Below are 57,671 nucleotides of genomic sequence, written 5' to 3'. Positions count from 1 at the left end.
CGACTGACCGATCCGCCATAATCCCAATGAATTGCTCTGTTCCTCCTGTAAGAGAAAACAGCGTACGAGCCAGTTGATTGGAACGCTCATTCAGCTCCGTGTACGTCATATGACGATGCTCATCCCGGACAGCAATTCGATCAGGCGTACGTCGAACTTGCTGTTGGAACAGCTCATGAATGGTCATATTTCGCGGGTAATCCGCATCAGAGTTATTGAAAGAATTCAGGAGAACCTCACGCTCTTGACCGCCCACAAGCTGAATGTCAGCAAGCTGATGATGATCAGCTGAAGTAACTTGTTCTGCCACACTCCTAAAATGTTGATCCATACGCTCGATGATGGATGAATCATATTTATTACCATCATACGTAATCACAAGGGTCAGACTGTCACCAGGTGTTGCTGAAATCAGGAATCCATAGTTGCTCTGTTCCTCCGCATGCAGTCCGGTAATTTCAAAACCAACCCCCGTGCTGGATTGTTGAACAGCTCCATGATCCAGGGCATAGTTCTCAAATACGAAGACGTGATCCATTAATTCCTTGTTGAGGTCGCTCAATGCCTGAACCTCAGCCAAATTCAAATAATTGAATTGCTGACTTTCAACAGCTTGTTTCTGAACGGCCTGGAGTACGTCGCCAAAATGCTTTTGATGCGGGTAACCAATCCGAACAGGAATCGTATTGATGAACAATCCGATCATCTCTTCTATGCCTTCAACTGGCGCTTCTCTGCCAGAGACTACGGTTCCAAATATGACGTCTTCCGTATCATTGTATCTGGCGAGCACCAGACCCCAGATACATTGAATGACGGTATTCAACGTCACACCATAACGAGCACCTATTTCATTTAATTGGCGGGTTAACTCCTGTCCCAAAGATATCGTCTGTTCTTTTCGCAAATACGGAACATCATGCTCTGTAAGAAGCGAACCTGGAACACTCGACTGTGTGTCATAATTCTCCAGATAACGTCTCCAATACGCTTGGGCCTCATCCTTGTCCTGACGAGTGAGCCATTCAATGTAATGATGATATCGTTTCGGCTCCTTCAGATTGTGCGCTTTATTCTCAAGTTTGGCCTTATAGATCTGGAACAGCTCGGATAATATAATTCCCAGACACCATCCATCCAGCAAAATATGATGATGGCTCCATACAAGAGTGTAGGATTGATCAGTGGTGCGAAACAGAGCTGCACGCATGAGTGGCTGTGTATCCAGACGGAAACCGCGAGCCTTATCCTGACGTAAAAAAGTATTCAATTGCGCTGCTGACTGATCTTTCTCCAAACCTCGCCAGTCTTGCTGTTCAAATTCAATGGTGAGGTTTTGCATAATGACCTGTCTCGGTTCTTCCAAATCTTGATGTATGAATGAAGCTCTCAATGCTTCATGTCTGTTCATGAGCTCGTTAAAGCTGGATTGCAAGTAATCCGGGTTCACTTCCCCGCGGATCTCCATGACCGTTTGCTGGAAATACGCAGTTGATGACACATCCTCCATCGCGTGAAAGAGCATGCCTTGCTGCATATTGGTTAACGGATAAATCCGCTCAATGATCACGCCCGAACAGGCTGACTTAATAAGATCTAACTCCTCCAGTCCTAGGTTTGGATCACCATAGTCGGAAGGCGTATATGTCGTTTCATGCTGAGACAAGCAATGGTCCACAATTTCCGTTAATCGTTCGAAAAACGTCTCTGCAAACCTGCTTACAAGCGGCATGTCCACCGCAGTTTGGTTTGCAGTTACGTTGAGATGTAACTTCCCACCCGATACGAAGGTATTCAGTTCAATCGGGTTATTTCGGGCGATATTGCCACCAATCGTTTGCCCCGTAGAGAAACGGGACTCCCTGAACATGGCTTCCCCAATCATGCCTCCGTCCATCTCGCCGAGATAGTTAAACGAAATGGATGCTGGACGCTCCGTCTGCAATTCCGGCATCCGGGCCACATATTTCAGTGCTCCATAGCTGAAGCCTTTATGTGGTACCTTCCGCAATCCCTCTTTCACCCGTTTGATCGTGGTCGAAAGTTCGTCCTCTGCCTCTCCTTCCAGCAGCACTGGGTACAGCGTTGTAAACCAGCCCACGGTGCGACTGACATCGATCCCCTCCAGCACATCTTCCCGGCCATGGCCTTCCAGGTTCACTTTCAGCTTCAGCTCGCCTGTCAGCTTCCGCACCGCAAGGTACAGCGCACTGAGCAGCAGATCATTAATCTCCGTCTGGTATGCCCGGTTGCTCTCCCGCAGCAACTGCCGGGTGACCTCCGCACTCAGGGTGCTTTGCAGGGTTTGGCTGTCCGTGAATCGATCCGGGCCTGCCGCTTCCTCCCGTTCTCCCAGGTTCAGTCCAGCTCCCTCCGCGGCAAGCCTGCTCCAGTAGGCTCGCTCCTTCGCAGCCTGTGGGCTGTTCGCGTACTCCTGCACAGCTTCCGCAAAGCGCTGGTAAGAGTCCGTCTTCTCCCCCGCATCCAGCTCTTCTCCCCGCTCCGCCTGCTGATACAGCACTTCCATATCCTCCAGCAGGATTCGCCAGGATACCCCGTCCACGACCAGGTGATGAATCGCCAGCAGCAGATGGTCACCATCTTCGGCTTCAAACCATCCGACCTGCACCAGCTTGCCCTCTTCCAGATTGCATGCCTGCTGCACCCGGGTAGCCGCTTCATAGACCTGACGCTCCGGTTCATCCCAGCCCCGTGTATCAAACCGGTGCAGGGTATACATCCGCTCCCCGGTAGGCACGGGACGGTTGAATTGTCGGATGCTGCCGTCTGCTTGCACCTCATACCTCATGCGCAGCGCATCATGATGCTCCAGCAGCCGGTCCAGCACCTGTTCCAGCACGTCCGGCTTGAACCCGGCCGCCCGGTGCAGCATAAAGGACTGGGTGAAGTGGTTTCGTTCCGCTGTATTGTTCGCAAAAAACCACTGCTGAATCGGAGTCAGCTGCACTTCCCCTTCCACCGGCTCCTGGTCAATGCGCTCCCGCTGATCCCATTTCACATACGGGGAAAGATCCCGAATCTTCGGATAGGCAAACAAATCCCGGACCTCCATCCGCAGTCCTGCCCGAGCCAGACGTGATCCGATCTGGAGTGCCTTGATGGAGTCTCCCCCGGAGACAAAGAACTGGTGATTGATACCCAGCTCCTCCATGTTTAGCACGTCACGCCACACGTCCACCAGTATGCGCTCCACCTCGCTGCGCGGTGCTTCCGTCTCCGGTCCGGCAGGCAGATGGTGATCCGGCTCCGGCAGCGCCTTGCGGTCCAGCTTGCCATGGGACGTCAGCGGCAGCTGCTCCAGCTGCACGACATATGCCGGGATCATATATTCCGGCAGCTCCGCTTCCAGCCAGTCCCGAACAGTAGCGGCTGTCCACACTGCCTCGCCTTCGGATACAACATAGGCGCATAACGCCCCATTTCCATGCGAGTCCTGATGAGCCAGAACTGCTGCTTCCCGGATGGCCGGATGTTTCAGCAGTTGCTGCTCGATCTCGCCAAGCTCAATCCGATAGCCACGGATTTTCACCTGTTGATCGGTACGCCCCATAAATTGCAGGTTGCCACCAGGCAGCCAGCGCACCAGATCACCTGTCCGGTACATTTTGCCGCCAGGTTCATGCGGGTTGTCCACAAATTTCTCAGCTGTCAGTTCTGGATTATTCAAATAACCTCTTGCCAAACTTTGACCCGCAATGTACATCTCTCCTGTCACGCCTGTTGGACAGAATTGAAGATGATCATTCAAAATAAAAATTCTTGTATTCGTAAAAGGTTTGCCTATGGGAATGACAGCCTCTAAGGAATGGACTTCATGCAGAGTGGTAACCACCGTATTTTCCGTCGGCCCGTAAGCGTTGATCAGCCTGTAATTCGGAAGGGCATGAAGTTTGAGCTGTTCTCCCCCCGAGACAAGCAAACGCAACGACGAGTTCGGCAGTTCAATAAAGGATTCACATACCTTGGAAGATAGCGTTGCAACCGTTATTCCATGCTCCTTTACGTACTCATCCAGCCTCGAAAGATCCAGTCTCCGATCGGCCGGAATGATATGAAGCGTCGCCCCTGACATCAATGCCGGGAAAATTTCACTTATAGAAGCGTCAAAGGTCATTTGAAGATAGTTTGCAACCCGGTCTTTCTCTGTTAACTGTAAAGCATCTATATATCCACAACAGAAGTTGGTCAAGGCGCTTTGCTCAACCTGTACCCCCTTTGGCTGACCCGTGGAGCCTGATGTGTAGATAATATATGCCAAATCGTCAGGACTTGCTGTCATCGCTGCCGAATCAGCCACAGACGGAATTTGAAGCGATGCTGCAGCATTCCAATCCTTCAATGCTGCCTCATCCAGAATGAATGGCACACATTCGGAATCAGCAGCCCGGAGCTGCTCCGTCCAATGGCTCTGGGTCACAACCAGTCCTGCTCCGCTATCCCGAAGCATGTACCGGATTCGCTCAACCGGAGTTGATGGGTCCAGTGGTAAATATGCCCCTCCCGATTTCATAATTCCGAGAATGCCCGCAATCATTTCTACAGACCGATCCATCATAATACCAACGACCGTTTCTCTGGTTACACCACGCTGACGCAGGCGGTCTGCAAGCAAAATCGCCGCTTCATTCAGTTCATGATAGGTCATGCTTCTGCCGTCATGGACAACCGCAACCTGATCAGGTGTCCGTACAGCATATTGCGCAATCCAATCGTATACCCGCTGGTGCAGCGGATAAGAGCGGGCGTTATCATTATAAACATGCTGTAGTATCTGCTTCTCTTCCTCAGATACAACTTCATACTCACCCAGCTTGCCGTGGGGATTGCTTAATATCCCTTTTAATAATTGAATAAAGTGTTGGCTCATGTTTTCAACCGTTTGAAGGGAGAACAGGTCACTGCAATATTCCAGTTCAAACTCAAGGCGGCCATTCTGTTCGACCGCAGCAAGGGTCAGATCAAATTTGGCAATAGGCAGCTCCGTCTCATAAGGCTCAACGTGTAAATCACCCCATTGTTGTCCGGATGTACGCTCAAGCTCCAGATTTTGCAGCACAAACATCGTATCCACCAATGCGTTTCTGCTTCTGTCTCTTGAGACATGAAGCTTGTTGATGAGCTCATCAAGCGGATAATCCTGATTTTCATAAGCCTGTAATGCATTTTCCTTCACTTCTCCAAGGAACTCACTAAAGGACCGTTTTGCTACAGGATAATTGCGCATAGCAAGTGTATTAACAAACATACCGATCACCTGCTGGAGATCTGCGTGTTTACGCCCCGCAATCGGAGATCCCACAACAATGTCATCTTGTCCTGAATATCTGGAGAGTAAAGTTGTATAAGCAGCCAGCAGTACCATATATAATGTCGCTTCATGATCTCTGGCCAATTGATGCAGTTCGCGTGTAAGCTGTTCGTCACATGAAAATTGCACCCGATTTCCTTTAAAAGAATATACTTGCGGCCTTGGCCAGTCTGTCGGCAATTGAAGGACCGGAATTTCTCCCTCGAATCGATTTAGCCAGTAGGTTTCCTGTGTCTTGAGTCCTTCACTGTTAAACCAATCCTTCTGCCACTCCGAATAATCCTTGTACTGTAACTTCAGCTCAGGCAGAGTTTTCCCCTCATACAATTCACGGAACTCCTGAACAAGCACCCCCGTTGACACACCATCTGCGATAATGTGATGCATGTCCATCACCACTACATGTTCCTGTTCACTGATTTTCATGAGTTCGATCCGCATTAACGGGGCCTTGTCCAGCTCGAATGGGCGAATTCGATCGGAAAGCGTTTCTTCCAGAGATCGGTTTCCACGTTCAATATGTTCAACAGCAAACGGAACATCTGAATGAATTCGTTGGACGGGTTCGCCATCTACAATGACAAAGGACGTCCTGAATGACTCATGTCTCTGCACCAATTGCCGGAATGCCTCTTCAAATCGCATTACGTCTAGTCTGCCAGATACCTTCATCACTGCAGGCATATTATATGAAGTTCCGGTATCCGAAATCTGATGAAGCATATGAAGTCTGCGCTGAGCAGAAGAGAGTGCATAATAGGACTTTGATTCGGCCGGCTGGATGGAAAGATAATCCTCTTTGGCAGCAGATTTAATGTAATTGGCAATTCCTCGGATGGTTGGAGCAAGGAAAAGCTGTCGAATCGGCACCATCACCTGAATCTCTTTGTGAATTCGTGATGCCAGTGCTGTCGCTTTAAGTGAATGACCGCCGGACTCAAAGAAGTGATCATGAACCCCCGCAATGGGCACTCCCAAAATTTCTTTCCATATCGTGCAAATGCGATTTTCCAGCACCGTACTTGGTGCTTCATATTGGTCATGCTTCAAGTGATCCATGCAATCTGCCGGCTCAGGCAGCGCCCTGCGGTCAATCTTCCCATTTCCAGTTAAGGGAAGCTCATCGAGCAGGATAAAATAAGAAGGAACCATGTAGTCCGGCAGGCGCTCCGATACATACGTACGAATCCCGGCTAAAGTCAGCTCTGGATCAGCCTTTAGATAGGCAATCAATATATCCTGATTTGCTTTATCTTTTCTCGTCACTACGATCCCTTCGCGAATGCCTTCATGCTCCAGCAGAACATGCTCAATTTCGCCAAGCTCGATGCGGTAACCACGCAATTTCACCTGATGGTCCAGGCGTTCAAGAAATTCAATATCTCCGTTTCGGAGACGACGTACCCGGTCCCCTGTTCGATACATCCGTTTTCCCTCAAGCAAGGGATGGGGAACGAATCGGGATTCCGTTAGCTCCTTGTTATTCAAATATCCCAAACTTAAACCATCACCGGAAATACATAATTCCCCTGGAATACCGGCTGGAACGGGATTATGGTACCGGTCCATCACCCAGACCGAGGTATTGGCAATCGGTTTTCCGATGGGAAGGTTGGTGACCCCTGTATCGATGGAACGGATGGGATAAGCTGTAGCAAATACCGTACTTTCTGTTGGTCCGTATACGTGAATCAGTCGGTCCGGGCCGAGAATGTCCAGTCCTTTCCTGGCCTGGGCTACGGATGCCCGCTCGCCCCCAAACAAAACTTTGCGGAAGCCGCGAAGACACTCCGGCTCACGATCAACAAGCAGGTTAAACAGTGCGGTCGTCATGAAAGAAACCGTGACCTTCTCATGCACGATAACCTCAGCGAGCGCCTGGGTGTCCAGAACCGTATCCTGTTTGAGCAGAACCAGACTGGCTCCGTTCAAAAGTGCGCCAAAAATATCAAAAACCGATCCGTCAAACGCATAATTGGAAAGCTGCAATATCCGATCTTCCGGGCAAATATCGATGTAGTCCGTCTCACATACAACCCGAATGACATTTGCATGAGAGATCATTACGCCTTTGGGTAATCCGGTGGAGCCAGACGTATAGATCATGTATGCCAGATCATCCATGCGGCTCTCCTTGTCATGCTTCACTTCCATTACCTGTGTGGCAGCCGCCATTTCCATGACCGCAGGCATCTGATCCATAGCGTTGACATTCAGCGGTAACCATGGAAAATCAGGCGGTGCCTGGCTGATCCATTCTGGCGATGTCAGGAGCATCGCAGCCCTGCTGTCCTGAAGCATATGACTTATTCTTTCTTCCGGCCAGCTCGGGTCCATGGGAAGATAAGCTGCCCCTGCTTTCAGAATCCCAAGTATGCCCGCGATCATATCTACCGATCGGTCTGCCAGCATTCCTACCACCGCATGTTCAGGTAGCCCAAATTGATATAACCGGGATGCCATTTGCTCCGCTTTTTCCTGCAATTCACGGTAGGTGATATGGGCTTCATCCATGATAAGGGCGGTGGCATGTGGTGTCTTCTGGACTTGTTCATCAAAAAGCTGGGATATGGTTTTCCATTTGGGATAATCCGTCACAGCCCCATTTGAAAACCTTTCAAGCATCGTAATTTCATCGTCCCCAACCAGCGTAATGTCCTGGATCTGGATACTCTCATCTGATGTAATTTGATGGACAATCGCTTTCATATGCTTCTCAATCTGATCCATCAGAGCCGACTCATAAACATGTTCATCATAAATGAGCAGCAGCGTCAATTTCTCCCCAAGTCCAGCAGCCATCGTAAACGGATAGTTGGTTCGTTCCTCTCCAGTGATCTCGTTGATCTCAAAACCCAGATTGGATCTCTCCGCCATCTTCCTCGTATCCAGAGCATAATTCTCAAACACAACGACATGATCAAGCAGATCATGTTTCAGTTCAGTGCGGGCCTGCACTTCGGCCAGACTTAAATATTGATACGCCTGACTGCTCAGTGCGTCCGATTGAATCTTTTTCATAAGCTCCACAAATGGTTGCTCTCCCGAAAAAGTGACCCGTGTAGGAATGGTATTGATAAACAAACCAACCATATTCTCGATGCCATCAACAGCTGCATCCCTCCCGGATACAACGGTCCCAAAGACAGCATCTTCGTTATCATTATATTTGGCGAGCAGAAACCCCCACATCGCTTGAATGACGGTGTGGAGTGTCACGGCATGTTTCTGCGCCATCTCTTTCATTTTTGTAGTGAGGGCTTGAGAAAATTCGATTTTCTTCTCGTTTCTGGAAAACGGCATGTCACTTGTAGGTCGGTTTGTTGCAGGCAGCCCAGTCTTCTCACTGTATCCGGACAGATAATGATCCCAGTAACCAAGCCCCTTTTCCTGGTCCTGCTGCTGGAGCCACTTCATATAATTGCTATAAGGCCGGGTATCTGCCATCTCAGATTGTAGGCCATTGGATCTGTCAGCATATATATCCAGTAATTCGTTGAAGAGAATGCCCATGCTCCAACCGTCCAGTATCATATGGTGAAACGTCCAGATCATCTGGAAGTGCTGTTCACCGGTACAAATCAGAGCAATTCGAAGCAGGCTATCCTTGGACAAATTAAATCCTTTTGCACGATCCTTCTCCATAAAATCTTGCATCAAGGCAGCAATTTCATCGTCTGACCTGCCTCGCAGATCTTGAAAGGTAAACCCGATGCTCCGTTTCGCAAGTACAACATGAACGGGTTCCTCCAACTTGGTATGAACAGACGCTCTCAATATTTCATGTCGTTCAAGCAACTGATTGAAGCTTTGCTCCAGAATTTCGGGATGAATCTCCCCGCGTATATCGAGTACCGTTTGTTCAAAATAGGCATCTTCGGACGGATGTTCAAGCGCATGAAACAGCATTCCTTTTTGCATCGGGGATAATGGGTAAATTTTCTCGACTTTTGCCTTCATGGACCGATATCATCTCCTTATTGGATCGTACCTAAGCTGGGTTATAATGCGATGGAATAGACAGATATTAATCCTCAATCAGCTCATACTCGCTTAATAAATCTTCAAGATCCTCTAATGACAAATCACTAAATCCATAGTCGGAAGATGTCTTCTCTGCATGTTCTTTGTTGACACAGTGCTGAACCACCTGTTCAAGCGCCTCGATATAATTTTGGTTTAAATTAAGAATCATTTCTTCTGAAAACGCAGCCTTGGTATAGGTTGTGCTAAGGGTCAGGCTTCCGTTATAGATGGATGCATTCAGCTCAATCGGATTAGTGCGGGCAATATGATCGCCCATGCTTTCTCCTGGTTTAAAATGCGAAGCATGAACCCACCCGGATTGTGCAGATGCTCCGATCTCCCCCAAATAGTTAAACAGAATTGGAGCCTTCTTCTCCGCCTGTAACTCCGGCATCCGGGCCACATATTTCAGCGCTCCATAGCTGAAGCCCTTATGAGGTACCTTGCGCAATCCTTCTTTCACTCGTTTGATGGTGGTCGAAAGTTCGTCCTCCGCTTCTCCCTCCAACAGAACCGGGTACAGGGTCGTAAACCAGCCCACGGTGCGACTGACATCGATACCTTCCAGCACATCCTCCCGTCCATGGCCTTCCAGGTTCACTTTCAGCTTCAGCTCACCCGTTAGCTTCCGCACTGCAAGGTACAGCGCACTGAGTAACAGATCATTAATCTCCGTCTGGTAGGCCCGGTTGCTCTCTCGCAGCAACTGCTGGGTTACTTCCGCACTCAACGTACTTTGCAGGGTATGGCTGTCCGCAAATCGATCCGGCCCTGCCGTTTCTTTCCGCTCTCCCAGGTTCAGTCCAGCCCCCTCCGCCGCAAGCCTGCTCCAGTAGGCTCGCTCCTTCGCGGCCCCCGGACTGTTCGCGTAATCCTGCAAGGCTTCTGCGAAACGCTTGTAAGAGTCGGTCTTCTCGCCCGCATCCAGCTCTTCTCCCCGCTCCGCCTGCTGATACAGCACTTCCATGTCCTCCAGCAGGATTCGCCAGGATACCCCGTCCACGACCAGATGATGAATCGCCAGCAGCAGATGGTCACCATCTTCGGCTTCAAACCATCCGACCTGCACCAGCTTGCCCTCTTCCAGATTGCATGCCTGCTGCACCCGGGTAGCCGCCTCATAGACCTGACGCTCCGGTTCATCCCAGCCCCGGATATCAAACCGGTGCAGGGTATACATCCGCTCGCCCGTGTGCGCTGGACGGTTGATTTGGCGAATGCTGCCATCCGCTTGCACCTCATACCTCATCCGCAGCGCATCATGATGCTCCAGCAATCGGTCCAGCACCTGTTCCAGCACGTCCGGCTTGAATCCGGCCGCCCGGTGCAGCATAAAGGACTGGGTGAAGTGGCTTCGTTCCGCTGTATTGTTCGCAAAAAACCACTGCTGAATCGGGGTCAGCTGCACTTCCCCTTCCACAGGCTCCTGGCTCCGACGCTCACGCTGATCCCATTTCACATATGGGGAAAGATCCCGGATCTTCGGATAGGCAAACAAATCCCGGACCTCCATCCGCAGTCCCGCCCGAGCCAGACGTGATCCGATCTGGAGTGCCTTGATGGAGTCTCCCCCGGAGACAAAGAACTGGTGATTGATGCCCAGCTCCTCCATGTTCAGTACATCACGCCAAACGTCCACCAGTATGCGCTCCACCTCGCTGCGCGGTGCTTCCGTCTCCGGTCCGGCAGGCAGATGGTGGTCCGGCTCCGGCAATGCCTTGCGGTCCAGCTTGCCATGGGACGTTAGCGGCAGCTGCTCCAGCTGCACGACATATGCCGGGATCATATAATCCGGCAATTCCGCTTCCAGCCAGTCCCGAACGGTAGCGGCTGTCCACACTGTTTCGCCTTCGGTCACAACATAGGCGCATAACGCTCCATTTCCCTGCGGGTCCTGGTGGGCTAGAACCGCTGCTTCCCGGATGGCCGGGTGTTTCAGCAGTTGCTGCTCGATTTCGCCAAGCTCAATCCGGTAACCACGAATTTTCACCTGTTGATCGGTACGCCCCATAAATTGCAAACTGCCATCAGGCAGCCAGCGCACCAGATCACCTGTCCGGTACATTTTGCCGCCAGGTTCATGCGGGTTGTCCACAAATTTCTCGGCTGTCAGTTCTGGGTTATTAAGGTAGCCCCGGGCTACACTGTTGCCAGCAATGTATAATTCTCCTGTTACACCAACCGGACATAATTGATGATCACTATTCATCACATACGTCCATATGTTGGGGAGCGGCTTGCCAATCGGAATATTGCCTTGAACCTGGTCTACCCGTTGGTAGGTGGTAGCAACCGTGTTTTCGGTAGGTCCATATGCATTGATCAGCGGATAGTCAGGGAGAAAAGAAAGTTTCAACTGTTCTCCTCCTGCGATCAGCAAACGCAATGAGGTATTGGGCTGATGGATAAAAACTTCACACACCTTAGGCGGCAACGTGATCAATGTAATGGAGTGTGCATTCATATATGCATTTAGCTGTGACATATCCAGACGCAACTGAGATGGGATGATATGCAGCTCGGCCCCCACCACCAATGCAGGAAAAATATCGATAATAGACCCATCAAATGTAATTTGCAAATAATTAGCTGCACGATCTCGTTCCGTGATCTGCTGAGCTTCAATGAAGCCATAACAGAAATTGGCGAATGATCCATGCTCAATCAATACACCTTTGGGCAATCCGGTTGAGCCTGAGGTATAGATGATATAGGCCAAATCATGGTCATCATGCTTTATTTGTGACACACCATTCCGCGCCTGGCGGTCGCCCTTCTCCTCAATGCTCTGTAATGGTGACCAAGAACTGTCAAGCACCAGAGTTTTAATGGAATGACTGTATTTTTTCACTTGGGACAACAAATGCTCTTGAGTTACAACCACACTGGCACCGCTATCTTCGAGCATGTAGCGAATGCGATCCTCGGGAAACGCCGGATCCAAAGGCATATAGGCTCCACCCGCTTTGAGAATACCGAGTAAACCGACCATCATTTCCAAGGAACGATCCATCATAATGCCTACAGGCATTTGCTTATGGACTCCAAGTTCCTGCAGAGCTTCCGCAACATCCGCAGCCCGTTCATTCAGCTCGCTATAGGTCAGTTTCTGCCCATCATATACAACAGCTACTTTATTGGGAAAATGAATTCCATGATCTGCAATCTGTTCCGGAACGGGTTTTCGATTAGCATAATCCCTAGCATTGTTGTTAAACTGATGCAGCAGCAGCTGCCTTTCCTTTTCCGTCACCAGATTGATCTCACCAATGGTGCATTGAGTACCATTTACAATATCTTTCAAAATTTCATTATAATGTCCAGCCAATCTCTCCATGGTATCTTGTTTGAACAGCCTGGAGGCGTACCCGTAAAACATCTCTATACCATCCGCGGTCTCCAAAGCAGTTACGCTTAGATCGAACTTGGCTGTGGGATGACTGAACGGATAATATTCAGCCAGCAAACCATTAGCGTCCATTACGATTGTCTTTTCAGCCTGAAGGGTGAACAGGGTATCAAACAGCGGGCTCCGGCTTGCATCCCTCTTCACTTCAAGTTGGCTGACCAGTTCATCAAACGGATAGTCCTGATGGGAAAAGCCGTCAAGCGTAGTATCCTTAATATGATGAAGCAACTGCTGCACCGTCATATCGGGTTCGGGATAAAAGCGTAATGCAAGCGTATTGACAAACATACCCACCATATCTTCCAATTCCGGATGCTCTCGTCCTGCCACCGTAGTACCTATAATGATGTCATCCTGGGAAGTGTACCGGGCAAGAAGTATCGTATATGCGGTTAACAGCAAAACAAACAGCGTTACACCGTTTTCGGCAGCCAGCAAACGAAGCCTTTGTGTCAGTTGCGAATCAACTGCAAATTGAAGCCGGTTCCCTTCATGACTCTGAATCGCAGGTCGGGAGAAATCGAGTGGCAAATTTAACACGGGCAATTCACCTTTAAGCACATCTGTCCAGTATTGCTGGTGCTCTTGCCTTTGTTCCTGTTGTTCCGGGGCCAGAGACCATTCAGCATAATCTTTATATTGAAGGGTTAATGGTGCCAATCGTTTATGTTCATAGATTTGCCCTATTTCCTGGATCAGGATATCCATGGACACCGCGTCTGAAATCAAATGATGCATATCCAGACACAGATATTGGGAGATTTCCGTTCGCCATAATGCAGCTCTGAACAAAGGGGCCTTCTCCAGATCAAAGGGTTGGATAAACGAATGTATGAACGAATCCAGATCCTGTTCCAAGCCGTTCCCCACAAGAAGATTGAAGTTTACTTGGGCATGAATACGCTGAACAGGCCCGTCATCCATTTCCGTAAAAGAAGTTCTCAGCCCTTCATGTCTACGAATGATTTCAAGCAATGTCTGCTCCATGCGCTGCTGTTCAGCTTCTTTTGACAAACGGATAATAAGAGGCATGTTATACATCAAACCCGTTTGCTGCACCCGATCCAGAATGTAAAGTCTTCGCTGTGCTGCGGACAATGGATAATGCGGCTTATGGGTTGCCTTCTGGATTTGGAAGGTGTGCTGTGTCTCCACAGTTTGAAGCCATGCAGCCAGCTCCCTGATTGTAGGCATGTTAAAAATATCCTTGAGTGTAATCCGAATATCCAGCTTTCTCTGAATGGCTGACATCATGGCAAATGCCCTCAAAGACTGACCACCCAGTTCAAAAAAATGATGATCTACCCCAATCGGCCGAAGATCCAATACCTCTTCCCATATGGATGCCAGTATACATTCCAGCTCATTGCTTGGGGCCGCATACGTCGTATGAGCCGTGCTTTCCATATTGGGTTTAGGCAAAACATTAAGGTCTGCTTTGCCATTGAGGGTGCGCGGAATTTTCTCCAGACTCATAAACCATGAAGGAATCATGTAAGCCGGCAATCGCTCTCTCGCATGTGTTTTCAGTTCATCGAAGCCATGTCCATGATCTGGCGAATTCCAGACAATATATGCACAAAGGCAAAGCTGACCCTGTGGGTCCTTTTGATCTGTAACCACAGCATCGCTTACATCAGGATGAGCTGCCAAATGATGCTCGACTTCCCGAATTTCAACGCGATAGCCTCTGATTTTAATCTGTTCATCATTTCTTCCAAGAAACTCGATAGTGCCATCCGGAAGCCATCTTCCCATATCTCCGGTGCGATACATTGTGTTCCCCGATACGAGCAGATGATCGATAAAACGGGATTGCGTAAGCTCGGCAAGATGGAGATATCCCTTGGCAACCCCTGCCCCTCCGATATATAACTCCCCTGCTACACCAATCGGAACAGGCTGTTGATATTCATCAAGTATAAACACGTCAACATTTCCAAGAGGACTACCTATGGGAATGGATACTCTTCCCTGGTCCTGTGGCATCACACGATAATATGTAGCACATACCGTTGCTTCGGTAGGTCCATATGAATTGTACACCTGAGCTGAACGGACCATATTTCGGACATATTCATATTTCAGGACGTCCCCGCCACTAATAAATTTCATGTTGGCATGCGGACGCAGATGCCTGTTTTTGTCCAACTCGTTTAGAAGAAGTGGGGAACAGCTTAAGACAGTGATGTTCTCTTTTTCAATCTGCATAACCAGGTCATCCACATGCGTTTCGTTTAACTTGTCGCTCAGGACAATGCGCCCGGATACAGCCAGCAACGGAAATACTTCTTCAGTGAACGCGTCGAACGAAAAGGACACCACCTGAAGAACCGCATCTTCCTCTGTTAGCGGTACTCTGTCCAAAAAAGCAGAGATATAGTTCAATACATTTCCGTGAGTGGTCATGACCCCTTTAGGTGTACCTGTTGAACCGGAAGTATAGATCACATAGGCCAAATCTCCTTGGTGATTAACTCGTTCTGGATTGCTTGATTCCATACGTTCAATCTCCGGGTCTTCCATCGCCAGTTCGGATGTGATGCGGATTTTGCCTCTCAAAGGACATCCATTCAAGAGCAACACGGCCTCACTATCCCTGAGCATATACAATATCCGGTCATCAGGCAGTTCAGGATCAATGGGCAAGTATGCAGCACCCGCTTTAAGAACTGCAAGTATCCCAACAATCATATCCAAGGATCGCTCCACCATAACACCTACAATTGAATTAGGCTTTACCCCTTTCATTCGCAGCAGGCGTGCCAGCTTGTTTACTCGTTCATTAAGCTGCTCATAAGACATGGATCTATTTCCGTGGACTACTGCAATCCGTTCAGGTGCATGTGCAGCGCGTTCTTCAAACCAATCATTTAATGTGCCCTGATACGAATCCACCCGCTTGCTGTTAAACTGATAGAGCACCTGCTCTTCTTCCTGCCTGGACAACATGCGAAGCTGACTTACCTTTTGCCCGGCGTTTAACACAATCTCATTCAACACATTCACCAAGTGGCTTAAAAAACGTTCCATGCTATTTTGGGCAAACAATTTGGAGGCATATTGCAGATCCAGTTTCATGTGACTGCCGTAATGAATTACGCTGAGACTGAGATCAAATTTGGAGACCGGGAGATCGAATTCACACATTTCCGCTTGAAGCTGACCCAGTTGGAACACATAATCCTCGGCATGCTGCAAATCAAACATCGTATCAAAAAGCGTGTGTCTGCTTCGATCTATAGGTAAATTCAGCTTTTCGATCAATTCATCAAAAGGATAATCCTGATTCTCATATGCGGATAAGGTATGCCTTCTCACCTGATTCAAAAACGCGTCGAATGTCTGATCTGGCTCAATCTTATGTCGTGTTGCTATCGTATTGGTGAACAAACCGATTACTGATTTGAGGTGATCATGCGATCTGCCTGCGATCGGCGTACCCACGATAATGTCCTTCTGTCCAGTGTATTTGGATAAAAGGACGGTATAGGCTGAGAGAAGCAGCATGTACATCGTTACGTCATGCTCATCAGCAAGACGCTGCAAATTTCTCGTCAGTTCCTGATCCAATTCGGTAACTATTCGTTGACCGGCAACATTTTGCTCTGGCGGACGCGCATAATCCAAAGGCATTTGAAGTTGTGGCAGTTCCCCACTCAGCGTATCCAGCCAGTATGTTTCCTGCTTTTGCTGAGCGCCTGAACGTTCTTTGGCTTTCTCCCATGCCACATAGTCCTTGTACTGGATGGCAGCAGGTGTCAACGCTTTTCCACTGTACAGTTCAGCCAGTTCATTCAGAAACAACGCAAAGGACATCCCATCGGATACAATATGATGCATATCCATGAGCAGCACATGCTGGTCTTGATCCAAGCGGACCAGTTCAGCGCGCAGCAACGGGGCCTGCTTCAGATCAAAAGGTCGAATAAATTGTTTGATCTTGACAAAAAGATCTGATTCATTCCGTTCGCTGAAATCAAGCTTAAACCGAATTTGAGGGCGAATCTTCTGAGCAGGCTCTCCCTGATCATCGACAAATGACGTTCGAAGCGCTTCATGCCTCTCGATCACACGCCCAATCGCTTCCTCAAGTAAATCCAGTTCGAGAGGACCCGTCAGCTTCACCGCCATTGGAATGTTATATGCAATTCCCTGATCGTCCATTTGATGCAGAATATACATTCTTTTCTGAGCCCTGGACAAGGGGTACATCTCGTTGGTCGACTCTTGGGCCTTTGGAATAGGCGCATTCCATACTTCTTCCTGGTGGATCAGAAACTGAATAAGTGCCTGTTTGTGTTCTTTAATTTGTGATTTAAGATCAGCATTGATTTCATCACGTGGTCCGATCATTTTGATTTTCCCGTCTTGATGGTACAATTTCACGTTCTTCTTCTGTAAATGATTCATAAACTCCGCTATGTTCATAGGAATTCACCATTCCTTTCAGTATGACGCCTAAGACGTGGAATTCCGGGAGAAACTGCACCTCTACACCGCATCTAATGAAGGGGCTATCTGCGATGCAGTCTCTCACGGATCATTGACTCATTTATTGTACATAAAGAACGAACTGCTAAATCTCTTCTTCCACATATTCATTCACATCAGGGCCAGCTGTGCTACCGCCCAATATATGAGAGGCCTGTTGTTTAATCGTTGGATACTCAAAAAATTGACTGATTTTTAATTCCATTTGCAACTTTCGGTTAGTCAACTGAACTGCATGCATCACTTTCAGGGAATTCCCGCCGCATTCAAAGAAATGGTGGGTGGTGCCAATCGACTTCACATTCAGCACTTCTTCCCATATGTTTACTAGCTGTTCCTCCACATAATTGGAAGGCGCCTCATACGTTGTCTCTGATTTGACTGCGATCTCAGGGCGAGGCAACGCATGGCGGTCTATTTTCCCGTTTGGCGTAAGTGGGAGCTGCTCCAATACCATAAAATAGGAAGGGACCATATAGCCTGGCAAACGGGCTTCCATATAGGATTGCATATCCACCCGATTGACTTCCTTCAGGACGGTAAGGTAAGCACACAATGTATCCTGTCCACCCGAATCTTTGACAGCTACAACCGTGGCTTCACGGACATGCTCATGCGAAATCAGTACCTGTTCAATCTCCCCAAGCTCGATCCGATAACCTCTCAGCTTCACTTGATGATCCATTCGCTCCAGAAATTCAATCGTTCCGTCAGACAGGCGGCGCACCCGATCACCAGTACGGTACATTCGTCCATGGAGCTGATATGGATTGTTGACAAATTTGGCTTCGGTCAGCTCCTCATTGTTCAGATAACCGAGACTTAATCCATCACCTGATAGATAAAGCTCTCCAGGTACTCCATTTGGAACAAACTGTTGATTGTCATCCAGAATCCATGCAGATGTATTCGCAATGGGCTTGCCAATCGGAAGGCTTCCATCATTGTCACCTATGGCTTGTACAGGGTAACTTGTTGCAAACACCGTACTTTCCGTAGGACCATATACGTGAATCAGTTTATCTGCACCCATATGAGAAAGAGCTTTTCGGGCATGGGAGACCGAAGCCCGCTCCCCTCCAAATAGGAGTTTTCGAAGTCCCAGCAAACAATGAGGCGCTCGATCAACCAGCAGGTTGAACAAGGCAGTCGTCATGAAACAGACCGTAATTTTCTCCTCTGTCATCACTTTAGACAATTGGTTGATATCCAGTAGGGTCTCCTGTTCAATCATGATCAGCCTCGCGCCGTTTAACAGCGCTCCAAAGATGTCAAATATAGAGCCATCAAAGGCATAATTTGAAAGCTGCAATATCGAATCGGAGGCAGAGATCTGAATATAATTTGTATTTTTCACTACCCGAATGGCATTGGCATGGGAGATCATTACACCTTTTGGTTTCCCCGTAGAGCCCGAGGTGTAGATAATATAAGCCAGATCGTCTCCGGCCTTATCCTCGGATGCCAAGGTTGGTGCTGACTCCTTCATACCTATGCTCTCTAATCGGATGGTATCTTCAACATCCGTACGTACATTCATAACTTCAATGATGTCTGTGAAATCCTCCATCCATTGTTTTTCCGTAAGCAGCAAGGCGGCACCACTGTCATGCAGCATGTGCGCAATTCGCGCTCTTGGCCATTCCGGATCGATCGGTAAATAGGCTGCTCCGGCTTTGAGAATTCCTAGAATACTTATAATCATCTCGCAAGAGCGTTGTACCATCAGTCCCACGATGGATGAATTTTGAATGCCTTGCATGCGCAAACGTTCCGACATCTGATTTGATTTCTCCTGCAGCTCCAGGTAGGTGAACTGTTTTTCTTGCATTACGAGTGCAACTGCATTCGGAGTTCTCGCTGCCTGTTCGTCGAATAGCTGAGATAATGTCTTTTCTTTTGGAAATGGTGTCATCGGGCCATGGGATAACAACTCCATCTTATGGCGGGCCTGCTCGCCGATAAGAGCAATTTCTCTTACACGAATATTCTGGTTTGCACTAATTTGCTCCGCCACATAGAGAACATGATCACCCAGACCATTCATCAGCTCTGAATCCAGTACGTTACTGTTATAAGACCATTTAAGTCTGAATGTATCGTCCAGAACAGCAGTCACACTCAAATCATAGTGTGTGTGCTCATTGCCATAAACGCGCTCCAGCGTGATTCCTGTCCCTTGTTCCGCCGCAAGGCCCGCAGACTGTTCATTCCCAAAATTTTGGAACACCAGTACATGGTCAAGCAAATCGGCTTTTAATTCACTTTGATCCTGTATTTCTGCCAGGTGTACATAGCCATACTTTTGACCTTCCATCCCTTCCTGTTGAACCCTGCGGAGAGCATCGGCAAAAAGCTCTTCCGGTTCAAGCTTCACCCGGGTAGGAATGGTATTAATAAACAGCCCCACCATGTTCTCTATTCCTTCAACGTCAGCGTCTCGCCCGGAAATGACTGTGCCGTATATAACATCTTCTGTACCACTGTATCTGCACAAAACCATGCCCCATATCGCCTGAATCAACGCATTAAATGTAACCTGATTGTTCACAGCGAACTGTTTCAGCCGACTTGTGAGTTCACGCGGGAATTGAATGTCCTGCTCCCGCAACGTTGGCGCTGCTGTATCCAGGTTAGCCCCTGTTTTGGGCAAAGAGACTCGTTCATAGTAGCCCTGAAGATACTGTTTCCAATAAGCCAGTGCTTCCTCCTTGTTCTGTTGATCAAGCCAGTCGAGGTAGTCCCCCAGCGGCCTGGTTTCTTCCAACATTTCAGGCTGCCCAGTCTGCTGACTGGCATAAATCTCAAACATTTCACGAATCAGGATGTCCAGACACCAGCCGTCCAGCAAAATATGATGATGACTGATGACCAGTGTGAACGCATCCGCCCCTCTGGAGATCAGACAAAATCTGATTAATAACTCCCGGCTGAGATCAAACCCTCTTTCCTGATCATCAGTCATGAACTGCTCCATCCGCTGAAGCTGTTCATACTGGCTCTTACCGGTCCAATCCAGCATCAACCATTCAACCTGTTGCTGGTCAATAATAAGCTGGCGTGGTTGCTGCACAAATTGATATTCAAATATGGAACGAAGCCCTTCGTGGCGCTGTATCACCCGTCCAAAGCTGTATTTCAATATCTCCACATCAACGTTACCCTTTAAATCCACAAATACCTGCTCAAAATAGGCGTGTGATGTTTCTTGCTCCAGTGAATGGTACAACATGCCGGATTGCATAAGGGTCAACGGATAAATTTTGCTGATCACAAGTGGATCAACCCTATTTTGTATAGCCTCCAACTCCGCTATGGATACAGGGTGCTTCCCATAATCGGACGGGGTTCTCTCTGTGCCCTGCTTGTTCCGGCAGTGTTGAACGATTTGATGCAAGTTGTAAATGAACAACCGATTAAGCTGTTCAGCAACCTCAGCTTCATATGCTCCATCACTGTATGTCGTATGAACGGTGAACTTTCCATCCATTACAACTGCATTTATTTCAAAATCATGCGCTCTGATGAGCTTCCCACCCACCGTTTGTCCTACCGGGATATGAGACGAACTGAACAAGTTCCGTTCCAAACTGCTGTCCAGTTCACCCATATAATTGAACAAAATAGAAGCTTCCTTTTCATCTGCAAAACAATGCGGATCAGCCATATACTTGAGAATTCCGTATCCGATGCCTTTATTGGGGATAGCTCTCAGTGTTTCCTTGACTGTTTTAATTGCCTTAGGCAACTCCAGCTCTTGACACAGGTCAAATACTACCGGGTATACGGATGTAAACCATCCGACCGTTCTGCTGACATCCAGCTCGGTTCCAAGGGCTTGTCGGCCATGCCCCTCCAGCATGATTTTGAACTGGGGTTGACCGGTTATTTCGGTTACACTTAGCATAAGTGCAGTCAACAGAATGTCATTAATCTCCGTTTGGTAGGCTCTGTTTGTCTGTTGAAGAAGCCAGCCGGTTTGTTCACGATCAAGCTCAGATACAAGGGTAGCGCTATGACCATGGTCATGAACTGTATTCGTTGTTTGGCGCTGAGAATCCAGGAAAGGCGTATACACACTGGACACGTTTTTCCAGAACGTCTGCTCCTTTTGCAAAAGGTGATGTTTGGAATACGACTTTAATGCAGCAGCAAATTGCTGGTAAGAGACGGTTTTGGGTCCCACATTAAGCGGCTTTTGTTCAACCGCTTGCATGTATAACCACTCAAAATCTTCGAGCAAAATTCTCCAGGACACACCATCCATGACCAAATGATGAATGGTGATTAACAGGTGTTCGCCCTCATCGAGCCGGAAGAGCCGGAGTTTAACGAGCTGTCCCTCGTGAATCCGCATTTTCTTATGCAACAACGATGCCTGCTCTTCAATGAATGCCTCTGGTTGTGCTACACCTCTGACATCCACAACATCGAATTCAAACAGCCCGCTTCTATAGTTCCGGATGGTCTGAGTGATTTCTCCAGAGGAGTTGTAGCCATAAACCATTCTTAACCCGTCATGATGCTCCATCATTTTATCGAAACTAAGCCGAATGGCGTTCTGATCGAATCCTTCCTGCCTGAATAACATAAAAGCCTGATTGTAATGGTTGTGATCCGTATCGTTTCTTGCAAAAAAACGCTGCTGAATGGGCGTTAGGAAAACCTCGCCTGTCACCTCAGCATTCCCAGTAGTTAGGGTCTGGGACTGCTTAACATATGGACTAAGCTGCCGGATGGTCGGGTTGGCAAAGAGATCCTTCATCTCTACTTTTAAACCCAGTTTGGACAATCCTGAAATCGTCTGAAGCGCCTTGATCGAATCCCCACCCATGACAAAAAAGTTGTGATGAATCCCAATGCAATCCAGATTCAAGATGTTCTCCCATATCTGAACAAGCTTTTGCTCTTTGTCATTCCTTGGTGGTTCATACTTCGCGTCATCCAGTATGCGGTTGCCCGGTTCAGGAAGTCGAGAGCGATCGACTTTTCCGCTTACCGTTCTTGGCAAGTGATCCATTTTAACAAAATGAGCTGGTATCATATATGAAGGAACCTGTAACTCAAGTCTCTCACGAACGTCCATAATGGAGAGCCCCGGATCAGCAATTACAATATACGCACAGAGATAATCATTACCACTGTCATCCTGACCTGCGTTAACAAATGCCTCCTGAATTACCTCTAGGCGGGTTAACTGGTACTCCACTTCCCCCAGTTCAATTCGATAACCACGGATTTTGACCTGATCATCCTGTCTGCCAACAAATTCAATGGTTCCATCCGGCAGCCATTTGGCAGTATCGCCTGTACGATACATTTTCCGATCGTTGTCTACAGGCGAATCCACAAACTTCTCTGCTGTAAGGTCTGCTTGATTCAAGTAACCGCGTGCGACACCTTCACCAGAAATACACAGCTCACCAGGTACACCAACCGGCTGAGGACGATTGTAACGATCCATAATCAGAATGCTTGTATTTCGGATCGGTCTGCCGATCGGAATCGTTCCTGATCGCTCGCCTGTACCATACATGATTCTGTTCCAAGCCGCGTCCACCGTGCATTCCGTCGGTCCATATACGTTTGTAACGTTTGCTCTCATTCCAGGGAGCGTGGTATATACTTCATCGAGAAGGTCAAAGGTCAGCACGTCCCCACCGATAATCAGCTCTTGCAGTTCATATTGCTGTTTGCATCCGGCCGAGGCCAGGGTGAGCAATTTCAGATGAGCAGGCGTACCATCGGACACATGAATATGATGATGAGCATAATAATTCAGCAAAAGATCTGCTTCCCAGACTGTGCTCTTAGGCACGATATGCAGTGCATGTCCGAGCAGCAAAGCAGCAAAAATCTGCTTTACGGATGCATCAAAGATATATGGAGCAATCAATGCAATATTCAAAGGGGTCTCATAGTGCTGATATACCGCCTCCACCAATCCGTCCACCAGATTGTGAACATTGTAATGTTCAACAACGACTCCTTTGGGTCTGCCTGTAGAACCCGATGTATATATGACATAGGCCGCATCGCTGGAATGGTTGATCATGTCCGGTTCACGTACTGGTTCACGTACCCCTGAACGATCCAATGCATCCAATAAAATAACTGTACCTTCAAACGCAAGGTCATCCACCATGGAATGATCTGCTGTACATAATAAACGCGCACCACTGTCAGTCAGCATATAACGCTTGCGCTCAGTAGGAAGTTCAGGATCAATCGGCATGTAAGCCGCACCTGATTTGAGCACACCTACAATCGCAACGATCATATTTATGGAGCGCTCCACCATCACAGCTACAATGTGATTTGGTCCTGCTCCTTCCTTACGTAACTCGCAAGCCAGGACATTCGCCCTCTCATTCAACATGCCGTAGGTCAGCTGTTCATTCTCAAAAACTAAAGCGATGTTGTCCGGATTGCGTTCAACCTGCTCCATAAACATCTGGACCAGTGTTTTGTCCCGTTCATAGGCCTGTCTCGGCGGGTTGAACCCTGTCAGAACGGTTTTCTCTGGTTGCGTCAGAATATCCAATTGATCCAGTCGCACTTCTGGACCAGCAGCGACCTGTCTCAATATCTCGACAAAATGTTCAGCAAAGCGCTGAATACGCTCCGCTCGGAACACATCCGTGTTATATTCCAGTTCGAGATTCCAGCTCAGGTTGGTTTTGTTCATCCTGGCCGTCATATCAAATTTGGAACGTTGGATGCCATCTTCAAGCAATATGGCCTCCACATCGTTCATCTGAAGCTGTAGCCGATCTGTATTCTGAACAAGCATGACGTCAAACAATGGATTACGTGAAGGATCACGCTTCACATCAACCTGTTCAACCAAACGTTCAAATGGATATTCCTGATGCTCATAGGCCTGGAGTGTGTTCTCCTTCACCTGCTCCAGATATTGGCGGAAGGTATAATGGCCCCGTGGTGCATTTCTGAGAACAATCGTGTTGACAAACATGCCGATAACACGGTTGAGATCATCATGATTTCGGCCTGATACCGGCGTACCAATCAGGATATCTTCCTGTCCGGTATATCTGGAGAGCAGTGTTGTAAATGCAGAGACAAACAGCATATACATGGTGGCTCCCTGATCGTTGGCCAGCTGCTCCAGCGCAGCCGTCAATGTTTCGTCCAGATGCAAACGAATCTGATCACCATTAAACGACTTGGTCTTTGGCCGTGCAAAATCCAAAGGCAGGTCGAGAACCGGAACCTCTTCCTTCAGCACATCTGCCCAATATTTTTCATGCCGGATCGAGTCACTGCTTGATTGACGCTCATGTGCCCACAGTGAATAATCCTTGTACTGTACAGCTACAGGTGGCATTTTTTTGCCATTGTAGAGCTCGGCCAGTTCATGCAATAGAATTCCGATGGAAATTCCATCTGAAATCATATGATGCATGTCAAACAAAAGGATATGTTCGTCTGCTTTGGTTTGCACAAGTTCAGCCCGCATCAGCGGTGCCTGTTCCAATGAAAAAGGTTGTACCCACTCGGATAGAACAGGGGATTCCCCTTCTTCACGGAGGGAACTGTACTGAACTTCAAAATCTACACTTTGCATAATTTTTTGAGCAGGCTTACCCTGATTCATGACAAATGAAGTTCGAAGCGATTCATGTCTTGCAATCAGGCAGGAGAACGCCTCATTCAATTGTTTTTTATTTATGCTCCCCTTTAATTTCATGGCAAGAGGCATGTTATAGGCCGTACCCGTTGGATCCAGATTGCTCAAAATATAAATTCTTTGCTGCGCTGCTGATAAATGATACAAGGACTGCAATGGTGCATGGGGAATCGATGTATATTTGCTTTTTTTATGATCCAAAATATATTGGGCCATGCCACGGATTGTAGGTGTACGGAAAATTTGCACCAGCGGCATTTCTACCTGCATCTCCTTGTGTAATCTCGAGATTAGTATCGTTGCCAGCAGGGAGTGTCCGCCAATATCAAAGAACCGGTCATGGACACCCAAATTATCAACCTTTAAAATGTCCTGCCAAAGAGTTACCAGTGCAACTTCAACCGGATTCCTTGGTGGTTCATACGCGATGGTCGTCCGGTTGTCCGATGGTGTCGGAATCGGCAATGCTTTGCGGTTCACTTTACCGTTAGCTGTTAAAGGCAAGCGATCCATCGTCACGAAATGGGCAGGCACCATATACGAAGGCAAGCGCCGAGTCAATTCTTCTTTAATCTCATCGATAACTCCCACAGGATACCCCTCATGACAAACAACATAACCACAAAGAAACGTCGAGTCTGCCGGGTCCATATGCGCTACAACAGCCGCCTCTAACACCCTTGGGTCCTGCAGCAGCAGATGTTCAATTTCTCCAAGCTCAATTCGGAATCCCCGTATTTTCACCTGGTCGTCCATGCGACCCAAATATTCAATATTGCCATCCGGCAGCCAACGCACCCAATCTCCGGTTCTATACATTCGTTGTTCGGGATTAAACGGATGTTGGACAAACTTCTCTGCCGTTAACTGGGGCCTGTTCAAATACCCTTTTGCAAGTCCGGCTCCGCTTATGCACAATTCTCCCGGAACCCCTATGGGCGAAAGCTGGTCACTGCCACTCAAAATGAGAACGGTAGTATTCGGCAGTGGTTGACCTATAGGGATATTGGCATACATCCGATCTATGGTAAAACTTGTGGTGACGACTGTATTTTCAGTTGGACCGTAATTGTTTACAACCTCATAGTTCCGGGGTTCAAAATAATTCAGCTTGTCTCCCCCCGTCAGCAATGTTCGAAGGGAACGGTTCTCCTGCCGGATAAACTGCTCGCAAATCGCTGTAGGCAGGAACGCAATGCTAATCTGATGCTGATGGAAGTAGTCATTGATACGAACCACATCCAGTCTGATTTCATCCTGAATAAGATGTACGGAAGCCCCTGCCAACAGATATGGAAACAATTCCCATACAAAAGCATCAAAGCTCAAGCTTGCATAGCTGGCACTGCGATCAGCATCAGTGATCTGATACCGTTTATGGTGCCATGCACATAAATGAACAAGCGATTGGTGTGAAACCATCACTCCCTTCGGCTGACCTGTGGAACCCGATGTGTATATAACATAAGCCAGATTCCTGCTTTGCCCCCGTATTGGTTGCAAGGAAGAGGAGACCAGGAATTCATCCGTTTGTACAAGTTCAGTCTGCAAATCAATGAGATCGACAGAGCTTTCTTTTCCCTGAAGGACATGTTCAAACCGTTGCTTCGGTGTTAATACCCATTGGGTCTGACTGTCTTCAAGCATGTAATGGATACGTTCATTCGGATAGGCCGGGTCAATGGGCAAATATGCTCCGCCTGCTTTTAGAACCGCCAGCATGCCGATCACCGCATCGATTGAACGCTCTGCGAGGACCCCGACGATGTTGTTATCACGCACTCCTTTTTTCCGCAGTACTTCAGCAAGCTGTTCACTCCGATGGTTCAACTCGCGATAGGTTACATGTTTTTCGCCCATCACCAGAGCAACATGATCCGGTGTACGTCTCACTTGCTGTTCAAAGAGCTCATCCACAGTTTGATGCAACGGATACTCCATGGATGGTGGATTAAAGGTATGAATCAACTGATCTCTTTCTCCCGGAGACAGACTTTCAATCTCGCTAAGCGGTTGTTCCAGACCAGATATCATGTTTCCTACTAAGGCAATATAGTTGTCACTCATGCGCTGAATGGTTTCCTGACCAAACAAATCGGTGGAGTACTCAACGTTAAGCACGATTTCATTTTCAAACTCAAGGATGTTGAATGTCAGATCAAATTTTGCATTATCCAAATTGAACATGACAGGTGACACCTTCATACCCTCTTTTTCACGGGTAAACAGCGAAGCGTTCTCCAGCGAGAACATCGTGTCAAACAACGGATTACGATTGATCTCACGTTCTGCACCTATTTTTCGCACCAATTCATCAAATGCATACTCTGAATGTTCAAAGGCTGCTACGGTTGTTTGTTTGATTTGCTCAATTAACTGTCTGACAGTATCCGATTCGTTCATCTGGTTTCGCAATGCAATGGTGTTCACGAATACTCCAAACATATGTTGTAACGGCTCATGCAGACGGCCAGAGGCAGCCGCACCCACAACCAGGTCTTTCTCGTGGGTATATCGGTGCAATAAAAGGAAATAGGCACTAAGCATCACCATGTACAACGTTGATCCGGTGTCCTTGGCAAGCTGCCTGATGTCGCGGGTCAGGCTTTCACCCAAGTGACTATAAATGTTGTTTCCTTCATACGTATTAATCTCAGGTCGTTTAAAGTCGTAAGGAAGCTCAAGCGTTGGCGGGGGACTACTATAGACATCCAGCCAGTACGCCTCCTGTTTCGCCATCTCATCCGAATGCCTGTACTGTTCCTGCCATGCCGTATAATCCAGATAATGCACGTCAACGTCTGGCAGAATCGAGCCACTGTACAGCTCCAGCAATTCGTTCATCAATATGCCTTGAGACGTACCGTCAGCCACAATATGGTGAAAATTTATAATGAACAAATGACGCCCATGGCCAATTCTCACCAGTTTTGCCCTCATTAAAGGAGGCTGGCGAAGGTCAAAAGCTTGAGTGGACTGTTTGCACAGGCTGCTTGTCAAACGAACGAGTTCATGGTCATCTGTATCGAGCTCTCCCAGATCATCATAATCAAGTGTAAAGGCTACGTTTGTATGGACCGTCTGGACAAGCTCATCCTCTATCACTTCAAATCCGGTTCTCAGTATTTCATGCCTTTCAATAAAGGTTTGAAGCGCTCTTTCAAGCCGTATGAAGTGTACTTCTCCTTCCATAAAGAGCGCCATGGGAATGTGGTAGGCTCCCCTGTTGTTTTCAAGCAGCGAGAGGGTATACATGCTTTTCTGCGCAGCAGAAGCCCTATATCGGTCACGGCGACTTAATTTCTCAATGATCACAGCAGGTTTCACATGTGCTTTTGTAGCCAAATACTGTTCCAGGCTGTATATCGTATCATTTCGGAACATTTCACCAATCGGAACTTCAACATGAAGCCGCTTCTTCACTTCAGCCACAATCGCCATAATTTTCAGCGAATCTCCGCCCAGATCAAAACAGCTTACATTCATGCCAATCTGCTTCAAGCCAAATACATCTCTCCAGATCTGAAGCAGCTGTTCCTGAATGGAATTGACAGGCTCTGTATCCACCTCAGCCTGTTCACGAACAGTGAGTTGATGCTGTCTTGCCACTTGCTCCAGTACCGCTTTATTGACCTTGCCATTGGCAGTAAGCGGAACTTCATCTACATTCAGAAACATGGACGGAACCATGTAATTTGGCAATTTACTTTGCAAAAGAACTTTCAGTGGCAGTGTGTCCACATTCTGATCTGCAACAACAAAGGCAAAGAGGCTCTTGACTCCGTTCTCGTCAGCAACATCAATAACAGCCGCCTTTTGCACGTCATCAGCTTGCAGAAGAACATTCTCAATTTCACCAAGTTCTACCCGATAACCTTTGATTTTGACCTGGCTATCTTTTCTGCCCAGAAACTCCACATACCCTTCGGATCGAAGGACACCAAAATCTCCTGTCCTGTAGATGTACCCCAACTGTGGATGGATGATGAAAGACTGTCTCGTTTTTTCCTCGTCATGCAGATAACCGCTTGCTACACCACTTCCACCAATGTACAACTCTCCCTCAACATCTATAGGGCAGGGTTGAAGTTGTCTGTTCAGCACATGAATCTGTTGATTGGCTAGTGGTCTGCCATAAGGGATGCTTTTCCATTGCTCAGACACTGCCGTGATTGGATAATAAATGGACCAAATCGATGCTTCAGTCGCTCCTCCCAAACTGACCACCTCAGATTCAGGAAATACATCTACTATTTTCTGAGGAAGCCGCAGGGATATCCAGTCACCACTAAGCAATACCAGGCGAAGTTCATTGTTCTTCTCTCCCGCTGAATACAGATCAACACACATGTCCATAAGAGCAGGAACCGAATTCCAAATGGTGATTTTTTCTTGTTCCATCACGTTCTTGAGCTGAAACATGTCACGCTGATCATCAATAAGAACCAGACAAGCCCCACAGCTGACTGCGCCGAAGATATCATAGACGGACAAGTCAAAACATAATGAAGATATGCCCATCATTCGATCACTGGAGGTTACGTTAAACCGTTCATTCATATCCAGGATCGTATTGGCTGCTGCACCATGCTTGATCTGCACACCCTTGGGCTTACCTGTGCTGCCAGAAGTGAAAATTACATAAGCCATATCATCATTCGTCACTCCGCTGTTTATGAATTCCGCAGAGTAGGTTTCTAACGATTCCGTCTCGTATAGCTCCGGCATGATGAAAAATTTACAGTTGGCCTTTTCGCGAATATATTGCTTGCGTTCCTCCGGATAGTCCGGATCAAGCGGAATATACGCTGCTCCCGCTTTGAGCACACCGAATATATTCACAATGGTGTCAATGCATCTCTTGCCATACACACCAATATAATCGCCCCGCTGTACTCCGTGATCGATCAAATACTTGGCAATCTGATTCGATCTGCGTTCCAACTCTATGTAACAAATGGAACGTTCATGATGCTGAATCGCCACCCGATCTCCGAATCTGATCGCTGTTACAGTTAACAGATCATGCAGAGGCTTCAGAGCCAACGGCTTGCTCGTATCGTTATACTGATCGATGAGCTGCCTGCTCGCTTGACTTAACTCAAGCTCGGTAACTTGTGTTGAAGAGATCACTTGGTTCAGTAGGTTCAGATACTGCTGAAACATGGATTCAATCACTTCTTTTTCAAACAATTGATCCACAAAGTCCCATGTGATATACAAGCCGCCATTGATTTCATAGACCTGATTATCAATATAAACCTGTGAGGTTCTTGTACTGAAATACTTGATCTGGTCGAAGTTAAACAAAGCGTCAAATGAATCTTCCACATTCTCATTTAAGACACTCGTAAATACAATTGGCATGACCGCTCTTTTGTGCATATCATGTTTTTTGCCCAATTGTCTTATAAAATCAACGCCATCATAATGTCTGTGATCCAGTGCATCCAGCAATGAATGTTGCACCGACTCTGTAAAGGTCCAGAACGAATTCATCGAATTCCGTGTATCAATATCCAGCAACATTAGTGTTGTAAAGTCTCCCGCCATCCTCTTCACATCTTCATGAAACGGAATCCGGTTAAATACGGTCAGGTTAACCCCAAATCTCTCCTGGTTCGACCAGTGTGCAAGTACATAAGCATAGGCTGCGCACAAAATGGAGGTTGGCGTAACGTTATGCAGCCTTGCCTGCTGTTTGAGCTTGTTCCAATGTTCACCCGTTATAAAATTCGAGAACTTGCTGAATTGGGGCACGTTTATGTCTGCGGGATCACATTTGAGCGGCAAAGCCGGAGAACCAGGGAAGTCTTCCAGCTTGTCCATCCAGTACTGTTGATCCTTGAAATAACGTGCAGACTGTTTGAAACGTGTCATGGCCTGTACATAGTCCCTAAAATTATATTGAAGCTCCGGCAGCTCCTGATCCCCGTTTGCATAGAGCCATTTGAATTCCTTGATGAGCAGCTTCAAGCTGCTGTCATCACATATGAGCGGGTCCAGGTTCAGATAAAAATAATATTGACGCTCTGACATCCGATAAGCTTTCATTTCAAATAAGGGCCACTCGCTTGGAGTAATAACTTTTGCCATCATTCGTTGTCTCTCTGCTTCCATTCGCGAGCTACGATATGCTGTATCCCGTTCTGACACGTCTATCACTTCTACCGTGTATAACGGTGGTTTTTTTAATATTTGCTGTGTCCCGTTCTCATACACAACTGTTCGTAAAATGGGATGCCTGTTGATCAATTTCTGCAAGGTTGCATTAACCAAATCCATATCGGCCTCTGCCTCGAATTCGACCGTAAAATTGGTTGCAGCTCCACCCATCTCAAACGCAGGGTCACGTCCAATCAAATAAGCCAACTGAATACCCGTGAGACCGAATGGTTCGAGCATATTGGCAGGATCACCTTGATCCGTGAAGTAAGCCTCCGTGTTATCCTCATCGTTATTTTCTAAAAATTTCGCTATATTTTGTATCGTTCCAAGACGGAAAAGCTGGTTTAATGGCAGACTTGCATTTAAATCCTCATTAATCCGTGCAATCACTTCAATGGCATTAAGCGAATGACCGCCCAGATGCGCAAAACTGTCATGTATACTCAACTGCTCGATCTGTAGTACTTCTTTCCAAATCAAGGACAGACGCTGTTCCAACTCCGTTGTCGGAGCAACGTATACCCTGCCTGAATGGATACTTTGATCTGGCTCGGGTAATTCACTCTTGTTAATCTTGCCATTCGCAGTCAGTGGAAGCTGCTCCAACTTGACATAATAGCTTGGTACCATGTACTCCGGTATTCTTTGCTCCAGGAAAAGACGCAGCTCCTCAATCGAGGTTTCCTCGGTCAACACCATGTATGCACACAGATAGGAATGGCCCGCATCGTTTGTTCGCATCATGACAAATGCCTCTGCTACCGCGTCATGCCTAGATAAATGGGTCTCTATTTCCCCAAGCTCGATCCGAAAGCCACGAAGCTTCACCTGCTGATCCATTCGATCCAAAAATTCAAGGGTATGCTCAGGCGTCCAGCGAACCAAATCACCCGTGCGGTACATCCGCTCTGAAGTAAGGAAAGGATGAGATACGAATTTTTGTTCCGTGAGCTCCTCGTTATTCAAATAACCGAGTGCCAGTCCATCACCGGATATGCATAATTCCCCGGCTGTTCCGACAGGGACGGGATGATCATGCTGATCCAGCACCAGAACGGAGGTATTGGCGATAGGTCTACCTATCGGTATTGTAAGCGCTTCCCCATCAATTCCGTTTACAGCATAATACGTCGCAAAAACCGTACTTTCCGTAGGTCCATAAACGTGAATAAGCTTGTTTTCCCCCATATATTCAAACGCTTTTTTTACATGTGTCAGTGAAACTCTTTCTCCACCAAAAAGCACTTTGCGAACCGATTTCAAACAGGTAATCTCACGTTCCACGATGGCATTAAAAAAAGCAGTTGTGATGAACATAACGGTTATCCCGTTTTTTTCAATAGACTGGGCAAGGCCTGACATGTTAAGTGCCTCTTCCTTCTGAAGGATGACTAATCTGGCTCCATTCAGCAGGGCTCCAAATATTTCAAATACCGAAGCATCAAACGAATAATTGGACATCTGAAGCATACAGTCCTGCTCCGTAATTGTGATGTAATTGGTATCACGTACAACACGGATAGCAGCCCGATGAGAGATCACCACACCTTTGGGCAAACCCGTTGACCCCGATGTATAGATAATGTAAGCCGGATCTTCCGCCTGGTTAAGGTCCGTCAGTGCATCCGACGAAAAGTCCTGATAATCCTTAATCCTGGGGTGAATAATTTCCAGGCCGGTGCATTCTTTGTAGTTGCTCCCAATCTGAGATGTCAGCAGCATACATGCTCCACTGTCCTTGAGCATATAAGTCACTCGTTCCTCAGGTGTTTCAGAATCAATTGGTAAATAAGAAGCCCCTGATTTGAGAACGGCTATTAAAGCAATTATCATTTCAGGGGATCTCTCTAGCATAATACCAATTATTTTGTTGCGGTCTGCCCCCTTCTGACGAAGAAATGCGGCCATTTGGTTAGAATACTGATCTACTTCCTTGTACGTATATTGAATGGTATCTGAGGTTACCGCAATCGCATCGCGATGCAAGCGGGCCTGCTCTTGAAATAACTGATGAATGGTATAATTGCGGGGATAGTTCGTCCTGTTCTCGTTCACTGTCGGATTCTCTCTGATATTGGAATGTCCAGTAATCATAACGATATCCTTCCTTTGCAAGCAGAATACAGCTATTATATTATCCTGAAATTTCCATGTCAATCTATTTACTTATTTGTGTTTTTAAGTAAAATAAAAGTAAAATTTGGTGAATATTCAGAGGGTTACTCGACAGATTCTAGTATACATGCTACTCTAATTTTGTATAATTTCCTTTATTTCTCAAAACGAGTGTGATAAAAGGAGGAAACCACTTGTCAATGCCTGTCATTGATGTCAACGATCCAACCACGTTTTATAATGAAAACTTCTTTGGTAATCCGTATGACGTGTATCGACAGCTGATTCAGCAAGGCGAAATTCACAAAGTGAATCTGTATGGAGGATTATGGTACATCGGTGGGTATGAGACCGTAAACAAGTACATTGCAGATCCACGCATTTCCCATAACACGGCACAACAATATTGGGCAGTCCAGTTTTCGGAACAACAGCTTTATGGGATTCTGGAGTTCATTCGTCTGTTCTCAATGTGGATGTCCCTCCAGGATGGCACTTCTCACCTCAGATATCGCAAAATGCTAACCCAGGCCTTCTCCGTGTCTATCAAAAATCTCGCTCCTTACATTATGGATTTGATCGACGACTCTCTTGATGAACTGGAAGGAAAAGAAGAAGTGGATCTGATTAAGGATTATGCTTACCCGCTTCCGACCAAAGTCATTATGAAACTGCTGGGCCTGCCTGAGGAACAGTATGAGCGTGTGGCCGAATGTGCAGATAGCCTTGTTCACTTGTTCGGTTCCATGACGGTTACATATGAGGATGTCACGCGTGCACAAAATCTTTTGGTTCTGTTAACTGCCTATTTGACCGATGTGATTGAAGAACGAAGAATACATCCTCAGGAAGATTTTATTACTTATCTTATAGAAGCAACTGATGATGATGGTGTGCACCTGACCATTGAAGAAATTCATGCGCAGTGTGCCATGCTTCTCTTCGCCGGACATGAGACCACACGTAATCTGATTGGGAATGGTATGCTCACACTGATGAAACACCCGGAACAACTTCAGAAATTAAAAGACACTCCGGGTCTGATCAAAAGCACCATTCAGGAAGTCCTTCGTTATGAAAGCCCTGCACAGATTACTGTAAGAACCGCTCTTGAGGACATCGAAATCCTGGATCAGCAGATTAAAAAAGGCGAATTGATCATGTTCTGCTTTGGGTCAGCCAATCATGATCCGCGAAAATTTACCGATCCCCATCGGTTTGATATTGAACGCAATGAAGCGCGGAATCTGGCCTTTGGTGTAGGAATTCATTCTTGCATCGGAGCCCAATTGGCAATGATGGAAACAGAAATTGCCATGAGCCGTCTGATCGCGAGATATCCGAATATGGAATGGATTCAGGATGAGCCCGAATGGCTTCCCAATGTAGGCTTTCGCGGTCTTCAGCGGTTGCTTGTCCGCTTGAACAATCGATGAACTTGGTATAATATCCAAAAAGCGCCGCTCCATATGGAGCGGCGCTTTTTGATCTTTTTTAATCTAATTTTTTTGAATTCTTGCGTGGGACTCTTGCTTTTGCTTTGGTACTTTTTTGGAAGGATTGAACATCTTTTTCCGTGACCCCTTCATTTGAATACAACTGCTGGCAGAAAGCACCTATTCGATCCGAGCTTGCGGGATTGGACAACAGCATCATATGGTTGGAAACATCGATGTCAAACAAATTAAAATTCGGGATATTCTGCTCCCATACTTTCCAATAAGATGAATTATTCAATTCGATGCAATCTTCCGCCGTGACAAAGTAAGGTTCAAGTTCACCAAAGAAATGTCCGCTGCGATTGCGGAAATAATAACATGCCACAGCATCTCGATCGGCAAGCGATTGAACTTGGTACTGGTCTGCCTGATATGCCTGCTGAACTTTGATACATTGCTCAATGAGCTGCTGGAGATGCTTCTCATTTTTGAAAAGCCCTCTGGATTTCGCAATTTCTGTTAAGTGTTTAAGAAAATCCTCATTACTCAGTTCCATGTTGATTTCATCGCGGTGAATTAACGTGTCTGCAATTTTCTCCGGTTGATGAAGAATCGAAGACATGAGCGACATATTTACAGACTGTAAAATATAACCTTTGTCCGAGGAAGTCATTTCGTCTTCATCAGAGAGATAGATCGAATCAAGCATCACCATGCTGTTTACCTGGTCACCCTGATTCTGAAGTAGCCTGCACACCTCATATGCAATCAGGCCGCCGAGAGAATAACCGCCAAGATCATACGGCCCTTCTGGCTGAACGGTTTTTATGACATGCACATAATACATCGCCATGCCTTCGATCCCATATAACGGAGAGCGGTCCGTCATCCAGCCTCTTGCCTGGATGCCATAGAAGGGTCGCGTACACCTGGATGCAATAACCTGATAACCTTCAACCCCACCCATTGCGGCGTGAAACCAGAAGACGGGTCTGCCTTCAGAAGCATGATTCAGCCGAACAAGTTCGGGGAATTGAGGCCATGCCTTAACAGCTGATTTCAAAGAGCCATTTGTTTTCTCCTCCGGTCCGGTGACGCTGAAACTTGTTGGCTTGGCTTGAAGCATTGGGGTCTGATTTAATCTGTCTGTCAGACTTGCTTTGATGTCTGCCAAAGTCAAACAATGTTGCAAATCGGCTGCATTGATTTCAGGATTCAGTTCTGTTTGCAATCGTTGAACCAACTGGATGAACACAATGGAGTCCATTCCATATTGCACAAGAGGTGTCGATTCATGAAGTTCACCACTTTGCAATCCAAGCAGATTCAGGATTATGGCTGTGATGCTGTATTCCAGTGATGTATTCCCGGTTACATCCATACTGGAGTCAAAAGCCCCTTCCACTGGACTGGAAATGACCACGGATTTGGTATGAGCAGGAGTGAGGTCAACCCAGCACCTTCTCTTTTCAAATGGATAGCCAGGCAATGAAATGATGTGAGCAGGCTTCCCTTCATACAGATTTTCCCAAGAAACGTTGCCTCCTTTGGACCAATACAGTGCAATTTTATCAAGGCTGCCCTCAGCCATGAAAGCTCTCAATATTTTTTCGCCTGTGGTTCCTGATAACAGCTCCTTCACTGCCGAGTCTTCTTCCGCCCTTCCAGCAAACATCGGACAAGAATCAACCATGTTTTTATTTGCCTTTTCCGCTTTCAAAAACTTCTTTAACCCATGAATGAGTTCTTTTTTGTTGCTCACAATGAGCGCCAGCCGCTCCGGCAATGCTTCTCTGCCAACTTGCAGCGTATATGCTACATCCCTCAAGCTCAGCTCGTTATTTAATATGATCGTATTCAGCAGTTGTTGTGCGGCGGCCTGCAAGCGTTCCTTGTTCAAAGCCGACAGAATCACAACCTGGGTCACCAAATCTTCACTCACTGCACTTTTTTGGCCTGTCTCTGCGGCGACGTACTCTTCAATGACCACATGTGCGTTAGTCCCGCTGATGCCTGTGGTGCTAATCGCTCCCATTCTTGATGCATTGGACTGCGTTTTCCAGGGTCTGTTTTCTTTATGGATATTCAGATTGCCAGCCAAGCTCATGTTGATATGTCGATTAGGCTCTTCATAGGAATGGAGAGCAGGGATCGTTTTATGCCTCATAGCCATCAACATCGTGATGAGGCTAACCAAACCGGATGCCGCAAAGGTATGTCCGATTAAAGGCTTAACGGAGCCAATCGCCACGGATATGTCCTGATCGTTGTAAGAACCATACACATTGGATAATGCCTGCATCTCAATTGCATCCCCGATCGGTGATCCCACACTTTGCGACATGATGAACTGCACGCTGCGTGGATCAATCCCATACCGTTTGTACACCATTTTCATTAACTCTGCCTGTGACTCAGGATCAGGTGCAGTCAATCCATTGGTTCGTCCGCTGTAATTAACACCACTGCCTCTAATTGTGCCATAAATAGGGTCTCCGTCCTGAATGGCCTGTTTCAAGGGTTTGAGCATCAATGCGGTCACAGCCTCACCTGGCACCATACCGTTAGCACGTTCATCAAATACGCGGCACTGGCCGTCGGGGGATAACATGCCTGCCCGATGGAGAGCTGTGTGAAGCATGGGAGACAAAATCAGACTCACCGCCCCGGCCAAGGCCGTCTCGCACTCTCCGCTTCTTAGCGCCTGACACGCCTGATGAAGAGCTACCAGCCCTGAAGAACATGCGGCCGTGATTGCCATATTCGGTCCTTTCAGATCCAGCGCATATGCAATACGGGCTGCAAGTGTGGCATTTTGATTACCGTTAATCGATCCTTTGTCTGCTGTCAAATAACCATACTCGCCTTCTTCAACCCCAACATATACACCACAATTCTGGCCACGGATACGATCCCCCATATAGCCGGCATCCTCCAGCGCATGCCATGCCTCTTCCAGAAACAGACGTTGTCTGGGATCCATCATCGCTGCTTCATTCGGTGAAATATGGAAAAACATCGGATCAAAGCGATCAATATCCGCCAGATACCCTCCCCATGCTGGGATACCAGCGTCCTCCTCAGGTCCATCCTTCCCCCCTTCCGTGGTCCAACGGCTGCGAGGTAATCTCGAAATACAGGAAGAACCTGATTCGACATTTGTCCACAAATCCTCGATGGTGCCTGCCTGCGGAAACCTACCGCTCATGCCGATGATCGCTATGGTCTCTTCCCTGTGAAGTTCGGAAGGTTCAGGGACAGGATGCTCCATTGATCCGTCAAGCTGCTCCATTACAGATGGAGTGGTGTTTCTGTCTGTATTGAAGTGATCTTGTATTTGTGTTGGATATATGGTTGACATCATGTTGTACCTTGCTTCCATTTCTTCGGAAAAGGTCGTGATCAGATGCTGAGAAAGTTTGTTTAAGGTGGAATGTGCAAAAAATACGGTTGGCGACAATTCAAGTTGGAGTTGCTGACTCATAAGCTCAGCGAATTCTGCCAGACTGATCGAATCAAAACCATAATCCGCCAGATTCCGGTCCGGGTCCAACTTGGTGTTTTCCATTTTCAACAGTTGGGCAGCCCAGCCTCTTAGTTCTTGCCCTACACATTCCTGTAAAGTCTTGCCTACCCGTGAATGTGAATTCCTTACTTCGGCCTGATCCTGATTTCTCGCTTTTGTGCGCAATCCAGGAGAAGACTGCTTGGAAACCGGTATGTCCAAGCCCAAAAAACGATGTATCCGGCTTGGCCTTCCAGGCAAAACAAGCTGATGCGTACCGGACTGTTTGATCACCTGGTCAAAAAAAGCGATCCCCTCATCCTTTTCCAGAAAACGCAGTCCACTTGTTCTCAGATACATGTCCGTACCTTCTGAGGTCCTGGAGCCCATACCGCCTTCTCTCCAAAGTGGCCATAGTATAGAGAGGGTACGGATATTCTGATCCTGTATCTGGGCATACGCCATCTGAAAGCGATTGGCGACGGCGTAGTCACAAGAACCAAAGTCCCCCAACAGCGCCGAAGAGGAAGAAAAGTAACAGCGAAAAGCCAGAGGTTCGTTTTGCAATGCTTCATCCATGACAAGCAATCCTTTAACTTTGGGACGTAACACTTGATCGAACTCTTGTATGCTTTTGGACAGCAAGGTGCCCTGACTTTCCATTCCGGCGGCATGGATCCATCCGTGGATATCGCCACATTGCATCTTTGCGGATTGCAGCGCCCTTGTTACTTCCGCCGCTTCACTCACATCTGCCTGAACATATATGACCTCACTGCCATTTTTTCCGAGGTCCTTGAGCAACTGCCTTTTCATCACATCCAGCGGAGATCGCCCCATCAAAACGAGATGGATTCCCTTTGAAGCCCAGGCTTTTGCGAAAATAATACCCAATCCGCCTAGTCCACCTGTAATCAATACAGTCTGTCCAGGCTTCGGATAACGGGTATGCTCATCAGCATGTTCCGTCAAATCAACTTGCTTCACTCGACTTACCAATCGACGTCCATGCTCATAACGAACACTTTGCGGCGATTGGGATAACAGTTCATCCCACAGCAGGTTCGACAGGTCCGTAAATGTCAGCAGATGCGAGTCCTGTCCTGCATGGAAGCTGCATACGCTTAATTTTGTCTTCTTCATAGAAAGACCTAATGAACGTTCAAAGCCGATCCATGAGTCGAGATAACATTGATCCAGCGCAGTAGCATGTTCTCCAGCCAGTAAAATACGTTTGGGCTGTATGTTCTCCTTAGCCATCGCCTGGATCATATGCACAATCGGACTCATTTCACGTATATATTGGGCATCATCAAACGGCCACAGATACAGAACCGCATCAATATGATCTTCTTGCTGGGCGATCATACGAAATTGTTGAACGTAAGTCTCCCGATCCATTTTCCCAGCTTCGTCACCTGCTTCTTCAACAAAATAGATCTTTGTATCCGGACTGCGACGAGCCAGCAATTTGCGAATGATGGACTGTTTGTTTTTATCAGATAACAGACATATCAATCCCCTGACCTTTTCTCCAGCCAACTTGGCTGTATCTGATTCAAGGCGAGGTGTTTCTTCCCAAACTTCTTGAAAAGCAAGCAACTCCGTCGGTTCTTCCGTTTGTACGTGCTGACTCACCGAACCGAATTGTTGTCTTTCGGCCAGGGAATCCGAATCGGATTTTCTGACGGACGGATATGGCACCCAATACTTTTCCTTGGCAAATGGATACGTGGGCAAACTTAGTCTGGAAGGTTTATCTTGATCATCTTTATATAAATGCTCCCAACGAACCGGATACCCATTAGTCCACAGATCCAGCACCTTTCCATAGGAACCATTTTGCAACCATTGGTTTACGATTTCCTCCGTACCTTCGTCCATGCTAAACAACAATGCTTCTTTTCCGCCTTGCACACCGGCCTGATATATTAATCCTTCTGGCAGTTGTTCCATATTTCCATTCAGTGCTGTGCTCAGCTTTTCCTTCAGATCAGCGATGCTCGAAGTCAGCACTCCCAATCGCTCCTCCATCGCATTACGGCCCACTTGTAACGTATAGGCCAGATCGCGGAGATCAGAATCCATATATGAACCGTGCTGCAATCTTTTCAGCAGCAAATGTACCTGCTCCTGAAGCTGACCTTTATTGCGTGCTGACAGAACAATCATAGCCGGATATTCACGTACCGCCGAGTGATTCTCCTCTTTTTTATCCAATTTCCCCGTATACTCTTCAAGAATGACATGAGCATTGGAACCGCCAAAACCAAACGAACTGACCCCCGCTCGTCTTGGCATCGCCTTTCCGTCCGCATTAATAATCGGCTTCCATTCCTGCAGATCACGAACAAGGTAGAACGGACTGTCCTCCAGTTGCACGTAAGGATTCACTTCATCCAGATGAAGATTTGGAGCCAGTTTTTGATGTTTTAATTGCAGCAGCACTTTAATTACACCTGCAATTCCAGCAGCCATCTCCAAATGCCCTATATTGCTTTTTACAGAGCCCAATCCGCAATGGGCCTCACCCATTTGGCTATCCCCTGTGTGTTCATACAGATTCCTAAACGTCGCTTTAAGTGCATTGACCTCGATTGGATCGCCCAAAGGAGTACCTGTGCCGTGTGTTTCGATATAACCTACCGTTCTCGGATCAATTCCTGCTTTTTGGTACGCTTCGAATAACAATTCCGTCTGAGCTTTGGGGTTGGGTGCAGTTAATGAATTGGCACGGCCTCCATGGTTTTCGTTTGTTCCCCGGATAACAGCATAGATATGATCTCCCGCTTCCTCGGCATCCTTGAGAGGTTTGATCATCAACATGCCGACCCCTTCACTTCGAACATATCCATCAGCCTGAGCGGAGAACGTTTTACACCGACCATCACTGCTCAACATACCTGCCTTAGTTAAGCTTATATATCCTTCGGGTGTCAAAATGGTATTAATACCGCCTACCACGGCTGCATTGCAATCCCCGTTCCTCAGTGCAGTGACTGCGCGGTGGATCGCAACCAGCGAGCTTGAGCATGCGGTTTCAACCGGCTCGCTCGGACCATGAACGTTAAGAAAATAACTCATCCGGTTCGGTCCAACCGAAGGTACAATTCCCGTGGAAGTATAGCTGTCCACAGCCATGCCTGAAGACGCGATGAGATTGCTGTATCCTGTGCCAGCCGTTCCCACGAATATGCCCAGCTTGCTGCCAGAAAGGCTTTGCGGAGCATATCCGGCGTCTTCAATCGCTTTCCACACATACAGCATCAGCAGCCGCTGCTGCGGGTCCATAAGTTCCGCCTCACGGGGAGAAATACCAAAAAATCCGGGATCAAATTGATCCACACCCTCAATGAACCCTCCCCAGATCATGTCGAGATTGCTCGCCTCGTCGAAGGAATCCCTTTGATACATATACTGCTCCTGGCGCGACATGGGAATTTCCGTAATGCAATCCCGTTGTGCTGCCAGATTGTCCCACAGCTCGTCCGGGTCAGCAGCCATCGGGAAGATGCCACTCATACCTACGATTGCAATGCCTTGATCCTCCATGACATTTGCAGGCTTCGCCCTTCCTTCTTCCGAGACATGTTTTCTTATAAATCGCCGGGAAACCAACGAATCTGCTCGTTTAGCCTCGCTCTTCGCTTGGGTATGAACCCTCTCAGACGAAAATCTTGTTAAGAATTGCTGTTTATAATTACGTGTTACATATTCCGAGAAGGCTTGCAGCGTCGAATATTCAAAAAACAGTGCCGGGGTGAGACTCATGTTGAAATTCTCGTTCAGGGTGTTGGTCAGTTCAGTCAGCATGATGGAATCAAGTCCATACTCCCCAAGTTCAACTTCAGGGTCAATTTGTGTAACCTGCACCTTAAGCAGCGCCGATATCATAGAAGCCATCGTTTCCCTGACCTTATTGCCAAGCCAGGCTGTTTCCGTATGCTCCTCTGTGTTGGCTGGCTGTCCCGCCTGCCGTGAATCATGAGCATGGGGAGAAGACAGAATCTTCTGTCTCAATCGAGTCACTTCACCTGCCGCGACCCATACCTGACTTCTCCCACTTGCCAGTGCCTGATTCAAGGCTGCGGTTCCTTCTTCCTCGCTCAGAGGACGCATGCCCGTCTGTTTTTTCAAGCTGCGTAATTGCTGTTCATTGACCTGCATACCTCCCGATTTCCAAAGAGGCCAGTTCACCGATAACGTTTGTCCAGTCCGCTCTCCTTTCTGGACAAGAGTATTGCGATAAGCAGCATAACGATCCATGAAAGCATTGGCAGCCGCATAGTCTGCCTGTCCCATGTTCCCCGTCACACCTGTACCGGAAGAAAATAAAATCATGACATCCAGATCATCCATCCGTGTTGCTTCATCCAGATAAACTGTCCCTTCAACTTTGGATGCTAGCACCTCTCTGCACTCTGCACCTGTTTTATTTTCAATCAGACGGTCCCGAATAATGCCAGCTCCATGCAGAATGCCGTTCACTTTCCCATAGGTATGACGGATCATCGACAGCACCGTCTGAACATTCTCTTCATGAGTTACATCCATGGTCATGTATTGAATATTGGCGGGCAGTTCCTGAACCCTCTGTCTGGCGGCAGTGGATAACGCTGGAGCCCGGCCTGTCAAAATGATTGTTGTCCCGGTAGCCTTGAGTGCGATATCCTGTGCAAAAATGGGGCCAAGACCACCGCTGCCTCCAGTGATAACGTACACGCCCCCATCCTGCCACGGATGGGCCGAATGATGCTCATGGCCTTTCCGATTCGAATGCTCCTCGATGGGACTCACTGCAGCGGGGGATACTTCCTGAACAAGTTCCTTCCATGATGCCCGATACATTTGGTTCTCCATATATCGCAAGTGATCCTCATCCGGCAAATTTGCACAGGACTTAAGCCGTTCCACCCATTGTTCCGGTGACGTATCACGCTGCATTTCAACAAGTTGGCAGCGCACCAGTGGATGTTCAAGCTGAACGGTACGGAGCAGGCCAGACAGCCCTGTCCACAGTCTCGATTGTCCGGCATTGTCAGGGATGACAACCTGAATGAATTTGCTTCCTTCCTGACGAAGGCTCTCCCCATCTTTGAACTGATCCAGCAGAGCAAGCACATAGGCTTCGTAACGTTCTGCAACGGTCCCTGCTGCACCAAGTTGCTTCAGGGACACCCCAGGCATTTCCCGTTTAACAACTTCGCTCATCGTGACATCTGCCCACTCACCACATAGAATAATCCGGTGTTCGCTGTATGAAATCGGTGCGGAAAGAGACATGTGGTTCGAAACCGTTTCCCAATACGGCTCCAAAAGTAACAGACCCTCCATCTCGGGTACACTCACGGTGACCTGTTCCATCCAGACCAGAACCTGCCCAGCGTTATTGGCTATAGCAACGTCCAGCCTGAGATCAGTTTCAACGGCTCCAGACGAATCATGATGTGGCGTTGTGCCCAGACGAATCCAGACCCAAGCAGGTTGTCCATCCAGCACTACCTCCAAGGAATGGAGCGATTTTAATGCAAAAGCTCTCCTCAGGTTCACTTGACCCTGTTGTTCACAAAGTTCACATAATCCAGCTTGAATGGCGTCTTTCAGCATTTCCGGATCAATGGTCATGTTGGTAGATCTTGTGGTTTCATCGGATGCGGATATGTGGAGCAGCACTTCTCCATTCCCCTTATAACTTTGTTTCACACGGCCCGTCTTCTGCCTGCCAGACCATACATTATCCGCCTCTGGAGTAGCTGAGCTGGAGTTCAATTCACACCGCTGGCGTATCGCTTGCAGGTCAAACCTTGTCTGTTCAAAGGCAGAACTTTCCGCTTTGGAGACGGTTCCCGTTGTTAACAACTGCCTTTCCTTGCTGCTTACACTGCCGATTTCGAAAAAAAGTTCTTCCTGATCTTCTTCAGCGTATATTTCAACTTGAATCTGTAATGGAAACTCCTTGTTCAAGTTGTTGGTGTCATGCTGTACCCACTCCACATCGGACAGTCTGAGTTTCATCACGGATTGCCCATCCCCGCCTGACGGCTCCATCGCATACCGCGCCGCCGCAAGAGCCATTTCCATACAGGCAACATCGGGAAATGAGCGTTTGTCCGAATTCGCAGAAGTTTGCAAAAATGACTCCGTGCCAGTGAAAAGGGAGCTGTAGCGCTGTGAATATAAGTTGGAAATGTTACGGTGTACAAGCGGATGCAGAACCCCTGCCGAGTTGAAATAATCATCTTCGAATCGCTGCGGACTCCGGGCATCCGGGATAGGAACCCAATACTTCTCTTGGGCAAACGGATACGTTGGCAGACTGATTCTGGCTGGTTTCTTCCCATCATACAGGGCTGACCATTGGACAATGAACCCCTTTGTCCAGATCTCTGCAACTTTGCCCAGCTTGCCACGCAGGTACCACTTATGGACCAGTTCCTGCATTTCCTCGTCTTCCGTTAGTGACAGGAGTGTATCCTTGCGTTTGGCATGCCCTCTGTAGGTTTCAATCCCGTCATAGCCAGTGACTGCTCCTTCTTGCATGTAATGAGCCAAGGCAGTCTCCAGTTCAGCCAATGTTCCCACAATCAGGGCCAATCGCTCCTCCATGGGCTCGCGTCCTACCTGCAATGTGTAAGCCATATTAGCCAAATCGTTCTCTGCATACTTTCCTTCACGCATGGCCTGAAGCAATTGATTCACTTGTTCACGCAATCGCGCTTCGTTTCTGGCGGACAACACGATGATCGCAGGGTGTTGTCCGGGAATTGCGGTTGTATTTTTTTCATGATTCTCCTGATTCGGAATATATTCTTCCAAAATGATGTGTGCGTTCACACCGCCAAAACCAAAGGAGCTTACTCCTGCTCGTCTGGGCATTTCCCTGCCATCCCGATCTCTTGGAGCAGCCCATTCTCTTGTTTCCCGCACAATGTAGAACGGACTGTTGTCCAGTTGAACATAAGGGTTGATATGATCCAGATGCAAGCCTGGTACGAGTTTGCCATGTTTCATCTGGAGCAACACCTTCATGACACCCGCTACACCGGCAGCCATCTCAAGGTGTCCAATATGAGATTTTACAGAGCCCAAACCGCAATGTGGTGTGCCGAGCGGTTCATCTCCGGATTGGCGAGCCAGCTCTTTAAAAGCGGCCTTCAGGCCGTTTACTTCAATCGGATCACCAAGAGGCGTACCGGTGCCATGGGTTTCGATGTAACCAACGCTTCTTGGATCAATACCCGCTTTGCGATAGGCCTGGATCAATAGATCCGCCTGTGCCTTCGGATTCGGTGCCGTTAATGAGTTGGCCCGTCCACCATGGTTCTGACTCGTCCCCCGAATCAGTCCATAGATGTGATCACCCGCTTGTTCTGCATCTTTCAGCCGCTTGAGCATCAGCATGCCAACACCTTCACCGCGAACATACCCGTTAGCCTGTTCGGAAAAGGTTTTGCAGCGTCCGTCTTCACTCAGCATCCCTGCACGGTTAAAGCTGATATGCCCTTCCGGGGTCAGGATGGTATTAATGCCGCCAACGATGGCTGCATCACAATCCCCATTTCTCATTGCTGTTACTGCCCGGTGGATGGCAACCAGCGAGCTTGAACAAGCCGTCTCGATCGGTTCACTTGGACCATGTACATTCAGAAAATAGCTCATTCGATTGGGTCCTACGGATGGAACAATTCCGGTTGAGCTATATCCCTCAATAGCCATTCCTGAGCGGGAAATCAGACTGCTATATCCCGTTCCAGAGGTGCCTACGAATATACCCAGATTACTTCCAGACAAGCTTTGGGCAGCATAGCCCGCATCCTCAATGGTCTTCCATACATAGAGCATCAGCAGACGCTGCTGGGGGTCCATAAGTTCTGCTTCACGAGGGGAGATGCCAAAAAATGAAGGATCAAATTCATCCACCCCATCTATAAATCCGCCCCATTTAATGTTGGTTTTATTCGATTCCTTTAGGGGATCTCCATATATGGACTTCCAATCCCATCGTGACAATGGAATCTCGGTGATACAGTCTCTTCCTTCAATTAAATTTTCCCACAGCGCATCCGTATCCTTTGCCATCGGAAACCTTCCTGTCATGCCTATGATCGCAACAGGCTCAAACGTTGTTATCGCCCTATCTGCTTGCTGAAAGGTTTGAGAGCGACCTTCCTGGGATCGCGGGTTGGGGTCTCTCATCAGACGGGAGTTCCCATGCTTTGCGTTTTCCTGAGCTTTATGAAAGCTCTCATCATTTACGGAAGTTCCAGCATTCTCAGAAGTCTCAGTGTTCCCAGAAGTCTCAGTGTTCTCAGAATTGTGAGCCATTTCGAAATGATTCGGTGACCTAAATCTGTTCTTCCTTATGGAATCAGATATTGTGGACGCAGACGAAATATGTGTTTGCTGGACATCTCCTGCCTTGGCAGGAGATGTCCAGAGTTCTGCAAATTGATCAACATAGGTTTCCAACACATAGTCTGTAAATTGCGCCACAGTTGAATGCTCAAAAAAAACGGCCGGGGTTAGATTCAGTCTGTAGTTCTTGTTCAGGGAATTGCTCAGTTCGGTTAACATAATGGAATCAAATCCATACTCACTAAGCTCCACATCTGCTTCAATTTCCTCCGGCCTTACCTTCAACTGATCAGCCACAGTCTGAGTCAGAATTTTGCGTGTCTTTTCATGAAACTCGGCATCGGCCCTAGCGGTATTCCCGGGGTCCTGAAGCTCGCCGGTAATCCGGGTGTGTTGAATTTGCGCTTTCAGAGAGGTCAATTGATTGGCAGCATCTTGCGGATTCAGTTTACGTGCTCTGATATCATTGTATATTTGATACAAGTCGTCTTTCATCCGATCACTCCTATTCCTTCATGAACGCTTCAACAAATTGCGCTTCCGTTAGTTCCCCGTCCAGAACACGATTAATCAGTTCCGAATAGAGGTCTTCTCTGTGCTCGTCCTCTTCGGGAACAGCTGTATTTAGGGAAGAGGACATATCGGGTGATTGTGATTTTACAGTTCTGATCTTTTCCCGAATGCGTTCAGGGTCCCCTGCCATGACCATCACCCTGGAAGAACCAGATGACAGGGCAAGGGTTAATGCCTTTATTCCCTGATGCGAATGCAGGGGTCTCATTCCCATTTGCCGCCACATCATTTGTTTGACAGATGAGTCCACCTTCATGCCGCCTTTTTCCCATAATGGCCAGTTTACGGACAAGGTCCTGCCGCTTCGTTTGCCCTGACTCACCATCGTTTCCCGGTATGCTGCGTAAAGGTCCATGAATGCATTGGCTGTAGCGTAATCACTCTGCCCCATATTGCCGAGGACCGCAGTTCCAGAGGAGAACAGGATGAAGAAATCCAATGTCTCCTGCTGTGTAGAACGATCCAGGTGCACAGTGCCCGCCACTTTGGGTTTCATAACCTCACGCCAGTCTTCCTCTGTCTTGGCAAGAAACAAACTGTCTCTGATTCGTCCTGCTGCATGAATAACACCGTGGATCGCGCCATAGACTTGTTTAATGCTATCCACAAGGTTCTGCACGGCTTCACCATCCGCTATATCAACCTGCAAATAGTCCACCTGCGCCCCCTGCTCTCGCAGTACTTCAAGAGATTGTTCCATCAGACCGTCCATCGGTGAACTGCCCACGAGAACAAGCGTTGGATGCTTGGCCTGCGTCGCGATCTCTTGTGCAAATATACGTCCAAGACCACCCATACCGCCTGTAATGAGATATATACCATGATCACGCCATAACCGTTGTTCAAGAACAGTGGAAGGATCAATCTCCTGCCAGTCTGCCAGTTCCCGTCGACGGCCCGTATAACGAATCCAGCTATCCTCACGTTCGCAAATGTCCCTATCCAGCATCTGCAACATATCCTTATTGTTCAACTGCTCATCCATTTCGATCAACTGGCCTGCAACAGCCGGATATTCGAGTTTAATACATTGCAACATGCCCGACAGCGCACCGTACAAATGTCCGTTATTAGGCACAACGACCTGTACAATCCGCGGTGTATTCGATTCACTGGACAGTATCGCTTGAAGTTGGCCAAATAATTGCAAGGTGCCTTCCTCAAACCACTTTTCGGGACTGACCATTCCCTGATCCAACCCAATCGGTATAAAGGATGCTAGCGGAAATTCATGCTCCAGCTCACTCAGCCTGCAAGCGAATGCACCACATAAAATAACGATACGCTCAGCGTCTGGAGTCTCCCGGTTGCGTCCAGCCTCTTCCACATGCAATTCCCGCCAGTAAGGCTGTAACAGCAGCATTTCAGACTGAGGGGTTGTGGCAGCACCTGACGCTGTGGATTTTGGATCGGGAAGCTGTCTGGAGGAAAAGCCAATTAAACGAACACAGACACTTCCTCTCTGATCAAACAAATCAATATCAAACGTCATTCCTTTCCCTTCGGGACTGGAATCGGAGCTGTAGCGTACCCATGCCCACATGTCCTGAGCACACGCTTTGTATATTTGAACCTTCTTTAAGGCAAAAGGAACCGAAGGCTGTCGTGTACCTGCATCATGACCTGCCTTTTTTCCAGCCGGATCAGGATGCTCCAGCATTAGACCAATAGAGGCCTGCAACGCAGAATCCACCATACAGGGATGAAGTAAATATGAGTTCATTTCCGCGAGCAAATGCTCAGGCAGCCTCAGTTGGGCCAAAACCTCCCCTTCCCCGATGAGTAATTGCTGTATCCCCTCAAATGCGGGTCCATACTGGATACCGGCTTGTCGAAATGCCCTGTAACACTCTTCACCCGTCCAGACCGATCGGCTGCATGCAGCCACCAGTTCGTTCAAATCATGAATTGGAGCCGACTCGGCTTCTTCATTCCATCCTAGCTGTCCTTGACTGTATACATGACGTTTTCTCTCAACCTGCTGGTCTTGCCGGAATATCTCATAACTTATAAGCTCAGGATTCTCTGTGACAGGATTCAATCCTATCCCTACCTGAATACGTTTATGAATAGCTGCATCGCCGTCCATGACTACAGGACTCATCCACACCACATTTTGCAGAAAAACAGATCGTGTTCCAGCAGCGGTAAGCTGTAATGCAGCCCGGGCCATCTCTAATTGGGCCACTCCGGGAAGTACGGAGACTCCTTGAATGATGTGATCCCTAAGGAAAAATTCTGTTCCATTAAAAACCGAGCTGAACCTTTGCTCATTAAAATCAGACGTATTTTGCTGCACCAGGGGATGAAGAGAAGTCCATGAGCGCTCCCGCGATGGCTGCTGTTCTCCATGCTCCCTTTCCTTAGGCGCCATCCAGTATTCCTCTCTGGCAAAAGGGTACGTTGGCAGACTGATCCGTAATGGAGGCACATCGCCATACATCTGTCCCCAATTCAGATCATAGCCTTGGGCGTACAGATCAGCCAACATATGGAGAATATCCCTCCGTTTTTCCGGGGTCAGACTGCTTTCGGAGCTTTTGATAATCCATTCGTTCCCATGCTCCTGTAACAGCTTTTGTCCAGAAAACCTTCTTGGCACCACGCCCTCAAATAAAACCGCTGACTTGGACTGACCCCGCTGCTTCAACATGTAAACGGCGTCTTCCCTGGACTGCACAACCACCGCACAACGGTGACGGAAATGCTGTCGTCCCTCCAGCAGCGTGTAACTGATTGCCGCCAGATCCGGCTTCTCTTCCCATTCCAGTACGGTGATCATATCCTCCACCTTGCGCTGTAGTGCCTCTTCTGTTTTGGCTGACAGCGCCAGCAAATAATACGGCGCTGCATTTCCAGCCATATGTTTTTGCCCATTACCTTCATAACTTTCAACCACAACATGCACGTTGGTTCCGCTCATGCCAAAGGCACTCACAGCTCCCAATCTCGCCTGCTCCGTTCGTGGCCAAGGCCGATTGCTTTTGTTCACATAAAAAGGACCCTCCGACCAGCGGATATACTCACTCTCTTCCTCACAGTGCAGACTTGCCGGAATCGTCTCATAGCGCATCGCCTGTACCAGGCTAATCAGGCTCACCACACCCGAAGCAGCTAGGGTATGACCCAAATTCGTTTTTACCGACGTTAACGCACAGGATCCTGGCGCCATATTCCGTCCTTTGTAAGCTTCCTGCAAAGCATTGATTTCGACCGGGTCTCCGAGGCGTGTTCCCGTCCCGTGGGTCACAATGTACTGCATGTTCTCCGCCCGAATGCCGTACCGGGTATACACTTCATTCATCAGTGCTGTCTGTGCCACACCACTCGGCGCAGTGATTCCATTGGTTTTACCATCATAGTTCATGCCGCTGCCCCGAATGACACCGTAGATCGAATCCCCATCCGCCTCAGCCTGCGATAAGGTCTTTAATACAACAACCGCGATCGCTTCTCCCGGAACCATGCCATTGGCACGCTGGTCAAACGCATGACAGCGTCCATCCTCGGACAGCATGCCCGCCTGGGACATCGCTTCAAGTCCCTGCTCACTAAGCAGCAGACTCACCCCTGCCGCAAGAGCCGTGTCGCACTCTCCCGCACGCAGGCTGGCACAGGCTTGATGAACAGCCGCCAACCCCGAAGAACAAGCGGTATTAATCGCCATATTCGGGCCATTCAGGTCCAGCAGATACGATAACCGGGCGGCCAAAATGGCATTGTGATTGGACGTAAGCGGCCCGTCCAGGCCGACAAACTGCAAATATTCATTATTCTCCACCCCGACAAACATGCCGACCCGGCCGGAGGAAAGTTGTTTTTTGCCATAAGCGGCATCCTCAAGCGCTCTCCAGGACTCCTGTAACAGCAATCGCTGACGCGGGTCCATGGTCTCGGCCTCGCGTGGAGAGATTTCGAAGAAGCGGGGATCAAACTCCCGTACCCCTGGTACAAGACCGCATTTCCAAGGTTCACGCCCATTACGGGTGGAAAACCGATCCTCCGGTGCGCCTTTTATCGCTTCCTGACCCTGACTGATCATGGACCACATCTCGTCTACATCACGCGCTTCAGGGAACCTTCCGCTAATGCCAATAATGGCAACAGGCTCCGTGAATTGATCCCTTTGGTTCTGGTTCTGACTCGGTGATGTTGAGCGAAGCTCGGATGCAGCGAAGGATTTGCCGCCAATCCATCTTCCGGAACGTCCAGATCGGTAACCTCGGTCCGCGACATTGGATTTCGTGTTGGTCATGACTTTCCTTTCCTCGTACATGCCAACTAAAATATCCCGATGTTCATTTTCCAGATATTCAGCCAGTCCTTTCAAAGTGGAATGTCCAAAGAATATCGATGGTGTCAGTTCTGCTCCGTAATGACGGCTCAACCGTGCTGCATACTCCGTCAAGCTGATGGAATCAAATCCAAATTCCGCAAGATTGGCTTGAGGGTCCAATTCTTCGTGAGGTATCTTTAACAGCTCGCTTGCTATTTCACCAAGCTCCCATTGCGCGCATTCAGCGACCGTTTTGCCACGCAGCTCCACACGGAGCTCCAACGCAGCGGCCGTCTGGTTCAAGTTCGGATTCCCGACTTCATGCGAAGTCTGAGATGTGCTGGCAACCTCATCAGTTGTGAATTCAACACCCAGAAAACGATGTATGCGTTCCGGGTTCCCTGCCATAACCAGTTGGTGAGCGTATGGTTCATTTAACATTTTTTGAAACAGGGCCACCCCTTCATCTTTTTCCAGAAAACGTTGACCGCTCGTTTTGAGATACATGGACGAAGCATTCTTTTCACCCGCGCCCATTCCGCCTTCTCTCCAAAGCGGCCAGTTAATGGATAACGTGTGAATAGGGCCGGATCGATGCTGCTCTTGGGCATAGGCCATCTGGAATCGATTCGCCACAGCATAATCACAGGAACCGAAGTCTCCCAAAATAGCCGATGAAGAAGAGAAATAACTGCGGAACTCCAGCGGTTCGTTACTCAGCGCTTGGGCCAATGCCAATGTTCCCCGGATTTTGGGATCAAGCACACGTTCAAAATCAGCTGCTGATTTATCCAGCACACTTACCCGGCTTTCAATCCCGGCGGCGTGGATCAGTCCGTGAATGGTACCAAATTTGCTTCTGACTGCCCGTACCGCTTCTTCGACTTGTTCCAGTACGGCAACATCAGCCTGAACATACATGGCCTGACTTCCCGCCTCGATCAATTCATCAAGCCTTTGCTGCTTCACGGAATTCAGAGAAGATCGGCCCATCAAAACCAGATTTACACCCAGCGGGGCCCATGCTCTGGCAAAAGCGAGGCCAATTCCTCCCAAACCGCCTGTAATCAAATATGTCTTTCCTGGTAACACGTATTCTGTCCCCTGTTTGTAGTGCTCGGCAGATGGGATTGGTCGGATACGGCTTACTTTGCGCTGATGATTCTCATACCGTACGCTGCATCGCTGGTTCGACCTTAATTCCTGCCACAGCCGTTCACTCCACCATTTCCAGTTCACTTCGTTTATGGATTCCACATCGCTGCTGAGCACCTGTAATTTCGTATGGGGCATAACGAGCCCCAGGGAACGTTCAAAACCGATCCATGCATCCAGGTAACACCGCTCGATCCCTGTTCTGTATTCTCCTGCGAGCAAAATTCGCCCAGGCTTGATCTTCTCTGCTGCCAATGCTTGAAGCAAAAGTAAAATCGGCTTTGTGTCCCGCAGCAGCAGTGGTTCCTCCAGTGCCTGCATGTATAGTACAGTATCCACGTTCCCATATTGCTGTCTGATCTCCTGAAGCGCTCCCCTGTACTTCGCAAGATGAACGGTATCCGTCTCTTGTCCCCACAGTGCCGGATCGATGAAGACCAGCCGGATATCAGGACTGTGCTGCTTCATCAGCGAAACAAACGCTTCCTGATTCTCCTCACGGGAAAGTATACATAACAGGGTCTGCGCTTTCTCTTCATGATGAAGTCCAGGCTCCGATTCCTCCCATATTTCCTCAAAAGCCATCAGAAGGGTATCATCAGCGATTTTGTGTTCTTTCTCCGTTCTCTTCAGGTCCTCCGGCTTCTCCCTTTTCGCCAGATTCTTCTGCACCTGCAAACCCGCAATGTGGGCTACCACCTGTTCCTTCTCATCACAGAACGTAACGTCCAGCCCAGAGCCAGACTCCCTAACCCATATCCACAGCGGATGCTGCAAGCGGTTTGCCGTAAACTCCATGGATTCCATGGAGAGCCAGGTATGTTTTTGTTTTTCTCTCAGCAACTCATGTATACTCGACTCGCCGATCTCTCTTGCTGGCATGGCCTTGTTAAGATAATCTGCTGCCTTTACCGGTCTTGTCTCAAAGATGTTAGCCGCCAGTGATACGGCTTCAGTCAGCGACTTCGGAGTATATAACAAAGTCCCATCCTGATCATGGCTTTTAGCTGAGAGCTTTATTAACACTTCATTTTCGCTGGTATAACAACAGACAATGGATGGCCCTGTATGTTCTGAAGATAGGTTCGCAGTCTCCAGATGTGTACATCTATCCATAATGGACCGCATGTCCATAGGTGGATTCACGATTTCGTCCAGTGGTTCATATTCAATACGGCCCCTGCTCCATAACTCTTCATCGCCCTCAGCTTGTTCACTGAATATTTCATAGATTAAAGATTGATTCGATTCTGGAATAATCACCACATGAACCTCCAGCGCCTGCTCTGTCACCACAACTGGATTGACCCATTGATGGTTGGTCAGCTTCATTTGGACCAGAGCCTGGTTCATCTCGCCCGCTCCCGTTAATGCATATTGCGCAGCAGCCCGGACCATCTCCAAGTGGGCTGAATCCGGCAGACATTTGTAACCCGATTCCATATGGTCATGTAACAGCGGATCTTCCTGTGCAAAAATAGAGCTATACCGCTGCTCGCGCAGCGTTGACGTATTCCGGTGTACAAGCGGATGGAGCTTAGCTGTATGAAGCTGCTCGTTCAACCGGCTTGCTCCAGGTGATGACTGGATCACCCAGTATTCTTCCTGGGCAAACGGATATGAAGGCAAATGAATGCGTTCAGGAACAGCCTCGCCGTACATGTTCATCCAATCCAATGTGTAACCCTGACAGTATAAATCCGCCAGCACATGAAGAATGTCACGGTATGCCCCGGTTGCGGTCGCTTGAGTTTCATGCTGAAGTTGATGCAAAAGCTCATGACCGTGTTCCCGAACAATGCGCTGTTCAATAAACTCTCTGCCCACTGTCCCGCGAAACATCTTCCCGTTATTTTCTTTCGTACCGAACTGTTTCCAGACATGCACAGCATCCGCCCGGGACTGCACAACCACCGCACAACGGTGACGGAAATGCTGTCGTCCCTCCAGCAGCGTGTAGCTGATTGCCGCCAGATCCGGCTTCTCTTCCCGTTCCAGTACGGTGATCATATCCTCCACCTTGCGCTGTAGTGCTGCTTCCGTTTTGGCTGACAGCGCCAGTAAATAATAAGGTGCCGTATAGCCAGAGCTTTGGTTTTGCCTGCTGCCTTCATAACTCTCAACCACGACATGCACGTTGGTTCCGCTCATGCCAAAGGCACTTACCGCTCCCAATCTCGCCTGCTCCGTTCGTGGCCAAGGCCGATTGCTTTTGTTCACATAAAAAGGCCCTTCCGACCAGCGGATATACTCACTCTCTTCCTCACAGTGCAGACTTGCCGGGATCGTCTCATAGCGCATCGCCTGTACCAGGCTAATCAGGCTCACCACTCCCGAAGCGGCGAGGGTATGACCCAGATTCGTTTTTACCGACGTTAACGCACAGGAGCCTGGCGCCATATTTCGTCCTTTGTAGGCTTCCTGCAAAGCATTGATTTCGACCGGGTCTCCAAGGCGTGTTCCCGTCCCATGGGTCACAATGTACTGCATGTCCTCCGCCCGAATGCCGTACCGGGCATATACCTCAGTCATTAGCGCCGTCTGTGCCACACCACTTGGTGCAGTGATTCCATTCGTTTTGCCATCATAGTTCATGCCGCTGCCCCGAATGACCCCGTAGATCGAATCCCCATCCGCCTCAGCCTGCGATAAGGTCTTTAACACAACAACCGCGATCGCTTCTCCAGGAACCATGCCATTGGCACGCTGGTCAAACGCATAACAGCGTCCGTCCTCAGACAGCATGCCCGCCTGGGACATGGCTTCGAACCCCTGCTCGGTAAGCAGCAGGCTTACTCCTGCCGCAAGAGCCGTGTCGCACTCTCCCGCCCGCAGGCTGGCACAGGCTTGATGAACAGCCGCCAGCCCCGAAGAGCAAGCGGTATTAATCGCCATATTCGGGCCATTCAGGTCCAGCAGATACGATAACCGGGCGGCCAAAATGGCATTGTGATTGGACGTAAGCGGCCCGTCCAGGCCGACAAACTGTAAATATTCATTATTCTCCACTCCGACAAACATACCGACCCGGCCGGAGGAAAGCTGTCTTTTGCCATAAGCGGCATCTTCTAGTGCTCTCCAGGATTCCTGCAATAGCAATCGCTGACGCGGGTCCATGCTCTCGGCCTCCCTTGGGGAGATTTCGAAGAAGCGGGGGTCAAACTCCCGAACCCCTGGCACAAGACCACATTTCCAAGTGGCATCCTTTTTACTGCTGGTGAATCGATCCGAGTGAACGGTCTTAACAGCCGTTTGTCCATTTACGAGAATCGACCACATCTCATCTACATTGCGCGCTTCGGGAAATCGTCCGCTGATGCCAATAATGGCAACAGGTTCATCGGCCGTTTGCATTCGACGTGTATCTCTCAAACGCCAGTACTTGCCAGATGCTTGTCTTTGGGCGTTAGGCTTTCGGGCTTTGGAACGATGCTGTGCCGCTTTGCTTTTTAAGGGTGCGGCTTGCTCTGTATGCTTTTCTCCGGTTTGAATGTCATGATCTGCATATTGATCCGTGATGGCCTGCTCGAATTCTCGCTCCAGATAATAAGCCAATTCATGAAGTGTGGTGTGATCGAAAAATATGGATGGTGCCAGATCCACTCCAAAATGCTGATTAAGAACGGTGGCGTATTCAGTCAGGCTAATGGAATCAAATCCGTATTCCGCGAGATTTTCATTGCCATCAATCAGTTCCCTTGGAATTTTCAACGTTTGCCCTGCCAGTTCCTTTAACTCCCATCTTACACATTCCGACGTTGTCAGGCCCAAGAGCTCCGTTCTTCTACGAGAAGCCATGGGAGCAGATGCAGCCTCTTTTGAGAGGGCCAAAGTTTCTTTCTCGGGTTCAACAATTGAAGATTCCATAGCAAATGCACTTGCACCTGCAGCATCCGAATGGACCCCCATTCCTTCATTTCCCGCCTCGTCTGATATGGTTGTAAAACCTGTTTCCAAGCCCTGAATATTTAACACTACGCGTCCTTCTGATGAATACAAACGAATGTCAAACACTTCAAGCCCCGGTGTCCTGCCTGCCCGCTCTCTCCTGTCCACTCTCGCCCAAGAAACAGTTGATCCGCCAATGGCTGCATCAAGTCTTTGAAGGCATTGAATGTAAACAGGACGTGAAGCAGACATATCCAACTGCTGCTTTGCTTCATTTTCGCTTCCCGTCCAGCCCAGTCCCCCATATACGGCAAGGTGAACTGCATCTACTGGCAGTTTGTACACTGGTGGTGCAGATAGCGCATCCGTTGCATGTTCAAACTTGATCAGGATATGACTTTCCCCCGTATATATACGTTCTACCGCATAAGGAGATGAGGACAAGGCTGGCTTTGGAGCTTGGTTTGCAAAATCGGTGATCGACGAATCCAGCTCAGCAGTGTAGAGAACATCAATAGATCCAACCTCCAGAGCATCTGATGCTGTAAACTCAGAAGCCACCTTTTTGGCCATTCCGCTACTGTATACTGGCTGGTTGCCCTCTGGATTTTCACCATATATGGCGTATCCCACTGTTAAATGGGGCTCGGATTGCAATGAGATGTGTAACGGAAGCGGCTGATCAGACACGTAAATTGAGCTGTCCCATACCACATCCTGCAATTGGATCGATAATTCAGATTCTTTTGGATCATGATGATCAGGTAACGCCAAATCCAGAGCCGTATAGGCAATTTCCAGATGAAGCAAGTCAGGCAATAATTTTGTTGCCTGTTCTTCATGGATATCTATAAGCACAGGCGAATCTATCGTGAAGAGTGAACTGTATCGCTGCTCATGAAGATCCGAAGTATTGCTGTGCAGAAGTGGATGGAGCATGGCTAACCCGTCATTTCCAATTACGTTGGAGTTGGACGATGCTTCCTCTGATTTCATTGGAGCCCAATAACGATTTCTTGCAAAGGGATAGGACGGCAGACTGATTCGACGCGGATGCTGCTGTCTGTTTTCCCCGTATAACTCCATCCACTGGATCACGGCCCCTCGTGTCCACGCATCCAGTACATGCTCATAACGACCCTGGGACAGCCAGCGCTTCACATTCTCTTTCATATCTTCCTCATCGGTTAACCAACCCGGATTCTCCTGCCCTTGCTTCACATGCCCCTGATAATACTGGCTCCCTTTGCCTTCCGGTACTGCCTGACTGGCCTGTTCCACATAGCTG

General features: G+C 48.2%; 5 protein-coding genes and 1 pseudogene (1 of these 6 running past the window's edge). 1 reads left to right on the top strand and 5 read right to left on the bottom strand.

All coding sequences use genetic code 11. The annotated features are described in order from the left end of the window. The 3 genes from PPA03S_RS00030 to PPA03S_RS00020 all read right to left on the bottom strand — a co-directional run. Positions 1-9,289, bottom strand: the beginning of a protein-coding gene (locus PPA03S_RS00030) for a non-ribosomal peptide synthetase (RefSeq protein ID WP_062318731.1). It extends 9,941 nt beyond the left edge of the window; the window shows 9,289 of its 19,230 coding nt (coding positions 1-9,289); the start codon lies at positions 9,287-9,289; its stop codon lies off the left edge, out of view. Positions 9,290-9,356: 67 nt separating this feature from the next. Next, a complete protein-coding gene (locus PPA03S_RS00025; RefSeq protein ID WP_167665953.1) occupies positions 9,357-17,177 on the bottom strand; it encodes a non-ribosomal peptide synthetase in 7,821 nt (2,606 codons plus the stop codon). Positions 17,178-17,343: 166 nt separating this feature from the next. Beyond that, positions 17,344-33,171 (bottom strand): non-ribosomal peptide synthetase, encoded by a 15,828-nt coding sequence (locus PPA03S_RS00020; protein WP_062318729.1) that lies wholly within the window; start codon positions 33,169-33,171, stop codon positions 17,344-17,346. Between the two features lie 221 nt (positions 33,172-33,392). On the opposite strand from PPA03S_RS00020, the gene PPA03S_RS00015 reads away from it, so the two are divergent. Beyond that, on the top strand, positions 33,393-34,628 hold the full coding sequence (locus PPA03S_RS00015) for a cytochrome P450 (protein WP_062318728.1): 1,236 nt from the start codon (positions 33,393-33,395) through the stop codon (positions 34,626-34,628). A 58-nt stretch (positions 34,629-34,686) separates the two neighbouring features. Here the strand turns inward: PPA03S_RS00015 and PPA03S_RS00010 are convergent. Together PPA03S_RS00010 and PPA03S_RS00005 are read right to left on the bottom strand one after the other, a co-directional pair. Beyond that, a pseudogene (locus PPA03S_RS00010) lies at positions 34,687-46,764 on the bottom strand (SDR family NAD(P)-dependent oxidoreductase); the annotation flags it as partial. 232 nt (positions 46,765-46,996) lie between these two features. Further along, positions 46,997-57,604, bottom strand: a complete 10,608-nt coding sequence (locus PPA03S_RS00005) for an SDR family NAD(P)-dependent oxidoreductase (protein WP_217998905.1) — start codon at positions 57,602-57,604, stop codon at positions 46,997-46,999. Between the last annotated feature and the right edge of the window lie 67 nt (positions 57,605-57,671).

The sequence above is a fragment of the Paenibacillus pabuli NBRC 13638 genome, assembly GCF_001514495.1.
Lineage (GTDB): Bacteria > Bacillota > Bacilli > Paenibacillales > Paenibacillaceae > Paenibacillus > Paenibacillus pabuli.
This window is presented reverse-complemented; position numbering and strand designations above follow the sequence as displayed.

Bases quoted from the DNA above. Each gene is read 5' to 3' on its own strand.
- PPA03S_RS00020 (WP_062318729.1), bottom strand. From the start codon at position 33,171: ATGATTACTGGACATTCCAATATCAGAGAGAATCCGACAGTGAACGAG.
- PPA03S_RS00025 (WP_167665953.1), bottom strand. From the start codon at position 17,177: ATGAATCATTTACAGAAGAAGAACGTGAAATTGTACCATCAAGACGGG.
- PPA03S_RS00015 (WP_062318728.1), top strand. From the start codon at position 33,393: ATGCCTGTCATTGATGTCAACGATCCAACCACGTTTTATAATGAAAAC.